This is a genomic window from Actinoplanes hulinensis (assembly GCF_019429605.1).
GTDB classification, from domain to species: domain Bacteria; phylum Actinomycetota; class Actinomycetes; order Mycobacteriales; family Micromonosporaceae; genus Actinoplanes; species Actinoplanes campanulatus.
Map to the genome: position 1 here is coordinate 113,783 of NZ_JAHXZI010000023.1, position 44,491 is coordinate 158,273.

Annotated in this window: 36 protein-coding genes (1 of these 36 only partly in view); 27 read left to right on the forward strand and 9 right to left on the reverse strand. The window is 71.4% G+C overall.

The window, feature by feature from the left end:
- Positions 1-179, forward strand: partial view of an ABC transporter ATP-binding protein gene (locus KZ829_RS35155; protein WP_308285791.1) — the final stretch only. Its footprint begins 637 nt before the window's first position; 179 of the gene's 816 nt are visible here — the last part of the coding sequence; its start codon lies off the left edge, out of view; it ends in the stop codon at positions 177-179.
- Positions 180-1,070 carry a ribokinase gene (locus KZ829_RS35160; RefSeq protein ID WP_220148155.1) on the forward strand — a complete coding sequence of 297 codons (891 nt, stop codon included), beginning with the start codon at positions 180-182 and terminating at the stop codon, positions 1,068-1,070.
- On the opposite strand, the gene KZ829_RS35165 is transcribed toward KZ829_RS35160, so the two are convergent.
- Positions 1,067-1,528 (reverse strand): DUF6232 family protein, encoded by a 462-nt coding sequence (locus tag KZ829_RS35165; protein WP_220148156.1) that lies wholly within the window; start codon positions 1,526-1,528, stop codon positions 1,067-1,069. The two genes, KZ829_RS35160 and KZ829_RS35165, sit on opposite strands and share 4 nt — an antisense overlap.
- A gap of 86 nt (positions 1,529-1,614) precedes the next feature.
- Between KZ829_RS35165 and KZ829_RS35170 the strand changes: the two genes are divergently transcribed.
- On the forward strand, positions 1,615-2,388 hold the full coding sequence (locus tag KZ829_RS35170) for an enoyl-CoA hydratase/isomerase family protein (protein WP_220148157.1): 774 nt from the start codon (positions 1,615-1,617) through the stop codon (positions 2,386-2,388).
- Positions 2,389-2,467: 79 nt separating this feature from the next.
- Positions 2,468-4,453 carry an Hsp70 family protein gene (locus tag KZ829_RS35175; RefSeq protein WP_246636789.1) on the forward strand — a complete coding sequence of 662 codons (1,986 nt, stop codon included), beginning with the start codon at positions 2,468-2,470 and terminating at the stop codon, positions 4,451-4,453.
- Between the two features lie 15 nt (positions 4,454-4,468).
- On the opposite strand, the gene KZ829_RS44250 is transcribed toward KZ829_RS35175, so the two are convergent.
- The 3 genes from KZ829_RS44250 to KZ829_RS35190 are packed head-to-tail and all read right to left on the reverse strand — an operon-like array spanning position 4,469 to position 5,560.
- Positions 4,469-4,801: a PLD nuclease N-terminal domain-containing protein gene (locus KZ829_RS44250; RefSeq protein ID WP_220148158.1), complete on the reverse strand. Its 333-nt coding sequence runs from the start codon at positions 4,799-4,801 to the stop codon at positions 4,469-4,471.
- Between the two features lie 38 nt (positions 4,802-4,839).
- Complete coding sequence (locus KZ829_RS35185) at positions 4,840-5,193, reverse strand: DUF202 domain-containing protein (RefSeq protein WP_183216712.1); 354 nt, start codon at positions 5,191-5,193, stop codon at positions 4,840-4,842.
- A 1-nt stretch (position 5,194) separates the two neighbouring features.
- Positions 5,195-5,560 carry a YidH family protein gene (locus tag KZ829_RS35190; RefSeq protein WP_372441801.1) on the reverse strand — a complete coding sequence of 122 codons (366 nt, stop codon included), beginning with the start codon at positions 5,558-5,560 and terminating at the stop codon, positions 5,195-5,197.
- A 410-nt stretch (positions 5,561-5,970) separates the two neighbouring features.
- Between KZ829_RS35190 and KZ829_RS35195 the strand changes: the two genes are divergently transcribed.
- From KZ829_RS35195 to KZ829_RS35245, 11 genes are all read left to right on the forward strand, one after another.
- On the forward strand, positions 5,971-6,747 hold the full coding sequence (locus KZ829_RS35195) for an electron transfer flavoprotein subunit beta/FixA family protein (RefSeq protein WP_183216711.1): 777 nt from the start codon (positions 5,971-5,973) through the stop codon (positions 6,745-6,747).
- Positions 6,748-6,767: 20 nt separating this feature from the next.
- Positions 6,768-7,700 carry an electron transfer flavoprotein subunit alpha/FixB family protein gene (locus KZ829_RS35200; RefSeq protein ID WP_220148159.1) on the forward strand — a complete coding sequence of 311 codons (933 nt, stop codon included), beginning with the start codon at positions 6,768-6,770 and terminating at the stop codon, positions 7,698-7,700.
- A gap of 256 nt (positions 7,701-7,956) precedes the next feature.
- Positions 7,957-9,132, forward strand: coding sequence for a cysteine desulfurase family protein (locus KZ829_RS35205; protein WP_220148160.1), 1,176 nt, complete (start codon positions 7,957-7,959; stop codon positions 9,130-9,132).
- A gap of 9 nt (positions 9,133-9,141) precedes the next feature.
- Positions 9,142-10,230, forward strand: coding sequence for a tRNA 2-thiouridine(34) synthase MnmA (mnmA, locus tag KZ829_RS35210; protein ID WP_220148161.1), 1,089 nt, complete (start codon positions 9,142-9,144; stop codon positions 10,228-10,230).
- A complete protein-coding gene (locus KZ829_RS35215; RefSeq protein ID WP_220148162.1) occupies positions 10,223-11,218 on the forward strand; it encodes a methionine synthase in 996 nt (331 codons plus the stop codon). Before mnmA ends, KZ829_RS35215 begins: the two co-directional genes overlap by 8 nt.
- A gap of 47 nt (positions 11,219-11,265) precedes the next feature.
- Positions 11,266-13,485 carry an NAD-dependent DNA ligase LigA gene (gene ligA / locus KZ829_RS35220; protein ID WP_220148186.1) on the forward strand — a complete coding sequence of 740 codons (2,220 nt, stop codon included), beginning with the start codon at positions 11,266-11,268 and terminating at the stop codon, positions 13,483-13,485.
- Positions 13,486-13,658: 173 nt separating this feature from the next.
- Positions 13,659-15,671, forward strand: a complete 2,013-nt coding sequence (locus tag KZ829_RS35225; protein ID WP_308285792.1) for a putative bifunctional diguanylate cyclase/phosphodiesterase — start codon at positions 13,659-13,661, stop codon at positions 15,669-15,671.
- Positions 15,644-15,943, forward strand: a complete 300-nt coding sequence (gene gatC / locus KZ829_RS35230) for an Asp-tRNA(Asn)/Glu-tRNA(Gln) amidotransferase subunit GatC (protein ID WP_183216699.1) — start codon at positions 15,644-15,646, stop codon at positions 15,941-15,943. Before KZ829_RS35225 ends, gatC begins: the two co-directional genes overlap by 28 nt.
- Before the next feature lie 2 nt (positions 15,944-15,945).
- Positions 15,946-17,409, forward strand: coding sequence for an Asp-tRNA(Asn)/Glu-tRNA(Gln) amidotransferase subunit GatA (gene gatA, locus KZ829_RS35235; protein WP_220148164.1), 1,464 nt, complete (start codon positions 15,946-15,948; stop codon positions 17,407-17,409).
- Between the two features lie 13 nt (positions 17,410-17,422).
- Positions 17,423-18,904, forward strand: a complete 1,482-nt coding sequence (gene gatB, locus KZ829_RS35240) for an Asp-tRNA(Asn)/Glu-tRNA(Gln) amidotransferase subunit GatB (protein ID WP_220148165.1) — start codon at positions 17,423-17,425, stop codon at positions 18,902-18,904.
- A 176-nt stretch (positions 18,905-19,080) separates the two neighbouring features.
- On the forward strand, positions 19,081-20,175 hold the full coding sequence (locus tag KZ829_RS35245) for a hypothetical protein (protein ID WP_220148166.1): 1,095 nt from the start codon (positions 19,081-19,083) through the stop codon (positions 20,173-20,175).
- Between the two features lie 47 nt (positions 20,176-20,222).
- On the opposite strand, the gene KZ829_RS35250 is transcribed toward KZ829_RS35245, so the two are convergent.
- The 3 genes from KZ829_RS35250 to KZ829_RS35260 all read right to left on the reverse strand — a co-directional run bounded on the left by KZ829_RS35250 (position 20,223) and on the right by KZ829_RS35260 (position 23,626).
- Positions 20,223-21,956, reverse strand: a complete 1,734-nt coding sequence (locus tag KZ829_RS35250) for a metallophosphoesterase family protein (protein ID WP_220148167.1) — start codon at positions 21,954-21,956, stop codon at positions 20,223-20,225.
- A 48-nt stretch (positions 21,957-22,004) separates the two neighbouring features.
- Positions 22,005-23,165 carry a PQQ-dependent sugar dehydrogenase gene (locus KZ829_RS35255; protein ID WP_308285793.1) on the reverse strand — a complete coding sequence of 387 codons (1,161 nt, stop codon included), beginning with the start codon at positions 23,163-23,165 and terminating at the stop codon, positions 22,005-22,007.
- A 65-nt stretch (positions 23,166-23,230) separates the two neighbouring features.
- Positions 23,231-23,626 (reverse strand): PH domain-containing protein, encoded by a 396-nt coding sequence (locus KZ829_RS35260; RefSeq protein WP_220148169.1) that lies wholly within the window; start codon positions 23,624-23,626, stop codon positions 23,231-23,233.
- Positions 23,627-23,818: 192 nt separating this feature from the next.
- Here KZ829_RS35260 and KZ829_RS35265 point away from each other — a divergent pair, with 192 nt between their 5' ends.
- Entirely contained in the window at positions 23,819-26,332 is a 2,514-nt protein-coding gene (locus KZ829_RS35265; protein WP_220148170.1) for a putative bifunctional diguanylate cyclase/phosphodiesterase, read from the forward strand.
- Here KZ829_RS35265 and KZ829_RS35270 read toward each other — a convergent pair.
- The gene (locus KZ829_RS35270; RefSeq protein ID WP_183216684.1) at positions 26,329-27,342 is read right to left on the reverse strand and encodes a LacI family DNA-binding transcriptional regulator; all 1,014 of its coding nucleotides are present in this window, start codon (positions 27,340-27,342) and stop codon (positions 26,329-26,331) included. The genes KZ829_RS35265 and KZ829_RS35270 overlap by 4 nt on opposite strands.
- A gap of 260 nt (positions 27,343-27,602) precedes the next feature.
- On the opposite strand from KZ829_RS35270, the gene KZ829_RS35275 reads away from it, so the two are divergent.
- From KZ829_RS35275 to KZ829_RS35290, 4 genes are all read left to right on the forward strand, one after another.
- Entirely contained in the window at positions 27,603-28,886 is a 1,284-nt protein-coding gene (locus KZ829_RS35275) for an ABC transporter substrate-binding protein (RefSeq protein ID WP_220148171.1), read from the forward strand.
- A gap of 70 nt (positions 28,887-28,956) precedes the next feature.
- Complete coding sequence (locus KZ829_RS35280) at positions 28,957-29,937, forward strand: carbohydrate ABC transporter permease (RefSeq protein ID WP_183216680.1); 981 nt, start codon at positions 28,957-28,959, stop codon at positions 29,935-29,937.
- Positions 29,934-30,788: a carbohydrate ABC transporter permease gene (locus KZ829_RS35285; RefSeq protein ID WP_220148172.1), complete on the forward strand. Its 855-nt coding sequence runs from the start codon at positions 29,934-29,936 to the stop codon at positions 30,786-30,788. The genes KZ829_RS35280 and KZ829_RS35285 overlap by 4 nt, the downstream gene beginning before the upstream one ends.
- A gap of 253 nt (positions 30,789-31,041) precedes the next feature.
- Positions 31,042-31,965 (forward strand): hypothetical protein, encoded by a 924-nt coding sequence (locus tag KZ829_RS35290; RefSeq protein WP_220148173.1) that lies wholly within the window; start codon positions 31,042-31,044, stop codon positions 31,963-31,965.
- 279 nt (positions 31,966-32,244) lie between these two features.
- Here the strand turns inward: KZ829_RS35290 and ilvD are convergent, their stop codons facing one another.
- A complete protein-coding gene (gene ilvD, locus KZ829_RS35295; protein WP_220148174.1) occupies positions 32,245-34,089 on the reverse strand; it encodes a dihydroxy-acid dehydratase in 1,845 nt (614 codons plus the stop codon).
- A 101-nt stretch (positions 34,090-34,190) separates the two neighbouring features.
- Here ilvD and KZ829_RS35300 point away from each other — a divergent pair, with 101 nt between their 5' ends.
- The 7 genes from KZ829_RS35300 (at position 34,191) to KZ829_RS35330 (ending at position 44,362) form a co-directional block, all read left to right on the forward strand.
- Positions 34,191-36,545 (forward strand): putative bifunctional diguanylate cyclase/phosphodiesterase, encoded by a 2,355-nt coding sequence (locus KZ829_RS35300; protein WP_308285794.1) that lies wholly within the window; start codon positions 34,191-34,193, stop codon positions 36,543-36,545.
- Positions 36,546-36,688: 143 nt separating this feature from the next.
- A complete protein-coding gene (locus KZ829_RS35305) occupies positions 36,689-38,518 on the forward strand; it encodes an acetolactate synthase large subunit (protein ID WP_220148175.1) in 1,830 nt (609 codons plus the stop codon).
- 88 nt (positions 38,519-38,606) lie between these two features.
- The gene (ilvN, locus tag KZ829_RS35310; protein ID WP_183216670.1) at positions 38,607-39,125 is read left to right on the forward strand and encodes an acetolactate synthase small subunit; all 519 of its coding nucleotides are present in this window, start codon (positions 38,607-38,609) and stop codon (positions 39,123-39,125) included.
- Between the two features lie 71 nt (positions 39,126-39,196).
- Positions 39,197-40,210 carry a ketol-acid reductoisomerase gene (ilvC, locus tag KZ829_RS35315; protein ID WP_183216668.1) on the forward strand — a complete coding sequence of 338 codons (1,014 nt, stop codon included), beginning with the start codon at positions 39,197-39,199 and terminating at the stop codon, positions 40,208-40,210.
- Between the two features lie 58 nt (positions 40,211-40,268).
- Positions 40,269-41,837: a phosphoglycerate dehydrogenase gene (gene serA / locus KZ829_RS35320; protein WP_220148176.1), complete on the forward strand. Its 1,569-nt coding sequence runs from the start codon at positions 40,269-40,271 to the stop codon at positions 41,835-41,837.
- A gap of 278 nt (positions 41,838-42,115) precedes the next feature.
- A complete protein-coding gene (locus KZ829_RS35325; RefSeq protein WP_220148188.1) occupies positions 42,116-43,141 on the forward strand; it encodes a 3-isopropylmalate dehydrogenase in 1,026 nt (341 codons plus the stop codon).
- A gap of 123 nt (positions 43,142-43,264) precedes the next feature.
- A complete protein-coding gene (locus tag KZ829_RS35330) occupies positions 43,265-44,362 on the forward strand; it encodes a branched-chain amino acid aminotransferase (RefSeq protein ID WP_220148177.1) in 1,098 nt (365 codons plus the stop codon).
- The last annotated feature ends 129 nt before the right edge of the window (positions 44,363-44,491 follow it).

Below are 44,491 nucleotides of genomic sequence, written 5' to 3' on the forward strand. Positions count from 1 at the left end.
CCCACCACGTCGAGGAGATCCCGCCGGGCTTCACCCACGGCCTGCTGCTGCGCGAGGGCACCGTGGTCGCGTCCGGCCTGCTCGGCGAGGTGATGACCGCGGAGAACCTGACGAAGACCTTCGGCCTGCCGCTGATCGTCGACCGGTTCGGCGACCGCTACACCGCCCGGGCCGGCTAGATGGCCACCCGGGTCGTCGTCGCCGGCAGCGCGAACATGGACCTGGTCGGGCTGGCGCCGAGCCTGCCCCGGCCGGGCGAGACCGTGCTCGGCGACGACTTCGTCATGACGCCCGGCGGCAAGGGCTCCAACCAGGCCATCGCCGCCGCGCTGGCCGGTGGCGAGACGACCTTCCTCGGCGCCATCGGATCGGACGCGTTCGGGGTCACCCTCAACGCCCGGCTCGCGGCCGCGGGCGTCGCCGTCGATCTGGTCCGGACCAGCTACGGCTCCTCCGGCGTCGCCGTGATCATGGTGGACCGCGCCGGGGAGAACTCGATCCTGGTCAGCCCCGGGGCGAACCGCACCTTCGTCGATCTCACCGCCGACGAGACGGCCGCCATCGCCGCCGCCGACGTGCTGCTCTGCCAGCAGGAGATCCCGATGGCCACGGTGCTTGCCGCGCTGCGGGCCGGCCGCGCGGGCGGCACCCGGACCATCCTGAACGCGGCGCCCGCCCGGGTGCTGCCGCCCGGCCTGCTCGACGAGGTCGACCTGCTGGTGGTCAACGAGACCGAGGCGCGGGCCATCACCGGCCGGGCCGAGCCGGACATGGCGTCGCTGCTCGCCCTGGTGCCCCGGGTGGTGCTCACCCTGAGCGGCAACGGCTCCCGATACGCCGACCGCGACGGCGCCGACGTGCACGTGCCCGCCTTCAAGGTGGAGGTGGCCGACACCACCGCGGCCGGGGACGCCTTCACCGGGGCGCTGGCCGTCGCGTGGGGGGAGGGCCGGGACCTGATCGACGCGATCCGCTGGGCGAACGCCGCCGGGGCGGCCTGCGTGCGCCGGGTGGGGGCGAGCAACGCCTTGCCGGTGCGGGCCGACATCGAGGCGCTCTACGCGGGCTAGCGGCGGACCGCGGGCTCCAGCGCGCGCTGCAGGGCCCGGTAGACGCGGCCGAACCGCTGGGCGTCGTTCGTCCGCAGGAGCAGCACGTCGCCCTCCCGCACCCGGCCCCAGATCTCCAGGGTGCGGGTGCCCCGGTCGTACGACAGGTCGACCCGCTCCAGCAGCAGGTCGGCGACCGGCACCACGGCCAGGCCCAGCAGGGCGCCGGCGAGCATCCAGGTCAGCGTGGTGGTGAACGAGGCGTCCATGGCCAGCGCCACCAGCACGGCGAACCCACCGGCCAGCAGCGGGAGCAGGATGGCCAGGCCGAGCGCGCCCCGCCAGGCGATGACACTCCAGGAACGGGCGCCCTTCGTATACCACACCCGGATCAGCTCGGGCAGGCGGAACTCGTGACCGTTCATCCGCACGCCGGATGACGTGATGAGCACATCCGGATCCCGGTAGTACGTGGTCATCTTCGTCCTCCCCAGGGGACCCAATGTAGTCGTTACCCGTCGTACGCTGACGGCAAAACAGCAGGAGTGAACAGGAGGGCACACCGGTGGGTGAGTTCGTACGGCTCGAGGTCGCGGACGGCATCGGCACCATCCGGCTGGAGCGGCCGCCGGTCAACGCGCTCAACACCCGGGTGCAGGAGGAGTTGCGGGTGGCGGCGCAGGCCGCGGCCGGTGACGACCAGGTCCGCGCGGTGGTCGTGCACGGCGCCGGCAAGCACTTCGCGGCGGGCGCCGACATCACCGAGTTCACCACGGTGACGTACCAGGAGATGGTGGTCCGGGCCGGCGCGCTGTCCAGCGCCTTCGACGCGGTCGCGCAGATCCCCAAGCCGGTCGTCGCCGCCATCACGGGGTACGCACTGGGCGGCGGCTGCGAACTCGCCCTGGCCTGTGACTGGCGGGTGATCGCCGAGGACGCCAAGCTCGGCCAGCCGGAGATCAAGCTCGGCATCATCCCGGGCGCCGGCGGGACCCAGCGGCTGGCCCGGCTGGTCGGCCCGGCCCGCGCCAAGGACCTGATCTTCTCCGGCCGGATGGTCGACAGCGACGAGGCGCTGCGGATCGGCCTGGCCGACCGGGTGGTCCCGGCCGATCAGGTGTACGCCACGGCCGTCGACCTCGTCCGGCAGTACACGACCGGTCCGGCCCTGGCCCTGCGCGCCGCCAAGCAGGCGGTCGACGGCGGGCTCAGCGTCGACCTGGCGGCCGGGCTGGCCCTCGAGTCGCACCTGTTCGCCGGCCTCTTCGCGACCGGCGACCGGGTCGAGGGGACCACCGCGTTCGTCGAGAAACGGGCCCCCAAGTTCACCGGAAAGTAGGGCCCGGGTGATCTTTCCCGTCGGGAATCCGCCTGACGGGAGGGATCGTAAGCGGGCTGTCATTGCCTAGACTGCGGGCATGCCCATCGACCAGGGTGGTCCGAAGCGGTACGCCCTCGGCGTCGACTTCGGCACCTCCAACACCGTCGCCGTGGCGCGATGGCCGGACGGCCGTGCCCGCCCGATCCTGGTCGACGGCTCCCCACTGCTGCCGTCGGCCGTCTTCGCGGACTCGGACGGCAGCCTGCTCGTCGGCCGGGACGCGGTGCACAGCGCCCGGCTCGACCCGGCCCGCTTCGAGCCCAACCCGAAGCGCCGTGTCGACGACGGGCTGGTGCTGCTCGGCGAGCGGGAGTTCGAGACCGTCGAGCTGATCGCCGCGGTCCTGGCCCGGGTCGCCGAGGAGTGGCACCGCGCGGTCGGGCCGCACCGGCCGGAGGTCACCCTCACCTGCCCGGCCACCTGGGGAGCGGCCCGCCGCACCCTGCTCGCCGAGGCCGCCGCCCGCGCCGGGCTGGAGGGCGCCCGCCTGGTCGCCGAACCGGTCGCCGCGGCCACCTACTTCGCCGAGGTGCTCGGGCGGGACGTGCCGATCGGCTCGGTCGTGGTGGTGCACGACTTCGGCGCGGGCACCTTCGACACCAGCGTGGTCGCGCGTACCTCGTCCGGTTTCGAGGTGCTCGCCGTCGACGGGCGTGACGATCTGGGCGGCCTCGACGTCGACGCGGCCGTCGTCGAGCACCTGCGCACCGGCGACTGGGCCCGGCTCATGGAACCCTCCACCGTCGAGGAGCGCCGGGCCCGCCGCCAGCTCTGGGACGACGTCCGGATCGCCAAGGAGCGGCTCTCCCGGGCGCAGGCCGCCGACTTCGTGGTGCCGCTGCTCGACATCGAGGCCCACCTCACCCGCGAGGAGCTGGAGACGGTGGCCCGGCCGGTGCTGGAGCAGACCGTCGAGATCACCCGGAACCTGTTGCGCTGGGCCGACCTGCCGGACGGGCGGCTGGCCGGGGTGTTCCTGGTCGGCGGCGCCAGCCGGATCCCGCTGGTGGCGACCCTGCTGCACCGGGCGCTCGGCGACCCGCCCGTGGTGATCGAGCAGCCCGAGCTGGTCGTGGCCGAGGGCAGCATCCTGGCCGGGGCCGCCTTGCTGACCACCGAGCCGGCCGCGCCCGGGCCCACCGAGGAGTTGCGGCTGCCTTCCAAGTACCTTCCGGCCCGCGCCGAGGAGGACGGGCCGACCGTGCTGGCGGCGCCGCCCGTGGAGCGCGAGCCCGAGGCGGCCCGGACCGAGGTGGTCGAGCGCGACCAGCCGACGGTCCTGGCAAGCCCCGCGGATGTCGCGGACGAATCGGTCGCGAAGGAACCGGTGCCGGCGTCGCCCCCGGGACCGGTGGAGGCCGACCGCCCGACCGTGCTGGCGGGCAAGCCGCTGACCACGCCTGTTCCGGCCGTTCCGTCCGCGACCGCCGTCGACGTGCCGGCGCTGCCCGGCGCCGGCCGGGCCGAGTCGCCACCGCACCACCGGCCGCGTGCCGACGGCCCGCCCCCGCGGCAGGACCGTCCGTCCCGGCCGCGGCCGCCCGCCGACACCCCACCGCACCTGCTTCCCCCGGTGGACCCGTGGCCGCACGCGGCCGACAGTTGGCGTTCCGATCCGGACGCGACGGTCGCCACCAGTCCTCCCGAACACGAGAGCCGGACTCCCGTACCCCCGAGGCAGCCCCGGCAGCCGGGGCGCGTGCCCCGGCCGCAGCAGCCGGTGGTGGCACACGCCCGGCCGGTCTCGCCCGCCGTGGGCTCGGCCCGCCCGGTCTCACCGCCCGCCCGCGCGGTCGTGTCCGCTCCGCAGCCCCAACCCAATCCCCAGCCGCAGCCGCGGCCGGCCCGGGTGCGCCGCCGTGGGCGTCTCAGCCGCGCGATCCAGATGCTGCTCAGCATGATCGTGATGGTGACCGTGCCGATCGTGGCGCTGATCCTGGCCTACGGCTACGGCAACGGCGAACCGTTCGACCAGGACGCCGTCGAGGTCTTCACCGACATCGGGAGACTGCTCGGACTCTGACCGGGGGCACCGGCCTCACGGACGGTCCGGCTCGTCGTCCTGCCGGAGGTTCTGCTCCCACTCGTCGAGCAGTTGACGGTCGCGACGGGACTGCTCGCTGTCCATCGAACGCAGGAAGTCCGGGTCGTCGTCCGGCGACGAGGGGCGGCGGATCGGGCGGCGGGACCGGCTCATCGGGCGGCCCCACAGGAGGTAGGCGGTCGGTCCGGCGATCGGTATCAGCAGGATCGCGAGGATCCAGACGGCGCGGGGCACGTTGCGGACCCGCTCCGCCGACAGGGCGCTGATGAGGGCCAGGATCAGCAGGACGAGGGCTGCCGCGGCCAAGAAGATGAACAACCGGACCATGCCGCAATGATGCTCCTCGAAAGCCGGGTCGGCGACGATCAGAGCATGACAACCCATCCGCCGAGGACGGCCAGGGCGACGATGAGGAAGGCGTAGGCCCGGATCGGGCGGGGCGCCGGCCCGGGGAACCGGGTGCGCAGGTCCCGGCCCCGGTGCAGGGCGATCGCCACGATCGCCGCCCAGGTCGTCATCGAGGCCGCCGCCGCCAGCCATTCGGCCGGGCCGGCGCCGGGCGCGAAGGCCGGCCGGAGAGCCAGCAGCGCCACCGCGGACGCCGACAGGCCGGTACGCCGCCAGGCGAGCCGGGTCCGCAGCGCGGAGGCGCCCGGATCGCGGGGCACACGGGCGCAGGCCCCCGGGTCCCGGGTGTGCTGACCGCACGGCTCGCTCATCTCAGAAGACCTGGACCAGCACCGCCGCGATGATCACCACCGCGCCGGCCGCCACCGCGACGGCGAGCACGGCCGGGAACCGGGACCGCGGCAGGTCGGTGCCGAGCCGCATGGCCCGCTCGGTCCGCACCCAGTGGTCGACCGCGCGCAGCGCCACCAGGGCGCCGAGCACCAGCAGCAGGATCGCGATGATCTCGCGCAGGTGGCGCACCGGCAGTGGTGGCAGGAACTGCGCGCACGCCAGGCCGCCCGCGATCAGCGCCAGGCCGGTCCGGATCCAGGCGAGGAAGGTGCGCTCGTTGGCGAGGGAGAAACGGTAGTCCGGAGTGGTGCCTGTCTGTGACGGGTTGAACCACTCTCGCAACACACCGTTGATTATCGACCCATCGGGTCAAGAAGGTGGTGCCACAGATTGCGGACTTCGTCACTCACGCAGGCCTCCCGTGGGCGCCCGCAGAGGCACCACGGAGAGTCCGGGCCGCCTCGTCCATGGGACTGCGGCTTCGGCTCTTCGGGACGTGAGGGAGTATGGGTCGTGGATGGGCGCACGCCCTCCACGAGTGAGACGTTTTGACCGGACATGTCTGACACCTCCTCATTGCCCACTGTAGCGATCACGGTCGGGGCATGGGTGAGGTGTGTCACTCTGGGTGGCCGGCAACAGCGATGCTACTGACGGGTAACCTGGCTGACATGTCCGCCGTCCGGCAACTTCGGCGGCCGTGGACAGGGTCGACCGCAACGGTGCGTCCAATACAGGAGAGTCCTAGGAGCGCGATGAACATCGTCGTACTGGTGAAGCAGGTGCCCGACTCCGGTGCCGAGCGCACCCTTAGCGCTGACTACTCGGTCGACCGGGCGTCGGCGAGCAACGTCATCAACGAGATGGACGAATACGCCATCGAGGAAGCGCTGAAGATCAAAGAGGCGCACGGTGGCGAGGTGACCGTCCTGACCGTGGGGCCGGCCGGCGCGACCGAGTCCATCCGCAAGGCTCTCTCCATGGGCCCGGACAAGGCCGTCCACGTGCAGGACGACGCCCTCCACGGCTCCTGCGCGGTCGCCACCTCCAAGGTGCTCGCCGCCGCGCTGCGCACGCTGAACGCCGACCTGATCATCAGCGGCGCCGAGTCCACCGACGGCCGCGTCCAGGTCGTCCCGCACATGCTGGCCGAGCTGCTCGGTGTGGCCGCCCTCACCGGCGCCCGCAAGCTCACCGTGGACGGCTCCCAGCTGACCGTCGAGCGGCAGACCGACGAGGGCTACGAGGTCGTCACGGCCGCCACCCCGGCGATCGTCAGCGTCTGGGACACCATCAACGAGCCGCGGTACCCGTCCTTCAAGGGCATCATGGCCGCCAAGAAGAAGCCGGTGCAGAGCCTGTCCCTGGGCGACCTGGGCGTCTCCGCCGGTGAGGTCGGCTCCGCCGGCGCCACCAGCCAGGTCCTCGAGTACTCGAAGCGCCCGGCCCGTACCGGCGGCGCCAAGGTCGTCGACGAGGGCACCGGTGGCGAGCAGCTCGTCGCTTACCTGGCCACCGAGAAGTTCGTCTGAGTCCGAGGGGATAGAGAACAATGGCTGAAGTACTGGTCGTCGTCGAGAACGGCGTCAAGAAGGTCACCCTCGAGATGCTGACGATCGCCCGTGGCCTCGGGTCCGTCTCGGCGGTCGTGTTCGGCGACGCCGACACCGCGAAGCTCGGCGAGTTCGGTGCCGAGAAGATCTACACGGCGTCCGGTGAGGACGTCGACGGCTACCTGGTCGCCCCCAAGGCCACCGTGGTCGCCGAGCTGGTGAAGCGGGTCCAGCCCGCCGCCGTGCTGCTCGCCTCCACCCAGGAGGGCAAGGAGATCGCCGCCCGCCTGGCGATCAAGCTGGACAACGGCCTGCTCACCGACGCCGTCGGGCTCGACGCCGACGGCACCGCCACCCAGGCGATCTTCGCCGGCTCGGCGATCGTCAAGTCCAAGGTCACCAAGGGCCTGCCGATCGTCACCATCCGCCCGAACTCGGTCACCCCCTCGCCGGCTGCCGCCACCCCGGCGGTCGAGGAGCTGACCGTGGCCGCGTCGGACACCGACAAGCTGACCAAGGTCGTCGAGCGGGTCGCCGAGCAGAAGGGCTCCCGCCCCGAGCTCACCGAGGCCGGCATCGTCGTCTCCGGTGGCCGCGGCGTCGGCAACGCCGACAACTTCAAGCTGGTCGAGGAGCTCGCCGACCTGCTCGGCGGCGCCGTCGGCGCGTCCCGCGCGGCCGTCGACTCGGGCTACTACCCGCACCAGTTCCAGGTCGGCCAGACCGGCAAGACCGTGTCGCCGCAGCTCTACGTGGCGCTCGGCATCTCCGGCGCGATCCAGCACCGGGCCGGCATGCAGACCTCGAAGACCATCGTCGCGGTCAACAAGGACGCCGAGGCGCCCATCTTCGAGCTCGCCGACTTCGGCGTGGTCGGCGACCTCTTCAAGGTCGTCCCGCAGGCGGCCGACGAGATCCGCAAGCGCAAGTAGTCCCACGGCCCGGGGTGATCGCCCACCCTCGCGGGGTGGCCGATCACCCGGGACCCGCACGTGCTCGGCCCGGCGTTCCTGCGCCGGGCCGTTCGCTTTCCAACCCGGATCCGGTACGCCGTTCGCGGCTCCCGACCGCACCACGGGCGTGCTGTGGTCGGGAGCGGCGAACGGCGTACCGGAGCGGGGTGGTGATTTTGATCTTGGGAGGGCTCGGACGGTAGTGGTGACAGGAGAACGGCCTAAGCTGGAGGCGATGGCCTACCTGGATCATGCGGCGACCACGCCGATGCTGCCGGCCGCGCTCGACGCCTATGTCGCCGCGGCGCGTGAGCTTGGAAACCCGTCTTCGCTGCATGCGGCGGGTCGTGGGGCCCGGCGCCTGGTCGAGGAGTCGCGGGAGCGGATCGCGGCGGCGCTGGGGGCCCGGCCGTCCGAGGTGATCTTCACCGGTGGCGGGACCGAGGCGGACAATCTAGCGGTCAAAGGGATCTTCTGGGCCCGGCGGGATGCCGATCAGCGGATGCGCCGTGTGGTGGCCTCGGCCGTCGAGCATCACGCCGTGCTGGACGCGGTCGACTGGCTGGGGCGGCACGAGGGCGCCGAGACGGCACTGCAACCGGTGGACGCGGCCGGGCGGGTGGATCCGGAGGCGTTCGCCGAGCTGGTGCGGGCACACGGTCACGAGATCGCCGTGGTCAGCGTCCAGTGGGCGAACAACGAGGTCGGCACGGTGCAGCCGGTCGCCGAGCTGGCGGCGCTGTCCGCGGCCGCCGGGATCCCGTTCCACACCGACGCGGTGCAGGCGGTCGGGCAGGTGCCGGTGGACTTCGCGGCGAGCGGCGCCGCGGCGCTCACCCTCACCGGGCACAAGGTGGGCGGTCCGGTCGGTGTCGGCGCGCTGCTGCTGGGCCGGGACGTGACCTGCACGCCGTTGCTGCACGGTGGCGGTCAGGAGCGGGACGTGCGATCCGGGACCCTGGACACCCCGGGCGTGGTGGCCTTCGCCACGGCCGTGGAGGCCGCGGTCGCCAGCAGGGAGGAGCACGTCAGCCGGGTGGCGGCGCTGCGCGACGACCTGGTGGAGCGGGTGCGCGCGGCGATCCCGGACGCGATCCGCAACGGCGACCCGGCCGACCGGCTGCCGGGCAACGCCCACTTCTCCTTTCCGGGCTGTGAGGGCGACGCGCTGCTACTGCTCCTGGACGCGCAGGGTGTCTACTGCTCGACCGGTTCGGCGTGTTCGGCCGGGGTGGCCCAGCCGAGCCACGTGCTGCTGGCGATGGGCGCCGACGACCCGCGGGCCCGCTCGTCGCTGCGGTTCAGCCTGGGGCACGACAGCACGAAGGCGGATGTGGACGCGCTGCTCGCGGCGCTGCCGGGCGCGGTGGAACGCGCCCGCCGGGCGGGGGCCTGGAAGACATCCAGATAGGCTGGGACCATGCGTGTTCTCGCAGCCATGTCGGGCGGTGTCGATTCGGCGGTCGCCGCCGCGCGCGCCCGTGACGCCGGCCATGATGTCACCGGCGTGCACCTCGCGCTCGCCCGTAACCCCCAGACGTTCCGGACCGGGGCGCGCGGCTGCTGCACCCTGGAGGACTCGCGGGACGCCCGCCGGGCCGCCGATGTGATCGGCATCCCGTTCTACGTGTGGGACATGGCCGAGGAGTTCCACGACAGCGTCGTCGACGACTTCGTGAACGAGTACGCGGCCGGCCGGACCCCGAATCCCTGCCTGCGCTGCAACGAGAAGATCAAGTTCGCGGCGGTGCTGGACCGGGCGGTGGCCCTGGGCTTCGACGCGGTGGTCACCGGCCACCACGCCCGGCTCGGCGCCGACGGCCTGCTGCGGCGCAGTGTCGACCTGGCCAAGGACCAGTCGTATGTGCTGGCCGTCCTGACCCGGGCCCAGCTCGACCGGGCGATCTTCCCGCTCGGCGACTCGACGAAGGAGCGGGTCCGGGCCGAGGCCGCCGAGCGTGGGCTGGCCGTGGCCGACAAGCCGGATTCGCATGACATCTGCTTCATCGCCGACGGTGACACCCGCGGGTTCCTGGAGAGCCGCCTCGGGTCGGCGCCGGGCGACATCGTGGATGGGCGGACCGGCGAGCGGCTGGGCGCCCACAACGGGGCGTACGGGTTCACCGTCGGCCAGCGCAAGGGCCTCGACCTGCGGGTTCCGGCCGCCGACGGCCGCCCGCGCTACGTGCTGTCGATCACCCCGGTGACCAACACGGTGACCGTCGGCCCGCGTGAGGATCTGGAGGTCGACGTGGTCACCGCCGACCGGCCGATCTGGCACGGCGTGGACACTCGGCTGGATTGCGAGGTTCAGCTGCGGGCGCACGGCGAGGTGGTCCCGGCTTCGGTGTCGGTCGCCTCCGATGCCCTGGTCGCCACTTTGAAGTCGCCGGCGCGAGGCGTCGCCGCAGGTCAGGCGATCGTCGCCTACCAGCCCGACGCGGGCGGCGACATCGTGCTCGGTTCGGCCACCATCACGGCCGGTTCCCGGATGTCGTCGCATGCCTGAGTTCCCCTGGGGCGCGGGCGTCGCCACCGGCATCGGCTCGCTGCCCGGCACCGACATCGCCGAGGCCCAGCGGATCGTGCTGGGCGAGCTGCCTGGCCTGCCGCACCTGCCCGAGCTGCCCGAGCGCGGCCCGGGCGCCGACATGATCGGCCGGACCGCCGGGTTCCTCGTCGAGCTGCCGGTGCAGGTCTACGCCGGCCGCTGGCAGATCGCCTCGCGGCCGGGCCAGGACCTGCGGCGCACCGCGGATCTGCTGGAACGCGATCTGGACCAGCTCACCGAGCAGGCCGACGGATACTCCGGTCCGCTGAAGATCCAGGCCGCCGGGCCGTGGACCCTGGCCGCGAACCTGGACCTGCCGATCGGCGGGCGGATGCTGCGGGACCCGGGCGCGGTCCGGGATCTGACCGACTCGCTGGCCGAGGGGCTGCGCCGGCACGTGGCCGAGGTGCGCAAGCGGGTGCCCGGGGCCACCGTGGTGCTCCAGCTCGACGAGCCGTCGCTGCCCGCCGTGCTGGCCGGGCAGGTGCCGACCGAGAGCGGGCTCAGCGCCTACCGGACGGTGGACGGACCGGACGCCGCGTCCCGTCTGCGCAGCGTGGTCGAGGCGGTCGGCACCCCGGTGATCGTGCACTGCTGCGCGCCCGAGATGCCGTTGCAGGTGATCCGGGACGCCCGCGCCGCCGCGGTCGCCTTCGACCTGTCGCTGCTCGAGGACCTCGACCCGCTCGGTGAGGCGATCGAGGCGGGGCTGGGAATCTTCGCCGGGGCGGCGCCGACCCGTCCGGTCGCCGGCCGCCGTCCGGAGTCGAAACAGATCGCCGACCGGGTGCGGACCCTCTGGCAGCGGCTCGGCTTCCCGGCCGCCCGGCTTCCCGGGCAGGTCGTGATCACCCCGGCCTGTGGGCTGGCCGGCGCGCCGATGGGCTACGTCCGCGCGTTGCTCAAAGCGTGCACGGAGGCCGGCCGCCGGATCGCCGAGGTCTGAACGCGGAAAGTGTCAGGGGGTGGGGCTACCGTGCCACCTAGGTATTCCTGACACGGAGGTTCGGTTCAGTGGCTACACCAGAGGCATCTTCCCGGCATGCCGAGCTGGCCGACGAGATCCGGGAGCACCAGCACCGCTATTACGAGCTCGACGCGCCGACGGTGTCGGACGCGGAGTTCGACCTCCTGCTGCGCGAGCTGGAGGCGCTGGAGACGGAGTTCCCGGAGCTGCGCACCCCCGAGTCGCCGACCCAGATGGTCGGCGGCACGGCCACCGGCGACTTCCCCAAGGTCGAGCACGCCGAGCGGATGATGTCGCTGGACAACGTGTTCAACCTCGAGGAGCTGACCGCGTGGGCCGAGCGCGCGGTGCGGGACGCCGGCGGCCCGGTGCGGTTCCTGTGCGAGCTCAAGATCGACGGCCTGGCGATCAATCTGACGTACGAGAAGGGCGTTCTGGTCCGCGCCGCCACCCGTGGCACCGGGCGGGTCGGCGACGACGTGACCCCCAACGTGCGGACCATCGGGGACATCCCGGAGCGGCTGACCGGTGACGACGTGCCCGACCTGGTCGAGGTGCGCGGCGAGATCTACTTCCCGGCCGAGGCGTTCGCGGCGCTCAACGCGATGCTGGTGGAGCAGGGTAAGGCGACGTACATGAATCCCCGTAACGCCGCCTCCGGCAGCCTGCGGCAGAAGGATCCACGGGTCACCGGGTCGCGCGGGCTGGGCATGGTGGTGCACGGGCTGGGCGCGCGGGAGGGGTTCAGCCCGGCCTCGCAGTCGGCGGCCTATGCGGCGATGAAGGCGTGGGGCCTGCCGGTCAGCGAGCGGTGGAGGCTGGTCGACGACCTGGCCGGGGTGCGCGAGTTCATCGAGTTCTACGGCAAGCACCGGCACGACGTCGAGCACGACATCGACGGTGTGGTGGTGAAGGTCGACGACGTCTCGATCCAGGGCCGTCTGGGGTCGACCAGCCGGGCGCCGCGGTGGGCGATCGCGTTCAAATACCCGCCGGAGGAGGTCACCACCAAGCTGCTCGACATCCGGGTCAATGTGGGCCGCACCGGCCGGGTCACACCCCAGGCGGTGGTGGAACCGGTCGTGGTGGCCGGGTCGGAGGTCGAGTTCGCCACCCTGCACAACGCGCAGGAGGTGGTCCGCAAGGGTGTGCTGATCGGCGACACCGTGGTGCTGCGCAAGGCCGGTGACGTCATCCCGGAGATCCTCGGACCGGTGCTGGAGTTGCGGCCGGCGGATGCGCGGGCGTTCGTGATGCCGACCGAGTGCCCCGACTGCGGGACGCCGCTGGCCCCGGCGAAAGAGGGTGACATCGACATCCGATGCCCGAACTCGCGGTTCTGTGTGGGGCAGCGGCGGGAGCGGCTGACCTACATCGGGCAGCGCAATGTTCTGGACATCGACGTGCTGGGGGAGAAGTCGGCGCACGCGCTGATCGATTCGGGTGTGCTGTTCGACGAGGGTGATCTGTTCACGCTGACCGCCGACGACCTGCTCCGGGCGCCGTTCTTCGTGAAAAAGGACGGAACGCTCGGGGCGAACGCGGAGAAGATGCTGCTGAGCCTGGCTGAGGCGAAGGGGCGGCCGCTCGCCCGGATCGTGCGGGCGCTCTCGATCCGGCATGTCGGGCCGACGGCGGCGGAGGCGCTCGCCCTGGAATACGAGGCGATGGAGGCGATCGAGGAGATCGTCGCGCGGACGGCGGCGTTGCCCGAGGTCGAGGCGCTGGTGCCGGCGGTCGCGGAGGAGCCGGACGGAGCCGAGGTCGCGGAGAACCCGGCGATGACCGGGAAAGCGGTGGTCAAGCGGACCGTCAAGGTCGTCGACCCGCTGGCCGAGGTGGACGGCGTCGGCCCGATCATCGCCGAGAGCCTGCGTGAGTGGTTCGCCGTCGACTGGCACCGGGAGATCGTCGAGAAGTGGCGGGCCGCGGGCGTGCGGATGGCCGACGAGCGGGTGGAGACCGGCCCTCGCACGCTGGACGGCCTTACCGTCGTGGTCACCGGCACCCTGGCCGGCTACACCCGCGACAGGGCGGCCGAGGAGATCACCACCCGGGGCGGCAAGGTGACCGGCTCGGTGTCGAAGAAGACCGGGTTCGTGGTGGTCGGCGACAACCCGGGCAGCAAGTACGACAAGGCGCTCGCTCTCAAGGTGCCGGTGCTCGACGAGGCGGGCTTCGGGGTTCTGCTGACGGACGGTCCGGAGGCGGCCAGAGCGGTGGCCGAGAGCACCCCGGAAGGGTGAATCCCGGCGGATCGCACGTCTGAGAGCTAACCGACGTCTAACAACGTTTAGGTGCTTTCGGACAAAAAGCGCCATATGGATCTATGGTGTAGGCGATCGGTGATCGAGGCCATCGTGGAGGTCGCATGGATGCCGCTCGCCCACGGTTGGCCGGTCCGGACCACCGTCGTGCTGTGCTTGTCACCACCGTGCCGGCCGTGGTGGCCGCCGTCCCGCTGATCTGGGCGAGCGGCGGCCTGTCACCGGCCTTCTGGACCATGGCGGTGCTGGCCGTCGTGGTGGACGCCCGGCCTTACGTGGTGCCAGGCCGCCGCGCCAGCTCGGTGATCCTGCCCTCGATCTGCTTCACCTTCGGCATCGCCCTCGCCTGGGGAGCGCTGCCGGCGGTGGCCGTGCAGACGGTGGCGGTGGCGGTGGCGGGCGCCCGGATGCGGCATTCGCCCCGGCGTACCCTGCACCTGACCGTGCAGCACGCCGCGGCGCTGATCGCCGCGTCGACCGTCGCCCACCTGGTGTCGCTGCGCGTCGACGACAGTCCGGGCTGGTGGGCGGCGGTGCTGATCTGCGCGGCCGCCGTCACCTGGATGCTCGCCCGGTACTCGGTGGCCGCCGTGGCCCGGGTGCTGACCTCGGACGCTCCGCCACGCCGGCGCCGCCGCGGCCACGCCGACCTGTTCGCCACCGCGGCTCTGCTGCTGCTCGGCCCGGTGGTGCTGGTCGCGGCCCGGGTCAGCCCGGCCCTGCTGCCGCTGGCCCTGCTGGCGCTGCACGCCGTACACCGGATGGTCCGCTGGGCCGGCGAGTTCGAGCGGGCCACCCGCTTCGACCCGCTGACCGGCCTGCCCAACCGGCGTGGCCTCCAGGCCGCGATGGCCGAGCGGGACCCGGACCGGCGCCGCGCCCTGCTCCTGATCGACCTGGACCGGTTCCGCACGGTCAACGACGCCCTCGGCCACGGCGCCGGGGACCGGCTGCTGACCCGGGTCGCCGACCGGCTGACCGCCGCGGTGCCCACCCACGACCTGGTGGTCCGGCTCGGCGGCGACGAGTTCGCGGTGCTCGCCACCCGGGTCGAGGACCCGGCTTCGGCCCGGCGCATCGCGCAGCACCTGACCGACGAGCTGAGCCGCCCGTTCCCGCTGGACGGCACCCCGGTCGAGCTGAGCGCCTCGATCGGGATATCACTGCAATCCGGCCGCCGCGACGACAGCACCCTGCTGCGCGAGGCCGAGTCGGCCATGTACGAGGCGAAGGAGCGCGGTGACCAGGTCGCCGTGCACGGGCCGGACGTGGCCGAGCACACCCCCGACAAGCTCACCCTGGTCGCCGACCTGCGCACCGCGCTGCGCCGGGACCCGCCCGACGACGGGATAGTCCTCTACTACCAGCCGCAGGTCGCCATCGCGACCGGCGAGGTGGTCGGCGTGGAGGCGCTGCTGCGCTGGCGGCACCCGCGGCGCGGCACGGTCGGCCCGGAGGAACTGCTCCGCGCGGCCGAGCCGACCCCGGTGATGCGTCTGCTCACCGCCCGTGTGCTGGAGGAGGTGGTGGCCCAGCTCGCGGCCTGGCGGCGGGACCGTGTGCCGTTGCGGGCCGCGGTCAACGTCAGCGCTCGCGACCTGCACGCCGGGGACATCGCGGACCGGGTGGGCGCGCTGCTCGGCCGGCACGGCGTACCCGCTGAGCTTCTGCAGTTGGAGATCACCGAGAGCGCGCTGATGGCCGACCCGCACCGGGTCCTGGAGACCACCACCCGGCTGAGCCGGATGGGCGTGGGCATCTCGCTGGACGACTTCGGCACCGGCTACTCGTCCTTGCAGCATCTTCGGCGGTTGCCACTCGCCGAGGTGAAGATCGATCGCTCGTTCGTGCTGGGCATGACCACCGACCGGGGCGATGCCGCGATCGTCCGCTCGGTGATCGGCCTGGCGGACTCGCTGGGGCTGCGTGCCGTCGCCGAGGGCGTGGAGGACGAGGCCACCTGGCGGATGCTCGCGGCCGCCGGCTGTCACACGGCGCAGGGCTGGTTCCACGCCCGTCCCATGCCGGCCACCGATCTCGCCACGTGGCGCCGGCGGTACCGCCCGGTCAAGCCCGGGAATCGCGGCGAAATAGACTCAGGCCCGGCAGTTAAACCGTCAAACGATGAGGGGGCAGGATGGCCGCCATCTCCCGCGAAGAGGTAGCGCACCTGGCGCGCCTGTCGCGGCTCGCCGTGACCGAAGAAGAGCTCGATCGATTCGCGGGGCAGCTCGACGTGATCCTGCAGTCGGTCGCGCGGGTCGGTGAGGTGGCCGCGGAGGACATCCCGCCGACCTCCCACTCGGTGCCGCTGACCAACGTGTACCGCGAGGACGTCCCCACCACGAGCCTCACGCAGGACGCGGCGCTGTCCGGCGCTCCGGACGCGTACGAGAGCCGTTTCCGGGTGCCGCGCATCCTGGACGAGGAGGACTGATCGTGACCGACCTGACCAGGCTTTCCGCCTCCGATCTCGCTAAGTTGATCTCTGCGAGAGAGGTCTCCGCCGTCGAGGTCGCCACCGCGCACCTCGACCGGATCGCCGCCGTCGACGACCGGGTGCACGCGTTCCTGCACGTCGACCGGGCCGGCGCCCTCGAAGCCGCCGCCGCCGTCGACCGCGGGGAGATCACCGGTCCGCTGGCCGGAGTGCCGATCGCCGTCAAGGACGTGGTGACCACCAAGGGCGTCCCGACCACCGCCGCCTCGAAGATCCTCGAAGGATGGAAGCCGCCGTACGACGCGACCATCGTCGAGCGGCTCAAGAAGGCCGGCATGCCGATTCTCGGCAAGACCAACATGGACGAGTTCGCGATGGGCTCCTCCACGGAGTACAGCGCGTACGGCCCGACCAACAACCCGTGGGACCTGGGCCGGATCCCGGGCGGCTCGGGCGGTGGCTCGGCCGCCGCGCTCGCCGCCTACGAGGCCCCGCTCGCGATCGGCACCGACACCGGCGGCTCGATCCGCCAGCCCGGCGCGGTCACCGGCACGGTGGGCGCGAAGCCCACTTACGGCGGCACCTCCCGGTACGGCCTGATCGCCTTCTCCTCCTCGCTGGACACGCCCGGCCCCTGCGCCCGGACCGTCGAGGACACCGCCCTGCTGCACGCGGTGATCGCCGGCCACGACCCGCGTGACTCCACCTCGATCCCGCAGCCGGTGCCGGACGTGGTGGCGGCCGCCCGCCTCGGCGCGACCGGTGACCTGACCGGTGTGCGGCTCGGCATCGTCAAGGAGTTCGCCGGCGACGGCTCCGAGCCCGGCGTGACCGCCGCGTTCCAGGAATCACTTCAAAAACTGGTCAAGCTGGGCGCCGAGGTCGTCGAGGTGTCCTGCCCGCACTTCGAGTACGCGCTGCCGGCCTACTACCTGATCGCCCCCAGCGAGTGCTCCTCCAACCTGGCCCGCTTCGACGGCGTCCGGTACGGTCTGCGCGCCGGCGACGACGGCAACCGCTCGCTCGAGGAGGTCATGTCGCTGACCCGGGAGGCCGGTTTCGGCCCCGAGGTGAAGCGCCGGATCATCATCGGCACCTACGCCCTGTCCAGCGGCTACTACGACGCCTACTACGGCCAGGCGCAGAAGGTCCGCACCCTGATCACCCGCGACTTCCAGTCCGCGTTCGAGAAGGTGGACGTGCTGGTCTCGCCGACCACCCCGTTCGTGGCGTTCCCGTTCGGATCCCGGACCTCGGACCCGTACCAGATGTACCTCGCCGACCTCTTCACCATCCCGACGAACCTGTACGGCGGACCGGCCATCTCGGTCCCGTGCGGGCTCTCCGAGGGCCTGCCGGTCGGCTTCCAGATCATGGCCCCGACGCTGGCCGACGACCGGATGTACCGGGTCGCCGCCGCGCTCGAGTCCGCCGTCGGCACGTTCACCCCGCCGGCCCTGTGAGGAGGGAGCAGAGATGAGCTACGAAGAGATCCTCACCCGGTACGAGCCGGTCATCGGCCTGGAGACCCACGTCGAGCTGGGCACCGCGACCAAGATGTTCTGCGGCTGCAAGACCGACTTCGGCGCCGAGCCGAACACCCAGGTCTGCCCGGTCTGCCTGGCCCTGCCCGGCGCGCTGCCGGTGATGAACCGGGCCGCCATCGAGGCGACCATCCGGATCGGCCTGGCGCTGAACTGTGACATCGCCGAGTGGTGCCGGATGGCCCGGAAGAACTACTTCTACCCGGACATGCCGAAGAACTTCCAGACCTCGCAGTACGACGAGCCGCTCTGCGTGGACGGCTACGTGGACGTCGAGGTCGACGGTGTCACCCACCGCATCGGCATCGAGCGGGTGCACATCGAGGAGGACACCGGCAAGACGCTGCACGTCGGCGGCGCCACCGGCCGGATCCACGGCGCCACCGAGTCGCTGGTCGACTACAACCGGGCCGGCATCCCGCTCGTCGAGATCGTCACGAAGCCGGTGCCCGGGCTGGGCGGGCTCGCTCCCGAGATCGCCAAGGCGTACGTTGCCGAGCTGCGCGACATCATCCGCTCGCTGGGCGTCTCCGACGTGCGGATGGAGCAGGGCTCGATGCGCTGCGACGTCAACACCTCGCTGAACCGCCCGGGCGAGGAGTGGGGCACCCGGACCGAGACGAAGAACGTCAACTCGCTCCGCTCGGTCGAGCGCGCCGTCCGCTCCGAGATCATCCGCCAGTCCGGGATCCTCGACGGCGGCGGCAAGATCCACCAGGAGACGCGGCACTTCCACGAGGACCGGGGCGACACCAGCCCCGGGCGCTCCAAGGAGACCGCGACCGACTACCGCTATTTCCCCGAGCCCGACCTGGTGCCGATCGCTCCGGACACGGCATGGGTCGCCTCCCTGAAGGCGGCTCTCCCGGAGAAGCCCAGCACCCGCCGGGCCCGCCTCCGCGAGGAGTGGGGCATCTCCGAACTCGACATGCAGTCGGTGGCCAACGCCGGCGCCGTCGAGATCATCGAGGAGACCATCGCGGCCGGCGCGTCCCCCGCGGGCGCCCGCAAGTGGTGGATGGGCGAGCTGGCCCGCCGCGCCAACGAGCTGAACGTCGAACTCGCCGCGGTCGGCGCCACGCCGGCCCAGGTCGCGGCCCTGCAGAAGCTGGTCGACGAGGGCAAGCTGAACGACAAGCTCGCCCGTACCGTTCTGGAGGGCGTCGTCGCGGGCGAGGGCGACCCGGCCGAGGTGATGGCCGCCCGCGGCCTCGAGGTGGTCAACGACACGGGTGCCCTCACGGCGGCCGTCGACGAGGCCATCGCCGCGAACCCGGACATCGCCGCCAAGATCCGGGACGGCAAGATCGCCGCCGCGGGTGCCCTGGTGGGCGCGGTCATGAAGACCACGCGCGGCCAGGCGGACGCCAAGACCGTCCGCGAGTTGCTCCTGGAGCGCCTCGGCGTTTCCTGACCGATTTTGTACGGCTACGCCCGGCCCCGGGAATCCATGGGGGCCGGGCGCTGCCGTCCCCGGCCCTTTGCCGCCCGTTCCGGGCGAAGCTGCCGGCTCCCGCTCACAGCCGCGCGGTGGTATGAGAGCGGACCGATCCTCGCCAGGAAACGGGCAATTTGCCATATTCTGCGGAAATGTCACTGTTCTCCGCGTTCGGGGTGCTCGCCACGGTCGTCCTGACCGGCCTGAACTCCGCCGGCGGCCCCCTGCTCGTCGCCATGTCCTCGGGCGAGCAGCTCAGGGTCGGTGGCCGCCTGCTCGCCGCCGTGGCCCCGGGCATCGAGCGGCTCACGGTCGGCGGCCCCGGCGCGCTGGTGGACGCCGACCGGCTCGCCATCGTCCGGTTCGACGCCACCGCCGGGCAGCGTCTCACCGTACTGGCCGAACGCCGAACCCTCACCGCGGCCGACAACACCGACGTGATCATCCGCCGCATCGACGAGAAGGTGGCCGAGGGCACCCTGCTCACCACCTGGTCAGCCGCGAGCGTCGATTTCACCGCCCCGGCGACCGCCGGCTACATCATCGAGGTCAAACCCCGGGTCGCCGAACACGGAACCGTACTGGTCAGCCTGCGCGGATCGACCTCGGGCACTCTCGTTCCCGGCGGCCCGCCCCGGAAGGTCACCATCGGAAAACCCGGCGAACGCGCCTTCCTCACCTTCCCGTCCCCGGCGAGACGGCAGCTCACCCTGGTGGCCCGGCGCGGCACCCTGCCCCGGCAGGAGTACACCGACCTCAAGGTGACCACCGCCGCAGGCGAGACCGAGGTGCTCGGAGCACTCGGCGAGGACAGCGACTTCCGAACCCTGAACTTCGACACCACGGCCGGCGGCGTCCACACCATCGAGGTCAACCCGGACACCACACGCACCGGGACACTGACCGTCCAGCTGGTCGGCACCGTCTCGGCGCGCCTCACCCCCGGCGCCCCACCGTCCCGCGTCACCCTGGCCCGGGCCGGTGAGCGAGCCTACGTCACCTTCCGCGCCAAGGAGGCCGAACAGCTCCGCCTGACCGTCCGCCGGGGTTCCCTGACCACCACCGGCCAGACCTGGGTACAACTGCGAACACCCCTGGGCCTGGACGCGGGCTCCGGCACACTGACCGCCGAAAAGCCCACCGCATCGCTGGCTTTCAGCACCTCAGCCGGCCTCTACACGATCGAGATCGACCCGGAGGGCATGGACACCGGCACACTCCTGTTGGATCTCCGCCGAATCATCTGAAGACCCCACCCCCACACCAGACGGAGCGGAGCGGCTGGAGTGGCCGGTCAGCGGGACGGCTGGATCGCCGAGAGCGAGGGCGCCGGGGTGGGGGTCGGTTCCGGTTCGAGGCCGATGACGTTGCGCTGCATCTCCACGTTCGACTCGCCGGTGCCGCCCAGCTGGATGTCGTCGTATGCCTTCAGCTCGTTGTTCTCGTCGAAGTAGAGGACCGACAGGCTCAGCGGGGTCGCGTCCTCACCCTCCAGGCCGCGCAGCCCGGCGCCGCCGGTGGAGCCCTCCACCATGAGGCGTGTGGTGAAGGTGGGCGGGGGCGCCGTGGACGCCGACGGGACCGGGGAGGCCGACGGTGACGGGCCGGGCGGGGGCGCGGTGGGTGCGGGCAGCGTGCTCACCACGCGGCGGTGCAGGTGGCCGGCGAGCACCAGGGGGACCACGCCGGACAGCGGCTGGGCCATGGCCGGGTCGTGGACCAGGGCGATGTCGACCTTTTTGCCCGAGTCACGGATCGTCTGTGCCAGCCGCTCGCCGGCGGCGGTCAGCAACTCGGGGCCGGAGTCGTCGCCGGCCGCGTTCGTCTCGCTCTTGTCGGGGGTGAACTGGGGGTCGCCGATCCCGGCGATGGTCAGCCCGTCGATCTCGGTGAGCGCGTCGTCGAGGACCACGGCGTTGCTCTGCCGGGCCACCGCCGCCTGGATCGCCGCCGAGTCGTGGTTGCCCCGCACGTAGATGTAGGGAACCTGGACCGACGGGATGGAGGCGACGAACGACGTCTCGGCGCTGCTGCCCCAGTCGACGATGTCGCCGGTGTCGATCACCGCGTCGATGTCGAAGGTGTCCACCACGGTCCGGATGAGGCCCCACGACGTCGGGTTCAGATGCAGGTCGGAGACGTGCAGCAGACGGGTGGTGTTGCCGGCCGGCTCGTAGACCGGCAGCGCCGAGATGGTCGAGTAGACCCGGCTCACGTTGCCGAGGATGGCCTGGAGCTGCTCCGAGTAGCGCCCGTAGTTGTCGGCGATCCGCCGGGCGTCACCGACCACGGCGGGCGCGTTGACGAGCAGGCCCTCATAGCGTGGCTCGCTGATCGAATTCGGTCGCAGCGTGGCGGCGGCCAGGCCCAGGCTGCCGCCGGTGACGACCAGTGCGGTCAGGCCGGCCGCCGCGGTCCGCCGTGTGTCCCGGAAGATCAGCGCGGCGAGGATGAGCGTGCTGAGCACGGCCAGGCCCATGGTGCGCAGGCCGAGCCGGGCCACCCCGGTGACCACCTCGTCGACCGCCCGCTCGCCGGCCGTGCTGATCGCGGCCGGATTGTCGATCAGCGCCTCGGTCCGGCTCTGGTCCAGCGAACCAAGATCCACCCGTAGGTGCACCGGGCCCCGGTGACTGTCCAGGTGCAGTGAGCCGAGCGGTGGGATGTTCACCTCGGTGCCGCCGTGCACCGACGGGGTCACCGACATCTCGGCGCTGAACGGCCCGACGTTCAGATCGGAGCGGGCGAAGAGCATCACCCCGATCATCGAGCCGACGACCGCGGTCAGCCCGACCGCCGCCGCCACCCGGAGCCGCCGGGACCAGCGATGCCGGACCGCCCGGCCGGTCAGGCCGGTGGCCGCCCGGAAAAAGCCGGCACCGGCCCGAAGCGGCCCGGCCAGCGCCCGGAAGAAGCCGGCGAACCCGGCGGCCGACCGGAACGGCCGCGCCACCGACCCGACAAGAGTGGCGGCGCGTCGGCGTCCGCTCTGCCCGGGCGGTTCCTGGTTGGTCGGCGCCTCGCTCATCGGGACCTCACCTGCCCGATCCTGATCGTCGCGAAACAGTCATGGCCGTCAACTCCGGCCGGCGCCGCCGTCGGAGAAGACCAGCCGGAGAATGCGGTCGTCCTCGGGGCCGGGCTGCCCGGCGTCCTCCTGGTTGGAGGTGGCCACCCAGAACGATCCGTCCGGCGCGGCGGCCAGGGCGCGCAGCCGGCCGAACTCGTCGGTCAGCAGCTCCTGCGGGCTGCCCAGCACCGTGCCGTTGCCCGTCACGTTGAGAAGCTGCAACCGTCGGCCGAGCACGCACGCGGTGGCGACCATGCTCTCCAGCGTGGCGACACCGGCGCACGACGACGTGTCGGTGGGCCAGGAGACCAGGGGATCGGTGTATCTCGGGTCGGTGGCGGGGCCGTCGGCTTTCGGCCAGCCGTAGTTCTTCCCCTTCACCACCACGTTGAGCTCGGCCGACCGCGGCTGGCCGCGGTCGGTGGCGAACATCCTCTTCGTCTCGTCCCACGCCAGGCCCTGGACGTTGCGGTGGCCGGACGACCAGACCGGCGAATTGCGCACCGGGTTGCCAGGGGCGGGTTTTCCGGCCGTGGTGATCCGCAGGATCTTGCCGCCCAGGCTCTTCGGATCCTGGGCCTGGCCGCCGCCGTCGGTGCCGTCGCCGGTGCCCGCGTAGAGCAGGCCGTCCGGCCCGAACGCCAGGGCGCCGCCGTTGTGCTGCTCGGACCGCGGGATGCCGGTGAGGATCGGCTGGACCGGCCCGTCCCCGGCGATCCTGGCGATCCGGTTGTCCTCGGCGGTCGTGTAGTAGACGAAGAGGGTCTTGTCCGACTCGAACTTCGGTGACACGGCCACGCCGAGCAGCCCGCCGTCACCACCGGCGATGACCTCGCCGAGCCGCCGCAGCTCGGTGACCTTGAGCCCGCCGGCGGTCGACTCGGGGCCGATCTTGAGGATGCGGGCGGTGTCGCGCTCGGTGACGACCGCACCGCCGTCGGGCAGGAAGGCCATGCCCCATGGGACCTCGAGATCCTTCGCCAGCACGCTGAGGGCGACCTCGCGCTCGGCATCGCCCTCACCGGCGGTCGGCGCGACCGACGGGCGGGGCAGGTTGGGCGGCGAGCCGGCCTGATCCGGGCCCGGTGGCCCGAAGCTGCAGCCCGCGGTCAGCGCCAGCACGGCGCCGGACGTCGCGGCCACAGCGCGGACCCGGCGGAATCGCACGACAAGCCACCCCTCTCGACATCTGCCGACCAGGGTAGCCGTGAGGTCCGACAGAACCCCGCCGCTCATTGACCGGCGGCGCCCCGGTCGGTCACCGGGTGACCGCTGGCCTCGAGGACGAGCGGAAGATTCTTCCTGGTGACACCGGTGAGCCGGATGACGTTGCCGTTGTCGAGCAGGGCGGAGACCCGGCCGTGCTCGTCCGGCGCCAGCTCCTCGACCCGGCTCCAGGGCACCCGGCTGCCGCCGAAGAGGGCGCGCACCCGCAGCTCGTCGGGGTAGACGTCGGTGCCGGCCCGCCACGCCCAGACCAGGGCGGCGAGCGGGATCAGCAGGATCGGGGCCAACTGCCAGGCGGAGCCGGCGAGCGGGACCGTGCCGACGAGCGCGATCAACGCGGCGACCAGCACGGCGCCGGACTTACGGACGCGGAGGACGGGACGACTGCTCACATCCCCCATCCTCCCACCCGGTACGCCGGGCCGGTCCGGCCGGTCACCGGTTGACCGTCATCGTTGAATGGCAGACGATTCCGTTCGTGGGACGGCGACACGCTGTGCCGTAACCCGATCCGGGGACCTTCGTTGACCCGGTGCAGCTCCCTCTCGCTCCGCCCCACCCCGGCTCGCCGGGCCGACAGCAGAGGACCGCCGATGACCGCCGTGCCACCCGGCTCCGCTGTCGCGGCGCTGGCGATCGCCGTCGCCGGTCTCGGTGCGGCCGTCGTCCTGATCCGCGTGGCGCTCTCGATCCACCGCGCCGACGGCACCTTCGTGGCCTGCCGGGGCGCCGGTTTCGTCGGTCTGGGCGCGCTCGCCACCGGGCTGACCGGGCTGATCCCGTGGTGGGCGCCGGAGCACCGGGTCGTCTGGCTGACCGCCGGGCTGGCCGTCGCCGCCGTCTGCTTCGTGACCGGCACGTCGCTGCTGCCCGGCGCGGCCCGGAACTGGGTGGTCCGGCTGCGGCGGATGTTCGACGGGGTGGGGCTCGGGGTGAGCCTGGGCTTCGCGGCCTACCTGATCCCGGCCACCACCCGGCGCCCCGAGCTGGTGCCGGCGCTGCTCATCGCGGCCGGCGGCGTCGCGATGGTCACGGTGATCGTGCTGCGGGCCCGGCCCCGGCCGGTCCCGGCCATGTGGTGCGGCGCCGGATCGTCGCTGGTCCTGATCGGGCTGGGGATCCTCGCCTACCGCTCCACCGGCCCGCTGCTCTGGGCGGCCACGCTGCTGGTGGTGGGTGGGCTGACCGCGTCGGCGATCGGCGGCTCCCGGCGGGATCTGCCGCCTCCGCCGCTGGAACCCCGTCACCCGGATCAGTACCTGGCCAGCTACCCGCTGCTGGCGGTGCCGGCCGCGGTCGGCGTGGTCGCCGCGATCTGGCACCTGGTGACGGTCCGGGACTTCGACACCGAGGCGATCATCTTCGGTCTCGTGATGGTCAGCGTCCTGGTCGTACGGGAACTGCTCGTGGTGCGCGACATCCGCCGGTACGCGGGCCGGCTGCGGGTGGCCGAGGCGCATTTCCGCTCCCTGGTGGCCGGCGCCACCGACCTGACCCTGGTGCTGGACGAGAAGCTGACCGTCCGCTGGCAGTCCCCGGCCGCGGCCCGCCTCTTCGGGCTGCGTGACGAGGAGGTGATCGGCCGGGAGTTCCGTGAGCTGATCCACCCGGACGACGCGGCGGACGCGGACGCGGTGATCGGGTCGATCCTCGCCGGTGAGCACGAGGGCGGGCCGCCGGTGCTGGTCAGCGCCCGGCTGCGGGACGGCGCCCAGCTCTGGCGGGACACCGAGTCGACGATCTCCGACCAGCGGGCCGTTCCCGAGGTGGCGGCGCTCGTGGTGCACGTCCGGGACGTCGGCGAGCGCCGGCATCTGGAGCGCACCCTGAGCCGGCTCTCCTATCTGGACCAGCTGACCGGCCTGGCGAACCGCCGGGCGCTGATGCGGGACCTGCTGGCCTTCCGCCGCCGGGCCGGGCAGCAGGGCACGCTGCTGGTGATCGACCTGCACGGGCTGGCCGAGGTCAACGACACCCGGGGCCGGGAGGTCGGCGATGCCGTGCTGATCGAGGTGAGCCGCCGGATCCGGGGCCTGCTCGGTGGCGAGGACGTGGCGGCCCGGCTGGGCGGCGACGAGTTCGCGGTGCTGACCGGTGAGTCGGCGGTGCCCGCGTACGCCCTGGCCACCCGGATCGTCACCACCCTCGGCGAGCCGTACCCGCTGCCCGGGGCGACCGTGACGCTCTACACCAGCGTGGGCCTGGCCGAGCTGGCCGGCGGCGCCGACTCGGACGACGTGCTGCGCCAGGCGGACCTGGCCCGGCAGCGGGCCCGGCAGCTGGGCCGGGACCGGGTCGAGTGGTACGACCCGGACGTGGAGATCCAGCTGCACCGCCGGATGGAGCTGGAACAGCAGTTGCTCGGCGCGGCCGGGCGCGGCGAGCTGGATCTGGTCTTCCAGCCGGTGTCGGCGCTGCGCGACGGCCGCCCGGCCGGGGTCGAGGCGCTGCTCCGCTGGCGGCACCCGGAGCTGGGCACCATCCCGCCGGGGGAGTTGCTGCCGATCGCCGCGGCGCTGGGGATCACCGCCGAGCTGGACGAGTGGGTGCTCGACGAGGCGTGCCGCCGCCTCTCCTCCTGGACGGTGCGCGACGATTTCTGGCTGTCCGTGAACGTGGGACCGCGTGAGCTGCTCACCGCCCGCTTCCCGGAGCGGGTCGCCACCATCCTGCGGCGCCACGGCCTCCTTCCGGAACGCCTGGTCGTGGAGGTGGCCGAGACCTGGATCGCCGAGGACGTGCCGGCGATCGTGGCCGCCCTGGCAGGGCTGCGCAAACTCGGTGTCCGGGCCGCGCTGGACGACTTCGGGTCGGGCCAGACGTCGCTGTCACATCTGCGGCGGCTGCCGGTGGACATGCTGAAGCTGAGCCGGGCGCTGATCGACCCGCCCTCGGAGGCGGTGGTCGGCGGCGGCCCGGCGGTGCTGGACGTGGTGGTCAGTCTCGGTCGCCGGCTGGGCTTGGACGTGGTGGCCAAGGGTTTGGAGACCGACGAGCACATCGCCCGCGCGGTGGCGGCCGGCTGCCGGTACGGCCAGGGTTTCGCGCTCGGTTACCCGGGCCCGGCCGAGCGCGTCGAGGCCTACCTGGAGAGTCACCGCGGCTAGCGCGGCGGCGCCGTGCTCCCGCGTGGGGTGAGGTGCACCCGGCCCGCCTCCACGTTGCCCACCTTCGTGCCGTCGATGGCGTTGAGCAGCTCCCGGGCCGCCTGTGCCCCGTACGCCGAGATGTCCCGGCTGAGCGCGGTGAGCGGCGGGTGGACGAGGCTGCACAGCGGCGAGTCGTCCCAGGCCACGATGGACAGATCGCCCGGTACGGAGAGGCCCATCTCCTGTGCCACGGCCAGGCCGGCGACCGCCATCACGTCGTTGTCGTAGATGATCGCGGTGGGCCGGTCCCCGCCGATCAGCAGGCGCCGGGTGGCCCGGCTGCCCTCCTCGCCGGTGTAGTCGGCCGGGATGGTGATCGAGTGGTCCAGGCCTAGGGCCGCGCAGACGCCCTCGAAGGCCTTGGTCCGGTTCTGCGTGTGGAGCAGGCCGGGCGGGCCGCTGACCCGCGCGATCCGGTGGTGCCCGAGGGCGACCAGGTAGCGGACCGCCTCGGTGATCGCGCCGGCGTCGTCGGACCAGATCTGGGCGATCGGCCCGGTGTCGCCGGGGCCGCCGATCACGATCGCCGGGAGCTGGAGTTCCTGGAGGACCGGGATGCGGATGTCGTTCTCCCGGATGTCGGTGACGATCACGCCGTCGATCCGGCGTTCGCCCCACCAGCGGCGGTAGACCTCGACCTCCTGTTCGGGGGTGGCCACCACCTGCAGGGTCAGCGCGTACGACCGCTCGCCCAGCTCGGCCTCGAAACCGCTGATCAGGCCCATGAACCAGGGCTCTATGCCGAGCAGCCTGGCGGGCCGGCACAGGGTCAGGCCGACGGCCCGCGCGCGGGCGCCGGACAGTGCCCGGGCCGCGCTGTTGGCGTTGAACCCGATCTCCTGGGCGATCGACAGGATTCGCTTGCGGGTCGCCTCGGAGACGCCGGGCTGGCCGTTCAGCGCATACGACACGGCGCCCTTGGACACGCCCGCCCGCCGTGCGATGTCGGCGATTGTGGGCCGCTTCACTCAGTCTCCTCTGTCCCCACTGCCGCCGAGCTTATCGGGCGCCGGGTGCACGCCGACGGAGTCCCTCGACGTCCGACACACGCTTGATCGGTTAAGTGTTACGGCACACATCGGACAATGTAAACCTGGTGTCCGAATAATCCGGACTGGGTGGGGTTGGGAGCGCGCCCGTAACGCGGTATTGACATGGCTGAAAGCCGGGCTTACGGTTCCCCAACTTACCCGGTTCAGTGATGCGCATCTCCTTGCGGAGGAATGACATGGAACGTTTCGGACGTCGCGCCGCGCGCGTAGGGGCCGCCGGCCTCGCCGCCGCGCTGGCCATCGCCGGTTGCAGTGGCCAGGCGCTGGAGGGCAACGACTCCAGCACCGAAGGCGGCCAGGTCACCCTGAAGGTCAACTTCTGGGGTGACATGGGCCTGGATCAGCTCAAGGCCAAGTACGAGGCCGACCACCCCAACGTGAAGATCGTCCTGAACTCGGGCGAGTACAACGCCCAGCACGAGGACCTCCAGAAGAAGCTGGTCGCCGGCTCCGGCGCCCCGGACATCTCGGCCGTCGACGAGGGCTTCATCGTTCAGTTCCGCAGCCAGGCGGACCAGTTCGTGAACCTCAACGACAAGGGCGCGAGCAGCTTCGAGTCGAAGTACCTGCCGTGGAAGTGGCAGGCCTCGCAGTCCGCCGACGGCAAGCAGATCGGTCTCGGCACCGACGTCGGCGGTCTGGCCATGTGCTACCGCACCGACCTGTTCAAGGCCGCCGGCCTGCCCACCGAGCGGGACAAGGTCTCCGAGCTCTGGGGCACCTGGGACCAGTTCATCGAGACCGGCAAGACCTACACCGCGAAGACCGGCAAGAAGTTCGTCGACTCGGCGACCAACCTGTTCAACCCGGTCCTCTCGCAGCAGCCGGTCGGCTTCTACGACCCGCAGGAGACACTCCAGATGGAGGGCGGCCCGAAGGCCGGCTTCGACGTCGCCATGAAGGCGATCGACGCCGGGCTCTCGGCCAACCTGGCCAGCTTCCAGCCGAACTGGGACCAGGGCTTCACCAAGGACCAGTTCGCCGTCCTCGCCTGCCCGGCGTGGATGCTCGGCCACATCCAGAAGACCGCGCCGAACCAGGCCGGCAAGTGGGACATCGCCGCGATCCCGGGTGGTGGCGGCAACTGGGGCGGCTCCTGGTGGACCATCCCGAAGCAGGGCAAGAACGTCGACGAGGCGTACAAGTTCGTCGAGTGGCTGGTGCAGCCGGAGCAGCAGATCGAGGTCTTCAAGAAGGTCGGCAACCTGCCCTCGCAGCCGGAGTTGTACAAGAACAAGGAGATCCTGGACTTCAAGAAGGAGTTCTTCTCCAACGCCCCGACCGGCCAGATCTTCGCCACCACCGCGGAGAACCTGAAGCCGCAGTACCTGGGCAAGAAGAACGGCCCGACCCGGGTCGCCGTGGAGAACGTGATCAACCGGGTGCAGCAGGGCCAGCTGAAGTCGGCCGACGCCTGGGCTGAGGCGGTCAAGGAAGCCGAGAAGGCCTCCAAGTCCTGATCCGAACCCTTCCGGTACGGCGGGGCGGCCCTGAGGCCGTCCCGCCGTCCGGCCCGTTAGAGGAGTTGTCGTGTCGCTCACCGACGTCCGCCTGACGCGGTCCGAGGAGCCGAAGCACGCGCCCCCGCCGCGCGCGAAGTTCTGGCTCTACCGCTTCGACACCAAGACCGTGCCCTACCTGCTGATCGCGCCGTTCTTCATCCTGTTCGCGATCTTCGGACTGTTCCCGATCATCTTCAACGGCGTGGTGGCGCTGCGCCACTGGCGCCTGGACGACCCGACGCTCACCGGCTGGGCCGGCATGGAGAACTTCACCAAGCTGGCGAGCGACACCGATTTCTGGGACGCTCTGGTCAACACGTTCGGCATCTTCATCCTCTCCACCGTTCCGCAGCTGCTCATCGCGCTGATGCTGGCGAACCTGCTGAACCGCAAGCTGCGCGGCGCCACGTTCTGGCGGATCGGCGTCCTCCTGCCGTACGTCACCCCGGTGGCCGCGTCGACCCTGGTCTTCGCGGTCTTCTTCAGCCGCGACTACGGCATGGCCAACTGGCTGCTGTCGCTGGTGGGCTTCGGCGAGGAGCAGCCGCTCGACTGGCGGGCCACCACCTGGAGCAGCTGGATCGCCATCGCCACCATGGTCAACTGGAAGTGGATCGGCTACAACGCGCTGCTCTACCTGTCCGCCATGCAGGCCATCCCGAAGGACGTCTACGAGGCGGCGGCCGTCGACGGCGCCGGCCCGTGGCGTCAGCTCTGGCGGATCACGGTGCCGATGATCCAGCCGGTCGTGCTGTTCACCGTCATCCTCTCCACCATCGGCGGGCTCCAGCTCTTCAACGAGCCGATGCTCTTCGACGAGAACCCGGCACTGGCCAACGGCGGTTACGACCACCAGTGGCGGACCATCGCGCAGCTGATCTACAAGGTCGGCTGGCGTGACCTCAACCTCGGGTACGCGGCCGCGATGAGCTGGGCGCTGTTCCTCATCATCCTGATCGTGGCCGCGATCAACGCGCTGGCCACCCGGCGCCTGGGAGGCGGAAAGTGAGCACCCGCCTGTTGAGCCGCGCGCCCCAGGACACCCCGGGCACCTGGAAGTCCTACCTCGGGCTGTTCACCATCCTGCTGGTCTCGGCGTTCCCGGTGTACTGGATGTTCGTCATCGCGACGAGCACCGACGACGCCGTCATGAAGTCGCCGCCGTCGGTGATCCCCGGTGACCAGCTGATGGTCAACCTGCGCGAGGTCTTCACCCTCCAGGACGTCTACTTCACCGCCTCACTGATCAACAGCCTGATCGTGTCCCTCGCGGTGACCGCGTCGACGCTGTTCTTCTGCTCGCTGGCCGGCTTCGCCTTCGCCAAGCTGCGCTTCAAGGGCAACAACGTCCTGATGTTCGTCGTCATCCTGACGCTGACCGTGCCGAACCAGCTCGGCGTGGTCGCCCTCTACATCCTGATGGGCAAGCTGGGCTGGAACGGTCAGCTGATCGCGGTCATCGCGCCCGGCCTGGTCAGCGCGTTCGGCGTCTTCTACATGCGCCAGTTCATCGGGCACGCGATCCCGGACGAGCTGGTCGAGGCCGCCCGGATCGACGGTGCGCTCACCCTGCGGATCTACTGGACCGTCGTGGTCCCGGCGATCCGGCCGGCCCTCGCCGTGCTGGGTCTGCTCACCTTCGTGGCCACCTGGAACGACTTCCAGTGGCCGCTGATCACGCTGAACGGCACCGACTTCCCCACCTCGATGGTGGCCCTGTCGGACCTGGCCAGCGGCAACTACGTGATCTACCGCCGGGTGCTGGCCGGTGCCTTCGTCGCCACGGTCCCGCTGATCGTCCTGCTGCTCATCGGCGGCCGTCAGCTGGTCCGCGGCATCATGGAGGGCGCTCTCAAGTAGCGCCTTCCACGATCAGGTGGGTCGAGGCCCGTCCATCGCTTCCGGTGGGCGGGCCTCACCCTTTCTTTCAGACGACGGGGGTACGACCGAAGCACCGTTCCCGCCTCTGGCGTGTCGTTGCCTTCGATGCCTACCCTGAGGCCCCGTCGGAGACCCGGGATCGCAGAGAGGCCGACCGGCGATGGCACAGTCGAAGAAACGTCCCCGCACCCGTCATCTGACCAGCCCCGAGACCGTCCCGAGGCAGCACCCGATGTCCACACCGGATGTTTCGCCGGCTCCGCCGCCGGTGGCCGAGACCCGTGACCAGGACGGCCGGATCAGCTCCCGGGAGCTGGTGGCGGTCGGTTCCAGCCTGCTCCTGCTGCTGTTCCTCATCAAGATCTACGGGGTCGCGCGGTATTCGCTGACCACCACGACCGCCCTGCTCGCCGCGACTCCGGTGCAGGTGGCGCTCGGCACGGTGACCATCTATGCGTACTACATCCTGCCCGCGATCGCCCTGGGCACGATCTGGTTCGCGATCCGCTACCGTGCCCGGGTCCAGCCCGCCCTCTGGCCACTGATCCTGATCGTGGCCGCGGTGACCGCCCTGGCCTCGCCGTACTCGTACCTGCGCCGTTGCCTGGCCGTGGTCCTCACCGCGCTCTGCGTGGAGCTGGTGATCCGCCATTTCCGCCACCGATGGGCCCGCTCCAGCGACGAGCGGCTGATCAAACGCGGACACACGCTGACCGGTTGGCAGGGGCTGTCGGTCGTCTACCTGGGCGCTGCCGCGCTGGCGTTCCAGTTCATGAACAGCCTCGACGCGCCGTGGGTGTCCGCACAGGCCTTCCTGATCAACGGCACCGCCGTGACCTCCACGCAGGACCTGGGCGACGGCGTCAACGATCTCCAGGTGCGCCCGGAGAGCCGGTTCATCGGCTACCCGATCGCCGAGACCGAGGAGTGGCTGACCGTCCTGCACGCCGACACCCGGTATGTCATGCGCATCCCGCAGTCCGCCGTCGACACCCGGCTGACCTGCCACAACGAGTTCGACCAGCTAGCCGGTGACCAGCCGCTCGTGGAGAAGCTGAAGGGCCACACCTACAGCTCACCCAACCTCGACTGCCGCAAGGTGCTGGAGTACCTGGGCCGCAAACAACCCGGCCAGCCCCTCCCCACCTGGAACTGACCCACCCACCCCACCCACGGAACACCCACCCCACCCACGGAACACCCACCCCACCCCTACGGCGGTGCACTCAGCGTCCCCCGCAAAACGCCGCCGGTGTCGAGGCAAGTGATTTGCCGACGCAGCGGGGTGTGCTGCGGCGGGCACACGCCAGCCTCGACACCGGGTACAAGGCGTTTTGCCGCGGAGCGAAGCGGAGCCATCAGGCCCAGTTTTGCCGCGGAGCGAAGCGGAGCCATCAGGCACAGCTTGCCGCGGAGCGAAGCGGAGCAATCAGGCTCAGGGGACCTTGCGGTAGGCGCCGTCGCTGGCGCTGGTCGCCATCGAGGCGTAGGCGCGCAGCGCCGCCGAGACCGGGCGCTGCCGATCGACCGGCGTGTAGGGCCGAGGCCGCCGCTCCTGCTCGTGGCGGCGCTGGGCCAGGACGTCGTCGTGCACGTTGAGCGTGATGCTGCGGCCCGGGATGTCGATGGTGATCTCGTCGCCGGTCTCGACCAGCGCGATCAGGCCGCCGCCCGCCGCCTCGGGGGAGACGTGGCCGATGGACAGCCCGGAGGTGCCGCCGGAGAACCGGCCGTCGGTGATCAGCGCGCACGCCTTGCCCAGCCCTCGGCCCTTCAGGAACGAGGTGGGGTAGAGCATCTCCTGCATGCCGGGGCCGCCGCGGGGGCCTTCGTACCGGATGATCACGACGTCGCCCTCGACCACCTCCTTGCCGAGGATGCCGGCGACCGCGTCGTCCTGGGACTCGTAGACCCGGGCCGGGCCGGTGAACTTCCAGATCGACTCGTCGACGCCGGCGGTCTTGACGACGCAGCCGTCCGGGGCGAGGTTGCCGAAGAGGATGGCCAGGCCGCCGTCGACGGTGTAGGCGTGCTCGACCGACCGGATGCAGCCGCTCTCCGCGTCGGTGTCGAGCGTCGCCCACCGGTTCCGCGTGCTGAACGGCTCGGTGGTGCGGACTCCGCCGGGCGCGGCGTGGAACAGCTCCAGCGCCTGCTCGGTGGGTGATTCACCCCGAATATCCCAATCGGAAAGCCAGGTGGAGAGGTCCGGCGAGTGCACGGCGCGGACGTTCTCCTTCAAGGAGCCGCCGCGGTGCAACTCACCGAGCAGGGCGGGGATGCCGCCGGCGCGGTGCACGTCCTCCATGTGGTACTTCGGGCTGTTCGGCGCGACCTTCGACAGGCAGGGCACCCGGCGCGAGATGGCGTCGATGTCGGAGACGCTGAAGTCGAGGTCGGCCTCGCGGGCCGCGGCCAGCAGGTGCAGGATCGTGTTGGTCGACCCGCCCATCGCCACGTCGAGGGCCACCGCGTTCTCGAAGGCGTCCCGGTTGGCGATCGAGCGCGGCAGCACCGACTCGTCGTCGTTCTCGTAGAACTCCTTGGCGATCTGCACGATCAGCCGGCCGGCCTCGGTGAACAGGGCCTTGCGAGAGGCGTGTGTCGCCAGCGTCGAGCCGTTGCCGGGCAGCGACAGGCCGATGGCCTCGGTCAGGCAGTTCATCGAGTTGGCGGTGAACATGCCGGAGCAGGAGCCGCAGGTCGGGCAGGCGGACCGCTCGATCGTGTCGAGCTGCTCCTCGGTCACGTTGTCGTTGGCGGCCGCGCTCATCGCGTCGACCAGGTCGAGCTTCTCGTGCACGATGCCCTCGATGGCGACCGTCTTGCCGGCCTCCATCGGGCCGCCGGAGACGAAGACCGTCGGGATGTTCAGCCGCAGGGCGGCGATCAGCATGCCGGGGGTGATCTTGTCGCAGTTCGAGATGCAGACCAGGGCGTCGGCGCAGTGCGCGTTCACCATGTACTCCACGGCGTCGGCGATCAGCTCGCGACTGGGCAGCGAGTAGAGCATGCCGCCGTGACCCATGGCGATGCCGTCGTCCACCGCGATGGTGTTGAACTCGCGCCCGACGCCACCGGCCGCCGCGATCGACTCGGCGACCAGGCCACCGAGGTCCTTGAGGTGGACATGACCCGGTACGAACTGGGTGTAACTGTTGGCGATCGCGACGATCGGCTTGCCGAAGTCGTCGTCGGTCATGCCGGTGGCGCGCCACAGGGCGCGCGCGCCGGCCATGGTGCGACCGTGGGTCGAGGTCCGGGAGCGCAGCTCAGGCATCCCCCAATAGTGCCACCGGCCAGGCCCGGAACCACCTACGCCGTCCACAGCGCGGGACGCCGGGGGTGTCGGAATCGAAGAAGATCGGGCACAGTGTGTCCGTGCACTCACCGTCCGGTATGGATCTGGCGGGACTCGTGGGCCTGCTGGTCGCCGTCCCGGCGGTCGCCTACCTGGCCCGTTCCGGCCACCGGCACACCGGCGCTGCCCGGCGGGCGCACCTGCTGCTCGCCGCCGGTGGCGCGCTGGTCACCGCCGCGGCGCTGGCCGGGCTGGTCACCGCGCTGATCACCGGCCACCACCACTCTCCCGGGCACGCCCAGGCACTGGCCACGGCGGTGGCCGCCGGCACCGCGATCGGCGTGGTCGCCCTGCTGGCCGGGACGGTGGCGCTGCCCGGCGCCGCCCGGGGCCCGGCCGCGGCGCTCCGGCAGGTGCTGGACGGGCTGGTCATCGCGGCCGCCATCTGGTTCGTCGGCTGGGTGCTGATCAGCCGGCCGACCCGGATCCTGGGCGACGCGACGCCGTACCGGTGTCCCGCGATCGTGGTCCCGGCCGTCCTGGTGGTGCTCTCCCTCGGCCTGACCGCGGTCCTGGCGCTGCACGCCCACCGGCCGCGGCGGCACACCGTCCGGGTGTCGGCCGGTGTCGGCCTGGTGGCCGTCGCGGCGAATGTGCTGGCCGCCGGGATCTGCCGGGGCAACGACGGTCTCACGCTGGCCAGCGGCCTGTTGCTGACCGCCGGGCTGACCGTGGTGGCCTGGGCGGTGCGAGCCGCCGACCGGCCGGTCCAGGTGACCGGTGACGTGCTGGAGCGCGGCGGGGCGTATGCGGTGTTCCCGATGCTGGCCCTGCTCAGCGCGCTCGGCCACCACCTGGCCATGGGCGGGACTCTGGACGCGGCCGGCTACTTCGGCGCCGCCGTGGTGGGCCTGGCCCTGGTCGCCCGGCAGTACCTTGCGCTCGACGACGTCCGCCGCTACACGCTGCGGCTGCGGCAGAGCGAGGCGCACTTCCGTGAGCTGGCGCACACCGACCCGCTGACCGGCCTGGCCAACCGGCGTGGCCTCCAGCGGGCGCTGCGCTCCTCCACCGGGGCGGCCGCGCTCATCGGCATCGACATGGACGGCTTCAAGACCGTCAACGACATGCGCGGCCACGACGTCGGCGACGCGGTGCTGGCCGAGGTGGGCGCCCGGCTGCGGCGCAACCTGCTGGCCGGCGACGTGGCGGCCCGCCTCGGCGGCGACGAGTTCGCGGTGCTGATGCGCGGCGACGCCGACGAGGCGGTGCTGGCGGCACACCGGCTGCTCGCGGTGCTCGGGGAGCCGTACGAGGTGGACGGCGGCTCGATCTTCCTGTCCGCGAGCCTGGGCGTGGCCGCCACCGGCGAGCTGCTGCACGACGCCGACCTGGCCCTGCGCTACGCCAAGCAGCGCGGCAAGAACCGGGTCGAGCGCTACCAGGCGGGGTACGACGAGGTGCTGCGCCGCCGCGGCACGCTCACCGGCGAACTGCGGCACGCCATCGACCGTGGTCAGCTGAGCCTGGTCTTCCAGCCGGTGGTGGCGCTGCCGTCGATGCGCCCGGTCGGCGCCGAGGCGCTGCTCCGCTGGACCCATCCGGACCTGGGCCGGGTGCCGCCGGTCGAGTTCATCCCGGTGGCCGAGGAGGCCGGGCTGATCAACCGGATCGGCGCCTGGGTGCTGGAGGAGGCGTGCAAGCAGCTCGCCGAGTGGCGGGCCAAGGGGCACGACGTCTGGCTGTCGGTGAACCTGTCGCCCAAGGAGCTGCACAACTCCGACTACGCCGCCCAGGTCGCGGACGTGCTGGCGGAGTACGGCGTCCCGCCGCAGCGCCTGGTCCTGGAGGTGACCGAGCACGCCGTCGCCACCGACATGGAGGAGCTGGTCCGCCGCCTGGCCGAGCTGCGCAAGACCGGGGTGCGGATCGCGCTGGACGACTTCGGCGCCGGCTACTCGTCGCTGGGCCAGCTGCGGACCCTCCCGGTGGACATCCTGAAGATCGACCACGCGCTGGTGGCGGAGCCGGAGTCGCGCACCGGCACGGCCGCCCCGCTGGTCGACGTGGTGGTCCGGCTCGGGCACCGGCTGGGCCTGGAGGTGCTGGCCGAGGGGATCGGCACGAAGGACCAGCGGAGGATCGTCGAGGAGGCCGGCTGCCGGCTCGGGCAGGGCTCGCTGTTCGGCTGGGGCGTGCCGGCCGAGCACTTCGAGTCCCGGCTGCGGACCCTGCGCCCGGCCGGGCCGCGCCCGCTGCCGACGCCCCGGGCGACCCCGCCCAATGACGCGCCGGCCCGCAGTCAGGTGGTCCGGCTCGGCCCTGGAATGCGGCAGGTCAGAGCGCTGCTGCCGAGTGATCCGGATTTCGTCACCACCCGTGGTGATCAAAATGTGGGATCAGTTGACTCAGGCCGTGAGATGGGGCAAGGTTAGCCGCATGTGCTTCGCGTCCCGAGTACTTATCTGAGCGCACTGTCCTCGAGTGAGGAGAGTGCGCTAGGTCCCGTGCATCCGCACGAGGGCCTTTTTTGTTGCTCAAGTACCGGTGCGACCAACCCGAAAAGGTCTGAACTGCCATGACGAGACCCACTCCTGAATCCCTCGCCCACCGAGTCACTCCGGCCACCGTCGCGGCGGCCGTGAACACCGCTTCCACCACTGTGGCCCCGGTAGCCACCACCGGTGCCGGCGCGCTCGTCCGGTCGCTCGAGGCCCTCGGGGTAGAGGTCGCGTTCGGCATCCCCGGCGGAGCGATCCTGCCGGCGTACGACCCGCTGTTCGACTCGAAGGTGCGGCACATCCTGGTCCGCCACGAGCAGGGCGCCGGCCACGCCGCCACCGGGTACGCGCAGGCCACCGGCAAGGTCGGCGTCTGCATCGCGACCAGTGGCCCGGGCGCCACCAACCTGGTCACGCCGATCGCCGACGCGTACATGGACTCGGTCCCGATCGTCGCGATCACCGGGCAGGTCGGCCGGCCCTACATCGGGACGGACGCCTTCCAGGAGGCGGACATCCAGGGCATCACCCTGCCGATCACCAAGCACAACTTCCTGGTGCAGAACGCCGAGGAACTGCCCCGGATCCTGGCCGAGGCGTTCCACCTGGCGGCCACCGGCCGGCCCGGCCCGGTCCTGGTGGACATCCCGAAGGACGTGCTCCAGTCGCAGACCACCTTCCAGTGGCCGCCCGCGCTGGACCTGCCCGGCTACCGGCCGACCCTGCACCCGCACGGCAAGCAGATCCGTGAGGCGGCGCGGCTGATCGCCGCGGCGAAGCGCCCGGTGCTGTACGTGGGCGGCGGCGTGCACAAGGCCGGCGCCACCGACGGGCTGCGCAAGCTGGCCGAGCTGACCGGCATCCCGGTGGTCACCACGCTGATGGGCATCGGCGCGTTCCCCGACTCGCACCCGCAGCACCTGGGCATGCCCGGCATGCACGGCACGGTCCCGGCGGTGTACGCCATGCAGAAGGCGGACCTGCTGGTCACCCTGGGCGCCCGCTTCGACGACCGGGTCACCGGTCAGCTGGACTCGTTCGCCCCGGACGCCAAGATCGTGCACGCCGACATCGACCCGGCCGAGATCGGCAAGAACCGGCACGCGGACGTCCCGATCGTCGGCGACGCGCGGCACGTGATCGACGAGCTGATCGCGGCGGTCTCCTCCACGGCCGGCGGCGCCGATCAGTACGGGGCCTGGTGGTCGACCCTGAACGACATCCGTGAGCGCTACCCGCTGGGCTACGAGGAGCCGACCGACGGCACCCTGGCCCCGCAGTACGTGATCGAGCGGCTCGGCGAGATCGTCGGCCCGGACGCGATCTACTGCGCCGGCGTGGGTCAGCACCAGATGTGGGCGTCCCAGTTCATCAAGTACGAGAAGCCGGGCACCTGGCTGAACTCGGGCGGCGCCGGGACCATGGGCTACGCGGTCCCGGCCGCGATGGGCGCCAAGGTGGCGCAGCCGGGCACCACGGTGTGGGCGATCGACGGCGACGGCTGCTTCCAGATGACCAACCAGGAACTGGCCACCTGCGCTCTGGAGGGCATCCCGATCAAGGTCGCCGTGATCAACAACGGCAACCTGGGCATGGTCCGGCAGTGGCAGACGCTGTTCTACGACGGCCGCTACTCGAACACCGAGCTGGGCACGCACAAGCACCGGATCCCGGACTTCGTGAAGCTGGCCGAGGCGCTCGGCTGCGTCGGCCTGCGCTGCGAGTCGAAGGACGACGTCGACAAGGTCATCAAGCAGGCCATGGAGATCAACGACGCCCCGGTGGTCATCGACTTCACGGTCGGCAAGGACGCCATGGTGTGGCCGATGGTCGCGGCCGGCACCAGCAACGACGAGATCATGTTCGCCCGGGACGTGCGTCCCACCTTCGATGAGGACGACCTTTAGTCATGACCAACTGCACCGAGCGGCACCCAGCCGCAGCTGACAACGGCCTCGCAGGCGAGGGCCGGGCGGGCATGACCAAGGAGGCACAGTGACGAACAAGCACACGCTCAGCGTGCTGGTCGAGAACAAGCCCGGTGTGCTGGCCCGGGTCAGCGGGTTGTTCTCCCGGCGCAGCTTCAACATCGACTCCCTTGCGGTCGGCGAGACGGAGAACCCGGACGTCAGCCGCATCACGATCGTGGTCGACGCCGAGTCGTCCCCGCTGGAGCAGGTCACCAAACAGCTCAACAAGCTGGTGAACGTCCTGAAGATCGTGGAGCTGGACCCGGCCCAGTCGGTCCAGCGCGAGCTCCTGCTGGTCAAGGTGCGTGCCGACCGGGCGCAGCGCAGCCAGGTGCTCGAGACCGTCGAACTGTTCCGGGCGCGAGTGATCGACGTCGCTCCGGACACCCTGACGATCGAGGCCACCGGTAATCCCGACAAACTGGATGCGTTGCTGCGCGATCTCGAGCCGTACGGCATCAAGGAGATGGTCCAGTCGGGCCTCGTGGCCATCGGCCGCGGATCCCGCTCCATCACCACGGGCCCCGCGCTCCGCGCCGCCTAGTTCTCCCCGTCCGACCGCCCCACCCACCGCCCTAAGCCGGACTAAAGGCTCAACATTCAAAGAGGAAAGTCATGACCGCGGAAGTGTTCTACGACGGCGACGCCGACCTGTCGATCATCCAGGGCAAGAAGGTCGCCGTGATCGGTTACGGCAGCCAGGGTCACGCCCACTCGCTGTCGCTGCGCGACTCCGGCGTCGAGGTCGTGGTGGGTCTGCAGGAGGGCTCGAAGAGCCGCCCGAAGGCCGAGGAGCAGGGGCTCACCGTGAAGACCCCGGCCGAGGCCGCCGCCTGGGCCGACGTGATCATGGTGCTCGCGCCGGACACCGCGCAGCGCAAGATCTACACCGAGTCGATCGAGCCGAACCTGTCCGCGGGCAAGGCGCTCTTCTTCGGCCACGGCCTGAACATCCGTTTCGAGCTGATCAAGCCGCCGGCTGACGTGACCATCGCCATGGTCGCCCCGAAGGGCCCGGGCCACCTGGTCCGCCGTCAGTACGTCGACGGCAAGGGTGTCCCCGCGCTGATCGCCGTCGAGCAGGACCCGACCGGCGAGGGCCAGGCGCTGGCGCTCTCCTACGCGAAGGCGATCGGTGGCACCCGCGCCGGTGTCATCAAGACGACGTTCAAGGAGGAGACCGAGACCGACCTCTTCGGTGAGCAGGCCGTCCTCTGCGGTGGCGCGTCCGCGCTCGTGCAGACCGGTTTCGAGGTGCTGACCGAGGCGGGTTACGCCCCCGAGATCGCCTACTTCGAGTGCCTGCACGAGCTCAAGCTGATCGTCGACCTCATGTACGAGGGCGGCATCGCCCGCCAGCGCTACAGCGTCTCGGACACCGCCGAGTTCGGTGACTACGTCTCCGGCCCGCGCGTGATCAACGCGTCGGTCAAGGAGGAGATGAAGAAGATCCTCGCCGACATCCAGTCCGGCGAGTTCACCCGCCGCCTGATCGCGGACGACGACGCCGGCGCGCCGGAGCTCAAGAAGTTCCGCGAGGAGGCCGCCAAGCACCCGATCGAGATCACCGGTGCGAAGCTGCGCGGCATGATGAGCTGGGTGGACCGGCCGATCACCGAGACCGCCTGATTCATTCACGATTGAAGGCCCGGCCGGATTACCGGCCGGGCCTTTAGTATCGAAGCCCATGAGTCCCGTAGTGCTCGTCACCGAGGAACTGGCAGCGGCCGCACTCGACGTGCTGGCTGAGGATTTCGAGGTCAGGCACGTCGACGGGACAGATCGGGCGGCGTTGACGGAAGCCCTTGCCGACGCCGACGCGGTGATCATCCGGAGTGCTACCCGCATCGACGCGCCGGTCCTGGCCGCAGGGCAGCGGTTGAGAGTCGTCGCCCGCGCCGGGGTCGGCCTGGACAACGTCGACGTCCCGGCCGCCACCGCCCGCGGGGTTCTCGTCGTCAACGCGCCCACCAGCAACATCGTCTCCGCCGCCGAGCAGGCCGTGGCGCTTCTGCTGGCGGTGGCCCGGCACACCGCCGCGGCGAGCGCCGCGCTCAAGGCGGGCGCCTGGCGGCGCTCCGCGTACACCGGCGTCGAGGTGCAGGGCAAGACCGTCGGGGTGGTCGGGCTGGGCCGGATCGGCGTCCTCTTCGCGCAGCGCATGGCCGCCTTCGGGGTACGCCTGGTCGCGTACGACCCGTACGTGCAGCCGGCCCGTGCCGCCCAGCTCGGGGTCCGGCTCGTCACCCTGGAGGAGCTGCTCCGGGAGAGTGACTTCGTCTCGGTGCACCTTCCCCGTACCCCGGAGACCGTGGGTTTGATCGGGGAGAAGGAACTGGCGCTGGTCAAACCGGGGGTGCGGATCGTCAACGCGGCCCGGGGTGGGCTGGTCGACGAGCGGGCGCTGGCCGAGGCCCTCGCCGACGGGCGGGTGGCCGGCGCCGGGCTGGACGTGTTCGAGACCGAGCCGCTCACCGAGTCGCCGCTGTTCACTCTGGACAACGTGGTGGCCACCCCGCATCTGGGCGCGTCGACCGTGGAGGCGCAGGACAAGGCCGGCCTCGCGGTGGCCCGCAGCGTACGCCTGGCGCTGCGCGGCGAGTTCGTCCCGGACGCCGTCAACGTCCGCGCCGGAGGGCCGGTCGACGAGGACGTCCGCCCGCTGCTGCCGCTCGCCGAGCGGCTGGGCCGGGTGCTCACCGCGGTGGCCGGTCACCTGCCCGAACGGGTGACCGTCGAGGTGCACGGGGCGGCCGCCGGGCACGATGTCACGGTCCTGGAACTGGCCGTGCTCAAGGGGCTGTTCGCGCCGGTGGTGAACGAGCCGGTGACGTACGTGAACGCGCCGCACCTGGCCGCCGAGCGCGGCGTCACGGTGGAGACGGCGGCCGTCGAGGAGCCGGGCGACCTGATCCGGGTCCGCGGCGGGCTGCCGGACGGGCGCACGGTGAGCGTCGCCGGCCGGGCCGTCGCCACGCTCGTCGAGGTGGACGATTTCGACCTGGACCTGCCGCTGGGCGGGGTGCTGCTGTTCTTCCGCTACACCGACCGGCCCGGCGTGGTCGGCCGGATCGGCACCACCCTGGGCCGGGCCGGGGTGAACATCGCGGCCATGCGGGTCTCCCGCCGCGCGGCCGGCGGCGAGGCGCTGATGACCCTCACCGTGGACTCGTCGGTGGAGCCGGATCTGCTGGGCCGGGTGGCCGCCGAGATCGGCGCGTCCCGTGCCGCGGTGGTCGACCTCCGTACCGAGTGAGTAAGCCCGACACGCGGGGCGCGCGGCTTGCGCGTCATTAGTCCGCATCGCTAGCGTTGGTCCCAGCCGCGCGTCTCGATCGGGCCCGTCTTCGGGTGACGTCGCCCGTCCCGGGGCGAGCGGTGTGTATCCCGGCGGGACTTCTCGTCGCCACAGCCCCCTGACCGTTTGCCGCGGCCAGGGGGCTGTTCGCTTGGTGGGACTCCCGTTCCGTGTTTCGGGACGGGCGAGTAGCCTGGCCGAGGGTTGACCAGACGTGTTGGGAGATTGACGTGAGCGTGGCGCGGATCGCGGTTGTCGGCGGCGACGGCATCGGCACTGAGGTGACCGCGCAGGCCCGCAAGGTCATCGATGCCGTTCTCCCCGGCGTCGACTACAACGAGTACGACCTCGGCGCCCGCCTCTACCACCGCACCGGCGAGGTCCTGCCCCAGGCGGTCCAGGACGAGCTGGCCGGCCACGACGCCATCCTGCTGGGCGCCATCGGCGACCCGAGCGTCCCGCCGGGCATCCTGGAGCGCGGCCTGCTGCTGAGGCTCCGCTTCGACTTCGACCAGTATGTGAACCTTCGCCCCAGCAAGCTGTGGCCGGGCACCACCAGCCCGCTCTCCGGCGTCAAGGCCGGCGAGATCGACATGGTCGTGGTCCGTGAGGGCACCGAGGGCCTCTACGTCGGCGCCGGCGGCGTTCTGCACAAGAACACCCCCGCCGAGATCGCCACCGAGGAGAGCCTGAACACGCGGCACGGCGTCGAGCGGGTCATCCGCGACGCGTTCGCCCGCGCCCAGCGCCGCGACCGCCGCCACGTCACCCTGGTGCACAAGACCAACGTGCTGACCCACGCCGGCAACCTGTGGTCCCGGGCCTTCGCCGCCGTCGCCGCGGAGTTCCCCGAGGTCACCACGGAGTACCAGCACATCGACGCCGCCAGCATGTTCATGGTGAGCAACCCGCAGCGGTTCGACGTGGTGGTGACCGACAACCTCTTCGGTGACATCCTCACCGACATCGCCGCTGCCGTGACCGGCGGCATCGGCATGGCGGCCAGCGGCTCCGTCAACCCGGAGCGGAAGTACCCGTCGACGTTCGAGCCCGTGCACGGTTCCGCGCCGGACATCGCCGGCAAGGGCATCGCCGACCCGGCGGCCGCCATTCTGTCCGCCGCCCTGCTGGTGGAGCACCTGGGCAAGCTCGACGAGGCCCGGCGAGTAACCGAGGCGGTCGCGGCCGAGGTCGCGTCCCGTGCTCCGGGCGCGCCGCTGCGTACCGCCGAGGTCGGCGACCGGGTCGCCTCCGCCCTCTGAGCGGGCTTCACCCGTCACGTCACCCGCGGCCGTTGTGTTAACGGCCGTTCGGGGTAAATTCATGGGGCACTACGGGTGCCCCCGCATGCTTGTATTCTTCTGTGGAAAGCAGGTCAATTCGCCATGACTGGTGATGACAACCTCAATTTCGAAATCCGTCCGAATTCGGCACCCGTGAGCGACGCCGATCGCGTCGCCCTGCTGTCGAACCCCGGCTTCGGCCGCATCTTCACCGACCACATGGTCACCGTGCGCTACGCCGACGGTAAGGGGTGGTATGAACCCCGCGTCGAGGCTCGCGCGCCGATCCCGATGGACCCGGCCAGCGCCGTGCTGCACTACGCCCAGGAGATCTTCGAGGGTCTGAAGGCGTACACGCTGCCCGACGGCGGTGTCGCGATGTTCCGCCCGGACGCCAACGCCAACCGGTTCAACCTGTCCGCCCAGCGGATGGCCATGCCGGCCCTGCCGGTCGAGACGTTCCTCCAGTCGCTGCACGAGATCATCCGGATCGACCGCGGCTGGATCCCCGAGGACCCGGAGGGCAGCCTCTACCTGCGCCCGTTCGCCTACGCGAGCGAGGTCTTCCTCGGCGTCCGCCCCGCCACCGAATACCTCTACCTGGTCATCGCCTCCCCGGTCGGACCGTACTTCTCCGGCGGCGTCAAGCCGGTGACGATCTGGGTGTCGCCCGACTTCACCCGGGCCGCCCCCGGAGGCACCGGCGCGGCCAAGTGCGGCGGCAACTACGCGGCCGGCCTCTCGGCGCAGGCCGAAGCCGCCGAACACGGCTGCGACCAGGTCGTCTACCTCGATGCGGTGCAGCGGAAGTACATCGACGAGCTGGGCGGCATGAACGTCTTCCTGGTCCTCGACGACGGCACCCTGGTCACCCCGCCGCTGACCGGCACCATCCTTCCCGGCATCACCCGCGACTCGGTGATCAAGCTGGCCCAGCGGGCCGGCCGCCGCGTCGAGGAACGCCCGATCAGCCTCGACGAGTGGCGCGAGGGCGCCGCCTCCGGCCGGGTCCGTGAGGCCTTCGCCTGTGGCACCGCCGCGGTGATCACCCCGATCGGCACGATCCGCGGCGAGGACGGCGACTTCACCGTCGCCGACGGCGGCCCCGGCGAGGTCACCATGGGCATCCGCAAGCAGCTCGTGGAGATCCAGCGCGGCCTCGCCGAAGACCCCTTCGGCTGGGTCCACCGCGTCCTCTGACCCCTTTCCGGTACGGGTGTGCCGGCGATCAACCGCAACCACCCGAACCGCCGGCTCCACGCGGCGGGGGGGGGCCCCCCCGCCCCCCCCCCCCCCCCCCCCGCGCGCCACCCCCCACCCCAGACCACC

What these genes read in the sequence shown, in the direction of transcription:
- KZ829_RS35160 (WP_220148155.1), top strand. Translation starts at nt 180, where the DNA reads ATGGCCACCCGGGTCGTCGTCGCCGGCAGCGCGAACATGGACCTGGTC.
- KZ829_RS35165 (WP_220148156.1), bottom strand. Translation starts at nt 1,528, where the DNA reads ATGACCACGTACTACCGGGATCCGGATGTGCTCATCACGTCATCCGGC.
- KZ829_RS35175 (WP_246636789.1), top strand. Translation starts at nt 2,468, where the DNA reads ATGCCCATCGACCAGGGTGGTCCGAAGCGGTACGCCCTCGGCGTCGAC.
- KZ829_RS44250 (WP_220148158.1), bottom strand. Translation starts at nt 4,801, where the DNA reads ATGGTCCGGTTGTTCATCTTCTTGGCCGCGGCAGCCCTCGTCCTGCTG.
- KZ829_RS35185 (WP_183216712.1), bottom strand. Translation starts at nt 5,193, where the DNA reads ATGAGCGAGCCGTGCGGTCAGCACACCCGGGACCCGGGGGCCTGCGCC.
- KZ829_RS35195 (WP_183216711.1), top strand. Translation starts at nt 5,971, where the DNA reads ATGAACATCGTCGTACTGGTGAAGCAGGTGCCCGACTCCGGTGCCGAG.
- KZ829_RS35200 (WP_220148159.1), top strand. Translation starts at nt 6,768, where the DNA reads ATGGCTGAAGTACTGGTCGTCGTCGAGAACGGCGTCAAGAAGGTCACC.
- KZ829_RS35205 (WP_220148160.1), top strand. Translation starts at nt 7,957, where the DNA reads ATGGCCTACCTGGATCATGCGGCGACCACGCCGATGCTGCCGGCCGCG.
- mnmA (WP_220148161.1), top strand. Translation starts at nt 9,142, where the DNA reads ATGCGTGTTCTCGCAGCCATGTCGGGCGGTGTCGATTCGGCGGTCGCC.
- KZ829_RS35215 (WP_220148162.1), top strand. Translation starts at nt 10,223, where the DNA reads ATGCCTGAGTTCCCCTGGGGCGCGGGCGTCGCCACCGGCATCGGCTCG.
- gatC (WP_183216699.1), top strand. Translation starts at nt 15,644, where the DNA reads ATGGCCGCCATCTCCCGCGAAGAGGTAGCGCACCTGGCGCGCCTGTCG.
- gatB (WP_220148165.1), top strand. Translation starts at nt 17,423, where the DNA reads ATGAGCTACGAAGAGATCCTCACCCGGTACGAGCCGGTCATCGGCCTG.
- KZ829_RS35245 (WP_220148166.1), top strand. Translation starts at nt 19,081, where the DNA reads ATGTCACTGTTCTCCGCGTTCGGGGTGCTCGCCACGGTCGTCCTGACC.
- KZ829_RS35250 (WP_220148167.1), bottom strand. Translation starts at nt 21,956, where the DNA reads ATGAGCGAGGCGCCGACCAACCAGGAACCGCCCGGGCAGAGCGGACGC.
- KZ829_RS35260 (WP_220148169.1), bottom strand. Translation starts at nt 23,626, where the DNA reads ATGGGGGATGTGAGCAGTCGTCCCGTCCTCCGCGTCCGTAAGTCCGGC.
- KZ829_RS35265 (WP_220148170.1), top strand. Translation starts at nt 23,819, where the DNA reads ATGACCGCCGTGCCACCCGGCTCCGCTGTCGCGGCGCTGGCGATCGCC.
- KZ829_RS35275 (WP_220148171.1), top strand. Translation starts at nt 27,603, where the DNA reads ATGGAACGTTTCGGACGTCGCGCCGCGCGCGTAGGGGCCGCCGGCCTC.
- KZ829_RS35290 (WP_220148173.1), top strand. Translation starts at nt 31,042, where the DNA reads ATGTCCACACCGGATGTTTCGCCGGCTCCGCCGCCGGTGGCCGAGACC.
- ilvD (WP_220148174.1), bottom strand. Translation starts at nt 34,089, where the DNA reads ATGCCTGAGCTGCGCTCCCGGACCTCGACCCACGGTCGCACCATGGCC.
- KZ829_RS35305 (WP_220148175.1), top strand. Translation starts at nt 36,689, where the DNA reads ATGACGAGACCCACTCCTGAATCCCTCGCCCACCGAGTCACTCCGGCC.
- ilvC (WP_183216668.1), top strand. Translation starts at nt 39,197, where the DNA reads ATGACCGCGGAAGTGTTCTACGACGGCGACGCCGACCTGTCGATCATC.
- serA (WP_220148176.1), top strand. Translation starts at nt 40,269, where the DNA reads ATGAGTCCCGTAGTGCTCGTCACCGAGGAACTGGCAGCGGCCGCACTC.
- KZ829_RS35330 (WP_220148177.1), top strand. Translation starts at nt 43,265, where the DNA reads ATGACTGGTGATGACAACCTCAATTTCGAAATCCGTCCGAATTCGGCA.